The 57671-nt window shown below is 70.5% G+C and carries 46 protein-coding genes and 1 pseudogene (1 of these 47 running past the window's edge); 27 read left to right on the top strand and 20 right to left on the bottom strand.

The window, feature by feature from the left end:
* Positions 1-803, bottom strand: the 5' portion of a protein-coding gene (locus tag NFU81_RS07085) for a serine/threonine-protein kinase (protein ID WP_251486152.1). The gene continues 580 nt to the left of window position 1, outside the view; only the first 803 of its 1383 coding nucleotides appear in the window; the start codon lies at positions 801-803; the stop codon falls past the left edge of the window.
* Positions 804-1078: 275 nt separating this feature from the next.
* Positions 1079-1495 carry an Lrp/AsnC family transcriptional regulator gene (locus NFU81_RS07080; RefSeq protein WP_251486375.1) on the bottom strand — a complete coding sequence of 139 codons (417 nt, stop codon included), beginning with the start codon at positions 1493-1495 and terminating at the stop codon, positions 1079-1081.
* 104 nt (positions 1496-1599) lie between these two features.
* Here NFU81_RS07080 and NFU81_RS07075 point away from each other — a divergent pair, with 104 nt between their 5' ends.
* The 4 genes from NFU81_RS07075 (at position 1600) to NFU81_RS07060 (ending at position 6663) form a co-directional block, all read left to right on the top strand.
* The gene (locus NFU81_RS07075; RefSeq protein ID WP_251486150.1) at positions 1600-2343 is read left to right on the top strand and encodes an AzlC family ABC transporter permease; all 744 of its coding nucleotides are present in this window, start codon (positions 1600-1602) and stop codon (positions 2341-2343) included.
* Positions 2336-2665 (top strand): branched-chain amino acid transporter permease, encoded by a 330-nt coding sequence (locus NFU81_RS07070; protein WP_251486149.1) that lies wholly within the window; start codon positions 2336-2338, stop codon positions 2663-2665. Before NFU81_RS07075 ends, NFU81_RS07070 begins: the two co-directional genes overlap by 8 nt.
* Positions 2666-3246: 581 nt before the next feature.
* Complete coding sequence (locus NFU81_RS07065; protein ID WP_251486147.1) at positions 3247-4638, top strand: DNRLRE domain-containing protein; 1392 nt, start codon at positions 3247-3249, stop codon at positions 4636-4638.
* 264 nt (positions 4639-4902) lie between these two features.
* Positions 4903-6663, top strand: coding sequence for an LCP family protein (locus NFU81_RS07060; RefSeq protein ID WP_251486145.1), 1761 nt, complete (start codon positions 4903-4905; stop codon positions 6661-6663).
* 34 nt (positions 6664-6697) lie between these two features.
* Here NFU81_RS07060 and NFU81_RS07055 read toward each other — a convergent pair whose 3' ends face one another.
* Complete coding sequence (locus NFU81_RS07055; RefSeq protein ID WP_251486143.1) at positions 6698-6847, bottom strand: hypothetical protein; 150 nt, start codon at positions 6845-6847, stop codon at positions 6698-6700.
* A gap of 298 nt (positions 6848-7145) precedes the next feature.
* Between NFU81_RS07055 and NFU81_RS07050 the strand changes: the two genes are divergently transcribed.
* A complete protein-coding gene (locus tag NFU81_RS07050) occupies positions 7146-7862 on the top strand; it encodes a type 1 glutamine amidotransferase (protein WP_251486141.1) in 717 nt (238 codons plus the stop codon).
* Between the two features lie 337 nt (positions 7863-8199).
* On the opposite strand, the gene NFU81_RS07045 is transcribed toward NFU81_RS07050, so the two are convergent.
* Entirely contained in the window at positions 8200-12315 is a 4116-nt protein-coding gene (locus NFU81_RS07045; RefSeq protein WP_251486138.1) for a S53 family peptidase, read from the bottom strand.
* 244 nt (positions 12316-12559) lie between these two features.
* Here NFU81_RS07045 and NFU81_RS07040 point away from each other — a divergent pair, with 244 nt between their 5' ends.
* Positions 12560-13546, top strand: a complete 987-nt coding sequence (locus NFU81_RS07040) for a helix-turn-helix domain-containing protein (RefSeq protein ID WP_251486135.1) — start codon at positions 12560-12562, stop codon at positions 13544-13546.
* A gap of 205 nt (positions 13547-13751) precedes the next feature.
* On the opposite strand, the gene NFU81_RS07035 is transcribed toward NFU81_RS07040, so the two are convergent.
* Positions 13752-14699: a helix-turn-helix transcriptional regulator gene (locus tag NFU81_RS07035; protein ID WP_251486132.1), complete on the bottom strand. Its 948-nt coding sequence runs from the start codon at positions 14697-14699 to the stop codon at positions 13752-13754.
* A 92-nt stretch (positions 14700-14791) separates the two neighbouring features.
* Between NFU81_RS07035 and NFU81_RS07030 the strand changes: the two genes are divergently transcribed.
* Positions 14792-18934, top strand: a complete 4143-nt coding sequence (locus NFU81_RS07030) for a S8 family serine peptidase (protein WP_274038122.1) — start codon at positions 14792-14794, stop codon at positions 18932-18934.
* A gap of 377 nt (positions 18935-19311) precedes the next feature.
* Here the strand turns inward: NFU81_RS07030 and NFU81_RS07025 are convergent, their stop codons facing one another.
* Positions 19312-20247 (bottom strand): LysR family transcriptional regulator, encoded by a 936-nt coding sequence (locus tag NFU81_RS07025; RefSeq protein ID WP_251486129.1) that lies wholly within the window; start codon positions 20245-20247, stop codon positions 19312-19314.
* Positions 20248-20387: 140 nt separating this feature from the next.
* Between NFU81_RS07025 and NFU81_RS07020 the strand changes: the two genes are divergently transcribed.
* From NFU81_RS07020 to NFU81_RS07005, 4 genes are all read left to right on the top strand, one after another.
* The gene (locus tag NFU81_RS07020) at positions 20388-21650 is read left to right on the top strand and encodes an MFS transporter (RefSeq protein ID WP_251486125.1); all 1263 of its coding nucleotides are present in this window, start codon (positions 20388-20390) and stop codon (positions 21648-21650) included.
* A 55-nt stretch (positions 21651-21705) separates the two neighbouring features.
* A complete protein-coding gene (locus tag NFU81_RS07015; protein ID WP_251486121.1) occupies positions 21706-22266 on the top strand; it encodes a GNAT family N-acetyltransferase in 561 nt (186 codons plus the stop codon).
* Between the two features lie 224 nt (positions 22267-22490).
* Positions 22491-23225: an alpha/beta fold hydrolase gene (locus NFU81_RS07010; protein WP_251486119.1), complete on the top strand. Its 735-nt coding sequence runs from the start codon at positions 22491-22493 to the stop codon at positions 23223-23225.
* Positions 23226-23534: 309 nt separating this feature from the next.
* Positions 23535-23801 carry a WhiB family transcriptional regulator gene (locus NFU81_RS07005; protein WP_251486116.1) on the top strand — a complete coding sequence of 89 codons (267 nt, stop codon included), beginning with the start codon at positions 23535-23537 and terminating at the stop codon, positions 23799-23801.
* 93 nt (positions 23802-23894) lie between these two features.
* Here NFU81_RS07005 and NFU81_RS07000 read toward each other — a convergent pair whose 3' ends face one another.
* Positions 23895-25625: an L-aspartate oxidase gene (locus tag NFU81_RS07000; RefSeq protein WP_251486113.1), complete on the bottom strand. Its 1731-nt coding sequence runs from the start codon at positions 25623-25625 to the stop codon at positions 23895-23897.
* Between the two features lie 406 nt (positions 25626-26031).
* On the opposite strand from NFU81_RS07000, the gene NFU81_RS06995 reads away from it, so the two are divergent.
* The 6 genes from NFU81_RS06995 (at position 26032) to NFU81_RS06970 (ending at position 33685) form a co-directional block, all read left to right on the top strand.
* Positions 26032-26643, top strand: coding sequence for a DUF5134 domain-containing protein (locus NFU81_RS06995; RefSeq protein ID WP_251486110.1), 612 nt, complete (start codon positions 26032-26034; stop codon positions 26641-26643).
* A gap of 204 nt (positions 26644-26847) precedes the next feature.
* Positions 26848-27315: a cupin domain-containing protein gene (locus NFU81_RS06990; RefSeq protein ID WP_251486106.1), complete on the top strand. Its 468-nt coding sequence runs from the start codon at positions 26848-26850 to the stop codon at positions 27313-27315.
* Between the two features lie 180 nt (positions 27316-27495).
* Entirely contained in the window at positions 27496-28272 is a 777-nt protein-coding gene (locus NFU81_RS06985; protein ID WP_251486103.1) for a DUF427 domain-containing protein, read from the top strand.
* 363 nt (positions 28273-28635) lie between these two features.
* On the top strand, positions 28636-31407 hold the full coding sequence (locus NFU81_RS06980) for a helix-turn-helix transcriptional regulator (RefSeq protein WP_251486101.1): 2772 nt from the start codon (positions 28636-28638) through the stop codon (positions 31405-31407).
* A gap of 162 nt (positions 31408-31569) precedes the next feature.
* A complete protein-coding gene (locus tag NFU81_RS06975) occupies positions 31570-32343 on the top strand; it encodes a sigma-70 family RNA polymerase sigma factor (RefSeq protein WP_251486098.1) in 774 nt (257 codons plus the stop codon).
* Positions 32336-33685, top strand: coding sequence for an NAD(P)/FAD-dependent oxidoreductase (locus tag NFU81_RS06970; protein WP_251486095.1), 1350 nt, complete (start codon positions 32336-32338; stop codon positions 33683-33685). Before NFU81_RS06975 ends, NFU81_RS06970 begins: the two co-directional genes overlap by 8 nt.
* A gap of 65 nt (positions 33686-33750) precedes the next feature.
* Here the strand turns inward: NFU81_RS06970 and NFU81_RS06965 are convergent, their stop codons facing one another.
* Both NFU81_RS06965 and NFU81_RS06960 read right to left on the bottom strand, forming a co-directional pair.
* Entirely contained in the window at positions 33751-34281 is a 531-nt protein-coding gene (locus NFU81_RS06965) for a hypothetical protein (protein ID WP_251486093.1), read from the bottom strand.
* Between the two features lie 83 nt (positions 34282-34364).
* Entirely contained in the window at positions 34365-34559 is a 195-nt protein-coding gene (locus tag NFU81_RS06960; protein ID WP_251486091.1) for a hypothetical protein, read from the bottom strand.
* A 244-nt stretch (positions 34560-34803) separates the two neighbouring features.
* Here NFU81_RS06960 and NFU81_RS06955 point away from each other — a divergent pair, with 244 nt between their 5' ends.
* The 4 genes from NFU81_RS06955 to NFU81_RS06940 all read left to right on the top strand — a co-directional run bounded on the left by NFU81_RS06955 (position 34804) and on the right by NFU81_RS06940 (position 38622).
* On the top strand, positions 34804-35121 hold the full coding sequence (locus NFU81_RS06955) for a WhiB family transcriptional regulator (RefSeq protein WP_251486089.1): 318 nt from the start codon (positions 34804-34806) through the stop codon (positions 35119-35121).
* Between the two features lie 50 nt (positions 35122-35171).
* Entirely contained in the window at positions 35172-36641 is a 1470-nt protein-coding gene (gene qcrB / locus NFU81_RS06950; protein ID WP_422665160.1) for a cytochrome bc1 complex cytochrome b subunit, read from the top strand.
* Between the two features lie 151 nt (positions 36642-36792).
* On the top strand, positions 36793-37749 hold the full coding sequence (locus NFU81_RS06945) for an alpha/beta hydrolase (RefSeq protein ID WP_251486085.1): 957 nt from the start codon (positions 36793-36795) through the stop codon (positions 37747-37749).
* A gap of 27 nt (positions 37750-37776) precedes the next feature.
* Positions 37777-38622 carry an alpha/beta fold hydrolase gene (locus tag NFU81_RS06940; protein ID WP_251486083.1) on the top strand — a complete coding sequence of 282 codons (846 nt, stop codon included), beginning with the start codon at positions 37777-37779 and terminating at the stop codon, positions 38620-38622.
* 150 nt (positions 38623-38772) lie between these two features.
* On the opposite strand, the gene NFU81_RS06935 is transcribed toward NFU81_RS06940, so the two are convergent.
* Together NFU81_RS06935 and NFU81_RS06930 are read right to left on the bottom strand one after the other, a co-directional pair.
* A complete protein-coding gene (locus tag NFU81_RS06935) occupies positions 38773-39258 on the bottom strand; it encodes a cupin domain-containing protein (protein WP_251486369.1) in 486 nt (161 codons plus the stop codon).
* A gap of 169 nt (positions 39259-39427) precedes the next feature.
* On the bottom strand, positions 39428-39901 hold the full coding sequence (locus NFU81_RS06930; protein WP_251486081.1) for a carboxymuconolactone decarboxylase family protein: 474 nt from the start codon (positions 39899-39901) through the stop codon (positions 39428-39430).
* 378 nt (positions 39902-40279) lie between these two features.
* Between NFU81_RS06930 and NFU81_RS06925 the strand changes: the two genes are divergently transcribed.
* Positions 40280-40621 carry a hypothetical protein gene (locus NFU81_RS06925; protein WP_251486078.1) on the top strand — a complete coding sequence of 114 codons (342 nt, stop codon included), beginning with the start codon at positions 40280-40282 and terminating at the stop codon, positions 40619-40621.
* Positions 40622-40878: 257 nt separating this feature from the next.
* On the opposite strand, the gene NFU81_RS06920 is transcribed toward NFU81_RS06925, so the two are convergent.
* The 3 genes from NFU81_RS06920 to NFU81_RS06910 form a co-directional block, all read right to left on the bottom strand.
* A complete protein-coding gene (locus NFU81_RS06920; protein ID WP_251486075.1) occupies positions 40879-41625 on the bottom strand; it encodes an SDR family oxidoreductase in 747 nt (248 codons plus the stop codon).
* Between the two features lie 195 nt (positions 41626-41820).
* Positions 41821-42717 carry an RNA polymerase sigma-70 factor gene (locus NFU81_RS06915; protein WP_251486072.1) on the bottom strand — a complete coding sequence of 299 codons (897 nt, stop codon included), beginning with the start codon at positions 42715-42717 and terminating at the stop codon, positions 41821-41823.
* Between the two features lie 192 nt (positions 42718-42909).
* Positions 42910-43761 carry an SDR family oxidoreductase gene (locus tag NFU81_RS06910; RefSeq protein WP_251486070.1) on the bottom strand — a complete coding sequence of 284 codons (852 nt, stop codon included), beginning with the start codon at positions 43759-43761 and terminating at the stop codon, positions 42910-42912.
* Between the two features lie 342 nt (positions 43762-44103).
* Between NFU81_RS06910 and NFU81_RS06905 the strand changes: the two genes are divergently transcribed.
* Entirely contained in the window at positions 44104-45174 is a 1071-nt protein-coding gene (locus NFU81_RS06905) for a ferritin-like domain-containing protein (protein WP_251486069.1), read from the top strand.
* A gap of 24 nt (positions 45175-45198) precedes the next feature.
* Here NFU81_RS06905 and NFU81_RS06900 read toward each other — a convergent pair whose 3' ends face one another.
* On the bottom strand, positions 45199-47976 hold the full coding sequence (locus tag NFU81_RS06900) for a helix-turn-helix transcriptional regulator (RefSeq protein ID WP_251486366.1): 2778 nt from the start codon (positions 47974-47976) through the stop codon (positions 45199-45201).
* Between the two features lie 183 nt (positions 47977-48159).
* Positions 48160-48768: a malonic semialdehyde reductase gene (locus NFU81_RS06895; protein WP_251486067.1), complete on the bottom strand. Its 609-nt coding sequence runs from the start codon at positions 48766-48768 to the stop codon at positions 48160-48162.
* Between the two features lie 105 nt (positions 48769-48873).
* On the opposite strand from NFU81_RS06895, the gene NFU81_RS06890 reads away from it, so the two are divergent.
* The 3 genes from NFU81_RS06890 (at position 48874) to NFU81_RS06880 (ending at position 53240) form a co-directional block, all read left to right on the top strand.
* A complete protein-coding gene (locus NFU81_RS06890) occupies positions 48874-49278 on the top strand; it encodes a winged helix-turn-helix transcriptional regulator (protein ID WP_251486065.1) in 405 nt (134 codons plus the stop codon).
* A 509-nt stretch (positions 49279-49787) separates the two neighbouring features.
* Positions 49788-52601 carry a helix-turn-helix transcriptional regulator gene (locus NFU81_RS06885; RefSeq protein ID WP_251486062.1) on the top strand — a complete coding sequence of 938 codons (2814 nt, stop codon included), beginning with the start codon at positions 49788-49790 and terminating at the stop codon, positions 52599-52601.
* A gap of 183 nt (positions 52602-52784) precedes the next feature.
* Complete coding sequence (locus NFU81_RS06880) at positions 52785-53240, top strand: VOC family protein (protein ID WP_251486363.1); 456 nt, start codon at positions 52785-52787, stop codon at positions 53238-53240.
* Between the two features lie 288 nt (positions 53241-53528).
* Here NFU81_RS06880 and NFU81_RS40780 read toward each other — a convergent pair whose 3' ends face one another.
* The 3 genes from NFU81_RS40780 to NFU81_RS06870 all read right to left on the bottom strand — a co-directional run bounded on the left by NFU81_RS40780 (position 53529) and on the right by NFU81_RS06870 (position 55222).
* Positions 53529-53654: a hypothetical protein gene (locus tag NFU81_RS40780; RefSeq protein WP_274038124.1), complete on the bottom strand. Its 126-nt coding sequence runs from the start codon at positions 53652-53654 to the stop codon at positions 53529-53531.
* Between the two features lie 484 nt (positions 53655-54138).
* Positions 54139-54711: a ParH-like protein gene (locus tag NFU81_RS06875; protein WP_251486061.1), complete on the bottom strand. Its 573-nt coding sequence runs from the start codon at positions 54709-54711 to the stop codon at positions 54139-54141.
* 220 nt (positions 54712-54931) lie between these two features.
* Positions 54932-55222: a hypothetical protein gene (locus NFU81_RS06870; protein WP_251486059.1), complete on the bottom strand. Its 291-nt coding sequence runs from the start codon at positions 55220-55222 to the stop codon at positions 54932-54934.
* Between the two features lie 310 nt (positions 55223-55532).
* Between NFU81_RS06870 and NFU81_RS06865 the strand changes: the two are divergent.
* A pseudogene (locus NFU81_RS06865) lies at positions 55533-56466 on the top strand (IS5 family transposase).
* Between the two features lie 20 nt (positions 56467-56486).
* On the opposite strand, the gene NFU81_RS06860 reads toward NFU81_RS06865, so the two are convergent.
* The gene (locus NFU81_RS06860) at positions 56487-57119 is read right to left on the bottom strand and encodes a WD40 repeat domain-containing protein (protein WP_251486058.1); all 633 of its coding nucleotides are present in this window, start codon (positions 57117-57119) and stop codon (positions 56487-56489) included.
* Positions 57120-57671: the final 552 nt, after the last annotated feature.

Below are 57671 nucleotides of genomic sequence, written 5' to 3'. Positions count from 1 at the left end.
CCCAGCACGTCCGCGGCGCTCACCGGGCGCAGATCGGCGTCCCGCTCGGTGAGGGCATCGGTCAGCTCGGCGAGCCGCGCCGGGATGCCGGGTGTGCCGGCCAGCCGGGGCAAGCCGGTGTCGACGACCTGGAGGATGATCGGGGCGATCTCCTCTTCCCCGGCGAAGGGGTGCCGCCCGCTGAGCATGGTGTAGAGGCAGGTGCCGAGCCCGTAGAGGTCGGCGGCCGGCCGGGGCGAGGCGCCGCGAAGCGTCTCGGGCGGCAGGTAGCGCGGGGTGCCGACGACTTCGCCCAGTTCGGTGACCGGGGAGTTGTCGACGGTGCGGGCCAGACCGAAGTCCTGCAGGACCACCCGCCCGACCCGGGTGATCATGACGTTGGACGGTTTGACGTCACGGTGGACCACGCCCGCCTCGTGGACGACCGCAAGACCCGCGCAGACACTGGCCGCGACCGCCTCCGCCACGTCGGGCGGCAGCGCTCCGTGGGTGTCGACGAGGGCGTCGAGTCCGACGCCGTCGAGCAGTTCCATCACCACGAAGGGGGTGCCGGTGGCGTCGGTGCCCGCGTCGAGTACCGCGACCACATAAGGGGAGCTGATCCTCGCCAGGGTCGCCGCCTCGCGCCGGAAGCGCTCGGCGGCGACGACGCCAGCGGGCTCGGGGCCGTCGGCCAGCAGCTTGACGGCGACCCGGCGGTCGAGCGCCAGGTCCTCTGCCTCGTGGACGCTGCTGCTGCCGCCGGAGCCCAGCAGCCGCAGCAGCCGGTAGCGGTCGGTCAGCGCCCGTCCCTCCGTCGCCATCCGCCCTCCCGCTCCCCGTCCGCGTCGTGCCCGCCCAACTGCCACCCGCGCCCTACGATCTTATCCGCCAGCGACTCCCAGCGGCCCTGGACAGCCTGAGCGAGGGCGATTTGACGGAGCATCAGTGAACGGATCTGCGTCATCCGGGCTCCGCGACAGGCTCTTCGATCGGTACGCACCCCCCGACGGAACCGGAGGTCTCGATGGCGACGGGGATAGGGGCGTTACGTAGGGCACGGTCCAAGCACGGCCGCAACGCCTGCCAGGCGCACGTACTACCCCATGTCCTTGATCGTCTTCATGGTGGGCTGGGAGATCACCCGGGCGATGCCCGGGATGCCGATGAGCTTGCGGAACTCGAAGGCTTCATACGCCGCGTAGTCAGCGACCAGGACGCGCAGGTGGTAGTCGGGGGTGCCGAACAGGCGGCGGAACTCGACGACTTCCTCGTATCCGGCGATCGCTGCCTCAAGGCCTTCCAGGGTTTTCAGATCGCTGACGGAGACCTCGATGGAGACCGTCACCTCCAGACCGCGGCCGATGGCCTCAGGGTTGACGCGCGCCCGGTAGCCCGCGATGACGCCGGACTCCTCCAGCCTCTTGACCCGCCGCAGGCACGGCGGCGGTGTCAGGCCGACGCGCTGGGCCAATTCGACGTTCGTCAGCCGACCGTCCCGCTGGAGATGAAACAAAATGTCGCGGTCTATGCGATCCAGCGCCTGTTCATTGTTCACAGTGCGACTTTACAGCCATAATGAGACACCATATAAGGTGCAGATACTCATAGAATTACGTCATGTCAGCACCTCCTGTCGAAAGCGCCGGGTACCCGCCGGCCGCCCAGGCGCCGCCCCCCTCCGCCCCCCTGCAGGCGCTGAGGGACTCCGGGGCCGTCGGTCTGGGCGCCTTCCCGATGGGCATCGCCTTCGGCGTCCTGGTCGTCCACTCCGGGCTTCGCTGGTGGTGGGCCAGCGTCTTCTCCAGCCTCATCTACGCCGGTTCGCTGGAGTTCCTCTTCCTCGGGCTCGTCCTGGCCACCGTTCCGCTGGCGCAAGTCGCGCTGACGGCGTTCCTGGTGAACTTCCGGCACGTCTTCTACGCCCTGTCCTTCCCCCTGCACCAGATCAAGGGCAGGGCCGCCCGTGCGTACAGCACCTTCGCCCTCTCCGATGAGGTGTACGCGGTCACCGCAAACGAGGCTGCGCAGTCGTACTCCAGCCGCCGCATCCTGCTGCTCCAGGGGTTCATCCACCTGTACTGGGCGGGCGGCGCTACCGCCGGCGCCCTGCTCGGCTCGATCGTGCCCGCACGGGTCACCGGCCTGGACTTCGCGGTGACCGCGCTGTTCACCGTGCTGGCCATCGATGCCTTCCGCGCCCATCGTGACCTGCCCGTACTCGTGCTCGCTGTGATCTGCGCACTCATCGGGCGGGTTGCCCTGCCCGGCGAGATGCTGCCGGTGGCGTTCCTGATGTTCACTGCCGGGCTGCTGATCCGCTACGCCCTCGCCCGCAGACGCAGGAGGTCCACCGATGCCTGAACCCGGCTACCTGATCACCGCCGTCGGCACCGCCGTCGCCGTCACCTGGGCGCTGCGCGCGCTCCCGTTCGCCATGCTGGTGCCGCTGCGCTCGAATCCACTGACCGGGTACCTCAAAACGTCGATGCCGGTGGGGGTGATGGTCGTTCTCGCCCTTTACACGCTGCGCGACTTCACGCCACGCGTTCCCGACCGGGCCTGGCCGACCGCGGCGGCACTCGCCGTCACCGTGGGACTGCACGTGTGGCGGCGCAACGTCACGCTGTCCGTGGCGGCCGGCACCGCCGTGTACGCGGTGTTGGCCAGCACCGCCTTCGCCTGAGACTCCTGCCCTTCGGAGGGCGGCTGTCCCGCTCACTGAACCGCGCTGCTGTGCACTGTCGACCGGAGACCGGCGCGTCCCGCATCGAGCACCGCAGCCTGCCGGCCCCTGCGATATCACCACGGTGGACACCGACTCCTTCCGGAAGATCATCGAGGACTGCCGGGCGAACGCGGATACCGCCCGCGCCTCCCTGCCGAGAGAATGCGGCGAATTCCGCCTCCGCACGACCCCGAACTGCCGCCCGCAACCGACTCCGGCAGGCGCTTCGGATTCCCGTGTCGGCCGGCCCCGTGACAGCCATCGCCGGGATCGTCCTCCGTATCCGGATTGCGCGCCGGCCCAGTGGACCGTGGGTGCAGCACAGTGCACTCATTGGTGAGGACACGTCAATACGGGTCTCGACGCACTGGCAAGGCTGCCCCCGGTGGGCACGTCCCCACCACCTGCCCCGGTGGAGGGATTCCTGCCCTCCACGATGCTCCTCTTCCACTTCGTGCAAGGAGTCCTGGATGAGTCGTGCACATCTCACAGATTGGCCGGGAAGATCCAGATCCCGCGTACCGCGCCGCTCAGGGAACGTGACCCGGATCGCCGCCCTGGCGGCGTTGCTGCTGCTGGGCGAGGCCGCGTTGATGGTGCAGGGCACCGGCGACGCGATAGCGGTCTCCCGGGGGGCGAAGGCGCCCGCCGCGGCGCCTGCGGCCGCCAAAAAGACCCTCGGCCCGGCGCAGGCCGAGGACGAGGCGTCCGCGATGCTGATGGCTCGGCTGCAGGGCCGCAAGATCGAGATCCTGTCGCGGCGGGCCGCGGACTCGTCGACTTGGGCGCTCCCGTCCGGCGCCCTCCAGACAGAGGCTTACGCGGACGCGATACGGGTCAAGCGCAACGGCGTCTGGCAGGAGATCGACACCTCCCTTTCCGACACGGGCGCCGACCTGAAGCCGGTGTCCGCCGCGGCGGACACCGCCATCTCCGACGGCGGTGACACGCAACTGGCGTCGGTGGTCCGGGGCACCGCACGGTTCGGCATGGGCTGGGAGCGCACGCTGCCGGCCCCGAAGGTGGCGGGCGCGACCGCCTCGTACGATCTGGGCAGCGGCCAGATGTTGAAGGTCACCGCACTCAAGCAGGGGTTCTCCGACAGCGTCGTGCTGGCGAGCGCACCCGGCGCGCCGGTCTCGTACCGGATCCCGATGCAGCTGAACGGGCTGAAGCTGTCCCAGGCGGCCTCGGGACACCTGCTGCTGAAGGACACCGCGGGCAAGCTGGTCGCCGAAGCGCCCGCGCCGATGATGTGGGACTCCTCGAAGAGCCCGGCCTCCGGCGAGTCGGAGCACCTCGCGAGGGTCGGCACGACGATCGAGACGGCAAAGAACGGGGCGCAGACCCTCGTACTGACACCGGACCCGCATTTCCTGGCCGACCCGGCCCTGACCTACCCGGTGACGGTGGACCCCACTTCCACCCTCGCGGTGACGACCGACACATGGGTGCAGACGCCCGACTACCCCGACTCCCAGGTCTCCTCCGAGGAGCTGAAGTCGGGAACGTACGACGCGGGTTCCGACGTGGCCCGCGCGTACCTGAAGTTCGACGTGTCGCCGTTCACCGGCAAGCACATCCAGTCGGCGACGATGTCGCTCTACAACTACTACTCGGCGACCTGCGGCACCTCGGGTGCCGCCACCAACGCGCTGCGGATCACCTCGTCGTGGTCCTCGACCGCCCTGACCTGGGGGACGCGGCCGTCGACGACGACCACCAACCAGGCCGGCAACAGCGGCCACTGGGGCTACGACTCCTCCTGCCCGGCGAACTGGTCGAACTGGACGCTGACCGGGATGTCGCGCAGAATTCCTCCGCGCCCGCACCTGTCACCCGCATCGGCTGCCGGCTGCCGACCTGGAACTCGTCGAAGCGGACCAGCCGCTGTTCCGGTGGCAGGTCGGCACTGCGAAAAACCGTCGTGATCATCTGCCCCCCGCAGGTGTCCAGCACAGCTCACCGATGATCACAGGCAGCGAGTCCGGCGGCAAGGCTTTTTGACACGCGAACCACCCTCGTGCCGGGGCGGCCGTTCGCCGGGGATCTCAGACCGCGATTGCCGTCGTTGCGTATCCGGAGGCGGCGAGATGATTGTCTGATCAGCGGAGTGCAACCTGTCGCCCGCCTCAGACGTCCTTGGAGTCGAGCATCCCAGCCTGCCTGGGTCCGACGTCACAGGGATCACAACAATGAGCGAGCCCTCCCGCGGTTCCCGGGGGCCTGGCACCGGACGCCGTCGTGCCGGCGCGCACAGCGCACGCCCGTCGGCGCCGAACGCCGACACCGCGTCTCCCGCGACCGGCGAGGACGAGCGGCCTGCGGGCGGCAGGGCGGCGGCCCGCAAGGCGGCCCGCAAGGGCGGCGGACGGCGCGGCAGGCGCGTGCTGAAGATCGTCGGCATCACCATGGCCTTCGTCATCCTCGGCGCAGGCGGCGCGGCGGGCTACGCCTACTGGAAGCTCAACGGCAACATCAAGTCCGACGACCTGTCCGCCAACGGCAAGGACGGCGCGGGCCACGAGAAACCCGACGCCTTCGGCCGCACCCCCATCAACATCCTGGTCCTGGGCTCGGACGGCCGCAACAGCGCCGCGGACTGCAAGCTCGGCGGCCACTGCGAGAACGGCCAGGGCGGTGAGCGCGCGGACGTGGAGATACTGCTGCACATATCCGCCGACCGCACCAACGCCACCGTCATGAGCATCCCGCGCGACCTGCGCACGGACTGGAACGGCTGCCACGACGAGGGCCATGCGCAGATGGGTCCGCAGCACAACGCGATGATCAACTCGGCGCTCAACGGCGGCCCCGGGTGCAGCGTGGACGCCGTGCACCAACTGACCGGCATACCCATCGACCACTTCATGAAGGTCAAATTCCAGGGCGTGGTGGACATGTCCAACGCCGTCGGCGGTGTCGATGTCTGCGTGGACGGCAACATCTACGACCCGTACAGCCACCTCAAGCTCAAGAAGGGGCAGCACGAACTGGTCGGCGATGCGGCCCTGGCCTTCCTGCGCACCCGGCACGGCTTCGGCGACGGTACGGACAGCCGCGGCCGGACCGACGGCCAACACGTCTTCATGACGGCTCTGCTGAACAAGCTCAAGAGCAACGGCACTCTGAGCAGCCCCAGCAAGATGTGGAAGATCGCGAACGCCGCAACCAACGCACTGACCGTCGACAACTCTCTCCATTCCGTTCCCAAGCTGATCGGCCTCGGCCAGGACCTCAACAAGGTCCCCACCAAGCGGGTCACCTTCGCCACGATCCAGACCCAGGACCTCGAGTCCGGGACGCAATTGGTGCAGCCGGGCGCGGCCGCCCTGTTCAAGACGATCGCCGACGACCAGTCGCTGACCACTGATGACGGCACCGCCGTGCCGTCCGCCTCGGCCTCCGCCACGCCTACCGTGCCGCCGTCCGCGATCCCGGTGAAGGTCCAGAACGGCGCCGCCAAGGACGGCGTGCTCGTCCCCGGCCGCGCCGGCGACGTCCAGAAGGAGCTGAAGAACCGCGGCTTCACCCAGGCCACCGCGGTCACCGGCACCCAGACCCCCACCACCTCGGTGGCCTACCCGGCCGGCCGGCAGGCCCAGGCCCGGTCCGTGGCCAAGGCCCTCGGCATACCGGCGAAGGACGTCAAGCAGGACGCCTCGGCGACCGGCATCGTCCTGACCGTCGGCTCCGACTGGACCACCGGCACGACCTTCCCCGGCGGCAAGACCGACGCGACCGACGCCGACCGCAAGGCCGCACTGGACGGCGCGAACCGGCAGCTCGGCGACAACACGGCCAAGTGCGCCAAGGTCAGCAGGTTCACCAACGTGATCGGCCTGGACCGCAACTACAACTTCACCACCGACGCCACCCGCACCAGACACGGCATATCCCCCGCCCAGGCCTACGACAAGGCCACAAGGGAGGGCATAAAGGACTCCGCGCCGTAAAGAGGAGCCGGCACGCAGCGCAAAGCCGTCTGTGTCACCGCTCCCGCACCGGCCGCGGCGGATCGCCGTCCCGCGCGCCGCAGTCATGGCCCCGGTAGTGGTGGGCGATTGCGCGTGTGAGGTCGCCCGGCAGTTCGCTCTTCGGCTGAACGGCGCCTGCGCGCCAGTGCAGTGTGCGGCTCATGCCGGGCCTCCCTCGCGTGTGCTGGGCGTCTGGCAGGCCGTCCGCGGGGGAGGGAATCCACGCGCGGGCGAGGGGCTTTCGGCGGTGGCGGCGTGGAGGGTGGGCCCGAGCGCGTGATGGCTTTCGCATGATGTCCCCCGGGGGTGTGGTCCGCGGTAGGTGCCGGGCGGTCTCGGGAGCCCGGCGAGATAGGCGGTGCCGCTGTCCCGTGGCCTTCTGCCTCGGGCCGGGGGTGCTTGGTGTGTCCGTTCGGCGGCCGTGTCCGGGCGGAGGTGACGGAAAGGAACCGGTCGGAGTCATGGCTGTTGGGGCAACGGTGCTGGTGGTGCAGAGCAGTGCGCACAGTGGGCCTGGGCGGTGGTCCGGCTGGCTCGCCGAGGGCGGTGTCGGCATGGAGGTGGTGCGGGCGGACGCGGGGGAGGAGCTTCCGGGGCGGCTGGAGCACGACGCGCTGGTCGTGCTGGGCGGGGGGTACCTGCCCGATGACGACGAGCGGGCGCCGTGGCTGGCGGGTACTCGGGCGCTGGTGGAGCAGGCACTGCAGCGGGGGGTGCCGATGTTCGGTATCTGCCTCGGCGGCCAGATGCTCGCCCAGGTCGCGGGCGGTGCGGTGGAGGGAGCGCATGGGGAGCCGGAGTTCGGCAGCACGGTGCTGACGTTGCGCCATGAGGCGGCGGATGATGCGCTGTTCCGGGAGCTGCCGGAGCGGCCGACGGCTGTGGAGAACCACGTGGACGCGATCGTGCGCCTGCCGCAGGGAGCACACTGGCTGGCGAGTAGTGAGCGGTGCGCCTATCAGGCGTTCCGGGTCGGGGCGGCAGCATGGGGCGTGCAGTTCCACCCCGAGGTCGCGCCGGAGAGCCTCACCCGGTGGTCCGCGGCTCGGCTGGAACGCTACGGAGCGGACCGGGAGGAGCTGCACCGTGTGGCCCTTCGGGAAGACCTGACCGCCGCCGCTGTATGGCGGAAGGTGGCCCTGCGGTTCGCCGCGAGGGTGAGGAACGGCCGGGGGTAGGGGGAATCGCAGGGGCACGGCGCTCCGGCCAGGTGCTGGCTCTGGCCGATGGCCAGGGCAGCGGCTCGCGCTTCTCACGGAGCTCTCACGGACTGTGCGTCATGAGGCGGTGGCAGGTGTCACGCGGGTTGGACGAGGCAGGCCCTGACCTGGGTAATTGGACGGGTGAACGGCAGACGCAGTTGATTTCGACCGCTGGGGGTCAAGGGGTCGCAGGTTCAAATCCTGTCGTCCCGACGGTGTTCTTGCAGTTCAGAGGCCGTTCCCTCGGCCCGCCGGTATGCCCGGAGGGGCCTGGCATCTGCTGATGCCAGGCCCCTCCGGGTGTGGTTGCCGGTTACTTCATCGCGGCAAGGGCCGTGTCCACTCCGGTGGTCGGAGAGCCGAGGCCGGTGACGGTGTCGTAGCCGGGTCCCGCGGTGCACTCCGCACCGCAGGCGCCGTTGGCGCCGGAGGTGATGTCACGCAGGTGGTCGCTGCCGAGGGCGTAGACGTCCGCGTGTGCGGTGTCGCCGTCAGGACCCGCCGAGGCCAGGTGCGGCTTGCCCGCCGCCGCCCGCAGCTGGTCGGCGGAGGCGATGACGGCGCCCCAGATCGGCGCCGCCAGGCTGGTGCCGCCGACCTCGACCCACACGGAGCGCTGTGTGCCGGTGACGGTCGTCATCGTCACGTACACCGGCACGCCGGTCGCGGGGTCGGCGACCATGCTGACGTCCGGTGTGGCCCGGAGCGGCGAGGTCTGGACGCCGTCCTGGTATGCCGGTCGCGGCTCGAAGTAGCTCAGGCCGCCGCCCGTCGAGCGCCACGCCGTCTCGTCGGTGGTGTTGCCGGCCGCGTCGAGCTGGAGGCTGGTGCCGCCGATGGCCAGGACGTAGGGGTTGGTCGCCGAGTACCCCGAGGGGTAGCCGGCGTCGCCGGTGGACTGCACGCAGACCGAGTCGGCGAGCTTGCAGTGGCCGTCGTAGAAGCCCTCCTCGGAGAACTCGCCCGAGCCCCAGCTGTTGCTGACCGCCGCGGGGTGCAGCGCCGCGGCTGCGTCGTCGGCGCGCTCCAGGGCCGCCATCGACGCGTCGGCCGACTCGACGAGGACGATCTTCGCGTGCGGGGCGACCGAGTGCACCCACTCGATGTCCAGCGCCGCCTCCTCGTTCCAGCCGGTGTTGCCGGCCGGCCGGCTGCCGTCGGCGTAGACCTGCTGGAAGTCGAAGCAGTCCGCGCCGGCGTCCACCGTGTCGCAGGTGGGCGGCAGGTCGAAGTGGGTGGCGAAGTGGTTCAGGTCCGCCTCGGCCGTCGGGTAGTCGAAGGCGTCGACGATGGCCACGGTCTGGCCGGTGCCGTCACCCTTGAGGCCCAGGCGTGCCTGGATCTGCTGCGGGCTGTAGCCGCGCGTCGTCTCGGCGTCGTTGTCCGCTGCGTCGCTGTGCACCTTCGCCGCCGGGAGCGTGGCCTTCACCTGGACCGGGAACGCGGTGGTGGCGACCGGCATGCCGGTGCCCGGCAGGGGGCTCGCGGGGCCGTCGGCGGTCGGCGTGGCTGCCGCGGACGGGGAGGTCCCGGCAGCGGTGCCCGGCGTGTCGGTGAGCTGGTAGGTGGTCAGGCCGTGCGGGAAGGCGTCGCTGGCGAAACCCCCGCCGCCGACCGCCTGGACTGCCAGGTCGAAGCCGCGCCAGTCGAAGGCGAGCCCGATCACGTCGTCAGCTGTGCCGTTGCCGAGCTCGGCCGTCGTGACCGCATTGGCGCCCAGAGCGAAGTCGTTCTCACCGATGACGACGTTGTCGGTGTTCGGCACGGGGCTGGGGTAGGTCAGCAGGCCCTCCTCCGCGGTCACGAACCCTTCGGTGCCCTTGCTGCTGTGGGTGAACACGCCGTTGTGGGCGTTGAGGTAGTCGGTGAACGGGTAGGGCGCGCTGCCGTCCGTGGGATAGACGGTGGCGTTGAACTGCCGGGTCTCGACAAGCCCGCTCTGCCGGGAGGCGGTGAAGGACTCGAATCCGATGGAGCCGGGGCTCTCGTAGTGGGAGGCGACGGCGCCCGTGCGGGTGTCCAGGAACTCGATGAGGTGCGTGTTGGCCGAGGACTGCCCGCGGAAGGCGAACGCCGCGGCGTGACCGTCCGCACCGGGCACTGCCGGGTCGGCGTAGACACTGTCGCCGGGGGCCACCCAGCCGGCGCCCGGGTCGCTGGTCGGCGTGGCCCAGAGCGGGGTACCCGTCGCCGGGTCCAGGCTGACCGCGGTGGGGGCCGGGTCGGAGACCGCAGGCGTGCCGGTCTCCGGGTAGCTGCCGCCGTACTCCAGCAGCAGGTGGCCGGCGGAGTCGGTGGTGACGGTGGAGAAGACCAGGGACTTCCCGGCGGTACCGGTCGGGGTGTAGGTCCAGTTGGGGGTGCCGTCGGCGGAGTAGGCGGTCAGGGTGGTGTTCGGGACCACGATCTGGGAGTCGCCGTGGCCGTCGGGGGTGACGGTGACCGAGCCGGTGTAGCCCTTCCCTGTGGGCACGTTGCTGCGGACCGCTCCCGTGCGCAGGTCGAGGACGGAGAATCCGGTGCCGGTGGCGGCCACCACCGAGGCGGTGGGGTGTCCGTTCCGGTCTGCGAAGGCGCCGGTCGTCAGCTGGTGCACGGAACCGCCGACGGTCGCCTGCCACAGCAGGGCCGGCTTCGCGTTCTTCAGCGTCCGGCCGTCGAGGGCGAAGACGCCGCGGCTCTGGCCGCCGACCACCAGGTCCTTGACGTGGTCGCCGTTCACGTCCGCGGCGACCGCGGCGTAGGGGTCGGCGAACAGCGGCAGCGGCTGGGGCAGGCCCTTCTCCGGGTCGAAGAAGTAGGCGGTGCTGTCGTAGCCGACGGTCAGCAGGCGCCCCTGGTAGGGGGTGAGCTGGTCGCCGGAGACGGAGCCCTCCTGCTTCCAGTCGACAGATCCGCTCTGCGCGTCGAAGCCGAGGACCTGGGTGTGCTCCGGGCCGTTCTGCAGCGTGGCGGAGTCGTTGGCGGGGTCGGAGACCGAGGCGACGACCTCGCCGCTGCCGTGGGTGTCGTACTGCAGGGCCAGAACCGGCGCGTTGGGGCCGCCGACCGTGGAGGCGGTGGTCTGCGACCAGACGGTCCTGCCGCGGTCGTCCCAACCGGAGACGGTGCTCTGCCCGTCGGTCAGGTCCGCGTTGATGCCGAGTTCGGCGACCGCGTAGCGCACCTCATGGCCGTGCGGGTCCGGGACGACCTGGAAGTCCTCCGGGATGGTGCCCTCGCGGGAGGCGATCACCGAACGGGTCCCGCTGCGCGGGTCGATGGAGGTGAGGTCCCAGCGCACGCTGTCGAAGGGGTCGTTCTGCTCGACGACCAGGACGCGGCCGGTCTGCGGGTCCTGCGCCACCATCCGGGGATAGCCCGGAGTCCTGGTGTCGGTCGCGACCCGGCCGTTCGAGGGATCGATGACCAGGACGTGCCCGGCGGGCGGACGCGGACTGCCCAGACCCATCGGCGTGTCGGACCAGGACGCGGCGATCCGCCCGCTGTCCAGCGACTCCAGGTCGCCCCAGTTCGCCCACGGCGCCCGCGTGGAGTAGGTCCAGGCGGCTGTCCCGGTCAGCTTTCCGCCCGCGGCGGGAGCGAAGCTGTACGCGGTGAGGTTGCTGCGGCTGTCCCCCTGCTCGGGGGTCGGGTCGTACGTCCAGCTGGGGCCGGTGGAGTTGGCGACGATCAGCTTGCCGTCCTGGGCCAGCATGTTGCCGACCGAGCCGGGGACCAGCTTGCTCCAGGTGGTCTTCCCGGTGCCCCCGTCCAGCACGGTGACGAAGGTGCCGTAGTCCAGGTCGGAGCCGGGCGAGGTGAACGGACGGAACGGGTAGTCCGCCACCGCGTAGGCGACGGCGATGTCGTCGGTGCCGTCGTGGTTGAAGTCGCCGGTCACGTACGGGTGCCGGCCCGTCGACGACATCTGGTACGGGTCGTAACCCTCGTAGAGGTTCGGCACGTACGGGTTCGGCTGGTACCAGTTGGTCGGCGAGACCTTCCAGTCCGTGTACAACGAGGTCGCCGTACGGTCCCAGACCTGCTTGCCCTTGGCGTCGTACCGGGTGATGGTGCCGCCACTGAAGACGGCGACCCAGTCGCCGGTGCCCGGCAGGGCCGTGGTCACCGCGTAGCCGCGTGCCGTCTCCGCCTGGCCGGTCTGCTGCAACGTCGTGGCGGTGGACGCGGAAGCGGACGGGGATGCGGGTGCGGGTGCGGCGGCGCTGCCGCGGCCGGCGGCGGATGGTGCGGCCGAGGGGGGCAGCGCGGCCGAGCCGCTGTGCTCCTGGGAGGCCACCTGCGCCGACGTCCCGTCGATGCGGTTCTCGAACCGCTTGCTCAGCTTCGCGAGGGAGCCCGCGTCGAGGCGCAGCTCCTTGTGGTTCTGCGAAGTGTCCGCATGGGCTGCGGGCATCGCCAGCAGGGCCGCGCCGACTGCCAGCACAGTTGCCACTGTGCTGGAGCGTATGCCCCTACTTCGTCTCATCGGCTGTCCGTCGCTTCCGTCATCGGGTGCGACGACTCTGCCTGGTCCAGAGGTTGTCGCCGCACGGGGGAGTGGCAGCACTCTGGCATCGGTGAGGGCCGTCCGGCAGAAGCAACGGTGGCCGATTCCGGCAGCTGCCGGTATCGGCCAAGACGGTTAGGCTGCGCCCGTGCCAGCATTCCCACGATGAGAGGAGGGCGCCATGCTGGAGTCCGTCGGGCTGGACGAGGCGAGCGAGCGGGTCTATCGGATGCTGGTCGTCCAGCCCCCACTGACCCTTCAGGAAGTCGCCGACCATGTGTCCGACGTGTCCGCGGCCGGGGTACGCCGGATCCTGGAGACCTTGACGGAGGCCGGACTGGCCGAGCTCGCGCCCGGCCGCCCGCTGCGCTGGAGCGCGGTGGACCCACGCCTGGGCCTGGCCGCGATGATCCGGACGCGGCGTGCCGAACTGGACCGCACCACCGCGGCGTTGGAGACCTACGCCGCCGACTTCCACGAGCGGATGCTGCGGACCGATCCGCACCGCCTGGTCGAGGTCATCGAGGGGCCCATCGCGATCACGGCACACCTGACCGAGCTGATGGCCGGGGCACAGCAGGAGGTCCTCGCCTTCGACACCCCGCCCTACGTCACGGTCGACCACACCGCGTCCAGCGCCGAGCAGGACCTGCTGGGGCGCGGCATCAGCGTCCGCGCGGTCTACTCGACCGAGGTGCTCGCGATCCCGGACCGCGCGGATCGGCTGCGCTCCCTGGTGTCCCTGGGCGAGCAGGCCAGGGTGGCGCCCCGGGTGCCGCTGAAGATGGTGCTCGTCGACGACCGTGAGGCCGTGATCCCGCTGACCGCGAGCGCCGAGGGCATCCGCACCTCGGCGGCACTCGTCCGGCGATCCCGGCTGTGCGACGCGCTGCGGGAGCTGTTCGAGGCGCACTGGGCACAGGCGGTCCCGGTGTTCTCCGGGACAGGCGGGACGACGACGGCCAACGAGGGCCACCCGGACCTGCTGCCCGCGGACCGATCCCTCCTGCACCTGCTCAACGCCGGGCTGAAGGACGAGGCGATCCTGCGCCAGCTCGGCATCAGCGAGCGCACACTGCGCCGGCGTATCAACGAGCTGACTGCTCGCCTGGGTGCGACGAGCCGCTTCCAGGCCGGCGCGCAGGCCGTCCGTCGCGGCTGGCTGTGACGGCCGAGGACGGTGCGGACCGCTCCCGGTGCCGGTGCCGGTGACGACGCCTTCGACGCGAGCCAGGTCACCGCCGGAGCCCAAGGACCGTGATCCCAGGCTGCGTCACCCGGCCGCACGCAACGGCCTCGACAGGCGATCCTCGACCCGCCCCCTTCCGCTCGCCGGCCGCGCGAGTCGCCGGACCGGAAGGCGGCGCGCGGAGTCACAGCCAGCCGCTGCGGGCCGCGATGACTCCGGCCTGGAAGCGGTTGGCCGCGCCGAGCAACGCCAGCAGGCGGCTCATCCGGCGCCTCATGGTGCGGATCGACAAGCCGAGCTGACGGGCTATCGCCTCGTCCTTGAGGCCGCTGACCAGGAGGGTCAGCAACTGCCTGTCCTCCTCGTCGAGCGGGTCCTCGGCGGGGGAGTCCAGCGGAGTGGCCTGCCGCCAGCACATCTTCCAGTAGTCGACGAGCGCGTCGAGCAGGGTGGAGGGGTGGATGACCGCGGCCCGTACGTCGCTGAGGTCGAGCGACAGCGGCATCAGGGCGAGCCGGCGGTCGGCGATGGCGAGTTTGACCCGCAACCCCGGCAGCACCCGTGCCTGTTCGCCGTGGCCGATCAGCTCGCGGATGTCACCGAGGACGCCCGGCCACTGCAGCGCCTCAGGGGCGTAGACCGAGCGGTATTCCACGCCGCGAGCCAGTGCGGCGATCTCCACCGGGTTGGAGGTGGTCAGCGCGTACGGCGGCCGGTCGAGGGCGATGACCTCCTTGCAGGCCTGCTGCTGCAGGCGTACGAACCAGCGGCCCAGCGCTTCGCTGCCGGTGACGATCTCGACGTCGTCGGTGGCGCCTTCCTGCGCCCCGGCGAACAGCAGGGACAGTTCGGTCGCCGCGCTCCTGACCCGGTCCAGCTCGGCCGTCCTGGCTCTGATCAGTGCCTCCATCGCCGCCCGCGGCTCGATCGCTGCGTAGCGGCGGCGGGGCCCGGCGAGCCGGCCGACCAGCCCGTGGTCGCGCAACCGGTCCAGCGCGCGGGCGATCCGATCCGGGGAGTGGCCGAGGTCGGCGGCGAGTTCTGCGGGGCGCGCGGTGTGCCGGGCGAGGATCGCGCGATAGACGCCCTCGTCGAACGGGTCGATGCCCGCGGCGGTCAGTTCGGTGATCACCGGCCGAATTCTGGCCCACGTGTGCCACTGGCATCAACGGGCCACGGAGAAACATTGCCGTGGTCAGACCGCTGCACGTACTACTGCTGCCCATGGCATTCACTCGTCGAACATCGCTCAGCGCCGGTCTGGCAGCCGTCGTTGCCGGAGGGCTCCTCGCCGGGATTCCGACCGCCGCGGGCTCGGTTCCCCCGGCGCCCGGACAGCGGGTGATCGTGGAGCTCTCCGGGGCCGCCGCGGTCGGCGCCGTCCCCGGGGGCCGGGTGCGGGCGGCCGATGCCCCCGCGGTCGCCGCGCAACGCAGAACGCTGGCCTCGCGGCAGCAGGACCTCCTCGGCAGGGCACGGCAGGCCGGTCTGCACCCCGCGTCGGTCCGCGCCTTCAACCTCCTCGTCGACGCGGTGGCGATGACGGTGCCCGCCGGCGAGGTCGCCCGGCTGTCCACGCTGCCGGGCGTCACGGCCGTCGTGCCCGACGCCCCGATGAAGGCGCAGACCGACGTCAGCGTTCCGCTCGTCGGAGCGCCCGACGTGTGGAAGCGCGAGGACCCGGCGGGGACGGCCACCCGTGGAGCGGGGGTGACGGTCGCCGTCATCGACTCCGGCGTCGACTACACCCATCCCGACCTCGGCGGTGGATTCGGCCCCGGACACAAGGTCGTGGCGGGCTACGACTTCGCCAACGGCGACGCCGACCCGATGGACGACAACGGCCACGGCACCCATGTCGCGGGGATCATCGCGGGCAGGGCCGCGGAGAAGGGCGGCATCACCGGCGTCGCCCCCGACGCAAGCATCGTCGCGTACAAGGTCATGGCAGCCGACGGCACCGGTTGGGAGTCCGACATCATCGCGGGCATCGAGGCGGCGGCCGACCCGGCGAACCCGCACCGCGCCGACGTGATCAACATGAGCCTGGGCGGCACAGGCGACGGTACCGATCCGGTGGGCCTGGCCGCGACGGCCGCCACCCGCGCCGGCGTTGTCGTGGTGGCGGCCGCCGGGAACGCCGGTCCCGGCCCGAGCACCGTCATCAGTCCGGCGTCCGCCGACGGGGTCATCGCGGTCGGCGCCTCGACGAGCAACCTCGTGCTGCCGACGGCGTATCTGGCCGGGCCGCACCCCGAGCTCCTGCAGACCACCCGGCTGTCCCTGTCGGCCAACCCGCCCCTCGCACCGGTCACCGCCCCCCTGGTGGACGGGGGCGACGGCACGGACTGGTCGCGGATCGGCGACCTGCACGGCAAGATCGTGCTGGTCCGGGCGGACCCGACCGTGGACCTGGCCCGGCAGGCGGAGCAGCGCGGCGCCTTCGCCCTGCTCGTCGGCCCTCCGGCCGGCAGCGGGGGCGGCCCCCAGTTCACCGCCGCCGAGCCGGGAGTCGCGACGGTTTCCGCCGACGCCCCCGGCATCGAGGACTCCGGCGACTCCCAGCGCATGGACAAGATCGTCCTCATGGGCGTCGACGACGGCCAGTGCGCCGAGCTGAGCGCCCGGCTGGCGAGCGGGCGGACGTCCGTCACGGTCAGGGGCACCGACGCCACGGACCAGATCGCGTCGTTCTCCTCCCGCGGCCCCTCGCAGCGGCTGGAACTGAAGCCCGACCTGGTGGCGCCCGGCGTGGAGATCCGCTCCACCGTACCGAAGGGCCTGTACGCGCCCGGCGAGTACCGCATGTCCGGTACGTCGATGGCCGCTCCGCACGTGGCCGGCGCGGCGGTGCTGCTGCGGCAACTGCACCCGGGGGAGTCACCCGAGGACGTGAAGTCCGCGCTGGTCGGTACCGCGAAACCGCTGGACGGCGTCGCACCGACCACCGCGGGCTCCGGGCGGCTCGACGTGTCCGCGGCGGCCGGCGCGGTGGTCACCGCCGAACCGGCGACGCTCTCCTTCGGGCTCGCGGACCTCTCCCGGCAGACCATCGGCGGCACGAGGACCGTCACGCTCCACAACACCGGAACACGGCGGCTCGCCGCCACGTTGACGGCCGGCGGCGCGGCCACGATCAACCCCGGGCGCCTCGACATCGCGCCCGGCGGGACGGCCACCGCCACCGTGACGCTGAAGGCGGCCCGCCCGGCTGCCGCCGCCGAGGTCAGCGGACACGTCACCGTCACCCCTGACCTCGGCCCGGCCATCACCGTCCCCTACCTGCTGGTCGCCCGGCCGATGCTGGTGCAGGCCACGCCCGACCCGAGCGACGGCCACTCCACGGTGTTCGTCGGCAGCCCCGTCCCGCTCGGCGCACCGCCGGCCATCGTCGTCACCCCGCCGCACGGCAAGGCCGTCACCGTCCCGGCGGTGGCCGACAGCGGTACCTCGTACGAGGCGGCGGTGACCGTCGGCGCCCCAGGGGCGTACCGGGTGTCGGTCAGCGGCATCGCCACCACCGGGCAGCATCTCGTCGGCTCAGCCTTCTTCGAGGTCACCCCTCAGGACAGCCGGAGCGACCGGTGGGAGCCGGTCGGCCCCAACTCGGAGGCGGGGGAGCTCACCATCGCCCCCAGCGCGCCCCGGGAGGCCGTCGTCACCCAGAGCGGCAAGGCCGGACCGTGGCTCACCACCGACAGCGGCACCACCTGGACCCAGCTCAACCGCCTCCCGGTGTCCGGTGGCAGCGGAGCCGTCGTCATCGACGCCAAGCGGGCGGACCGCTGGTGGTACGCCGTCAGCGGTGGATCGGTGACACAGGGCACGGTCCTGCGGACGCAGGACCGGGGCCGTACCTGGACGGCACTCGCCGTACCGAACACCCGCATCTCCGCGCTGGTCGCCGACGACAAGACCCGCGCCCTGATCGCGGTGACCGACGGCGGACTCCTCGTCAGCACCGACGCGGGAGACACCTGGACGGGGTATCCCACCGGGGTCCCCGGTGACGTCAGGTGGGCGGCGGTCGGCGGGAACGACCTGTACCTTGCGAACCAGGACGGCGTCTGGGTGCGACCGGGCATCGTCTCCGGCACCCCGGGAGCGGTCCGGCAGGTCTACCGTTCCTCCGGCGGCATCAGGGCACTGACTGCGGACGGTTCCGCCGTCGTCGCCTACGACCAGCAGACCGGCGTGGTCGGCTCGTACGACCACGGAGGCACCTGGTCCACCCTGCTTGCACAGCCCTGGATCGGCGACGGCCTCCGGATCTCCGGCGGCGACGTGTTCCTGGCGGCGGCCGGCGAGAGCTGGCTCGGCCGCAACGAGGGCCGTGTCTGGTCGCCGATCCCCAACCCGGCGGCCAGTGCGATACCGCTGGACTACGACCGCTGGGCGGACGGATCGTTCACGATCGCCGAGCAGACGGCCGGCCTCTACCGGGGCACCGCCGCCGGCTACCGGCGCATCGGGGTCCAGGGCGGGACGGTCCACGACCTGGCCGTCACCGGGAACACCCTGCTCGCGGGTACGCCCTACGGGGTCCAGCGCGCCCAACTGCCGGTCGGAGCCGCTGAATGGGGTGCCTCGGGCAACGAGGGACGGTTCGGCGAGACGGTCAGGCTGGTCGCCGTGTCGCCCAAGAACCCCAAGGTGGTGTGGAAGGTTCGCGAAGGCTCGGGCGACGGGACGTTCTACATCTACCGGAGCGACGACGGCGGCACGACGTGGGAGCAGAAGGCGCTCTTCCAGGAGAACCCGACGTCGCTCACCATCGACCCCGCCGACCCTGACCGGGTGCTCGTCGGGTACACGACCCTCGACGACGCGGGCCTGTTCGCGACCGCGGACAACGGCAGCACATGGAAGGCCCTCCACCATGACGCCTTCTTCGACGCCGTGGCCGGCGACCCGCACGACCCGCTCCGCCTGTGGCTGGGCAACACCAGCGGCCTCTACCGGTCGGACGACGGCGGGGCCACGGTCACCAAGGTCGCCGACGGTGCCGTCTCCGCGCTGGCGATCGACGGCAGCCGGCTGCTCGTCGGCGGTGACGGCGTCCGGGTGAGCAGCGACGGCGGGCGGTCCTTCAGGACCGCGGACACCGGAGGGCTCCCGACGAGCGTCTCGGACATCATCCGGGTCGGCGGAGCGCTGTACGCGGCCACGACGTCGTCGTTGGTGAACAACCTGCCCAGGGGCGGCCGCGGTGTCCTGCGCAGCACCGACAACGGCCAGACCTGGGCCAACATCTCCAACGGGCTGCAGAACCTGAACGCCACGACGCTGGCGGCGAGTCCGGACGGCGGCTACCTCTACGTCGGTACCGTCGCCGGCGGCCTGCACCGCCTGAAGCTGCGACACTGACCCACCGATCCGAAGCGGCAGGTGGGGCGGGCTCTCAGCGAGCCGCCCCACCTGCCGCCTGCCGCCCGACTCCGGCGACGGTGGTCCGTACGAACCCCGCACCCGGCCGGGGCGGTCGACCCGGCCTGCGGTGCCAGGACTCGCCGTCCTGCTCGCCTACGTCGAGGCGTGCGGCGGTCGAAAGGTCCTCTCTCCTGCGCGAGCCCGCGCTTCCACCGCGGGCTCAGGCCCGCGGCCGCGGGTCCTGATCGGGCACCGCGGTGGACAGCACAAGAAGGCCGCGACGCCACGTGAGGCGACGGTCCGGCCCGTGCCGGCCACCCGTCGGAACGCGGTGCGTTCCGCGGTGGCCGCCACCAGGAAGACCGGTGAGCCGGTCAGCGCGGGATCACCCAGCCCGGTGCCCAGGTCCCGGCGGCGCTGTGGCCGGCCGTCGTCGCGGCGAGGTGGGTGCGGAGGGTGGCCAGCGCCGGGTGTGGGTTGTCGCGGTGCCAGAGGAGCGAGTGCGGGTAGACGGGCGTCGGGTCGGTCACCGGAATGCGGCGCAGGCCGTGGTCGGCGGGCCAGATGAGGCGGCTGTGCTCGCCCATGAAGGTGGCCAGGGCCGGGGTGTCGGAGATGGTGTCGAGGAGCGCGTCGGAGCCGAAGTTGGGACCGGTCACCTCGATGGTGAGGCCGAACTCGGCGACGAGGTCGTCGTAGTAGGCGCCCCACTCGGTGCCGGGGGCGATGCCGGGCATCCAGATCCGGTGCCCGGTGAGCTGAGCGAGGGTCACCGACCGGGCGCTCGCCAGGGCGTGGGCGGGGCCGGTGAGGAGTTGAAGCGGCTCGTCGAGCACCCGGACGGACTCGATGTCCTCGGGAAGGGGCTGGCCGGGCGCGGCGACGGCGCGGAAGGACGCGTCGATCGCGCCGGAGCGGATGGCGGTGACGGCCGTCTCGATGTCGAAGAGCATCATCACGTCGAGGCCGATCTCGGGGTGTGCGCGGTGGAAGCCGCGCATCAGGCCCGACTGCGCGCTGCGCGAGGCGATCACGTCGACGCGCAGCGGACGGTGGCCGGGGCGTACGGACGCGCTCGCGCGCTCGGCGACACGCAGCAGCTCGCGTGCGTGGGGCAGGAACGCCTGCCCGTCGATGGTGAGCTCAGCGCCGCGCGGGGCTCGGGTGAACAGCCGCACGCCGAGGGTGCGCTCCAGCGCGGCGATGCGCTTGGAGACGGCCTGCTGGGTGATCGACAGGTCGACGGCGGCTTTCTGGAACTGGCCCGCTTCCGCGACGGCGACGAAGGTACGTACTGCTTCGAGATCCACGCCGACCCACCTTAGTGAACAACCGATGATTGTGGATCGCCGGCAGGTCAGTTGTTTGACCTGCTGTTGTTCTGCCCGCTTACCTCTCCCTGGCCAACGTCGGTTTGTTCGAATGGGACGTGAAGGGGAGCGCGCTGAGCATGGTGGGCAGGAGGCGGTTGGGCCGGCAGTTCAGCTGGCTGTGGGCGGCGTATGCGGTGAGCGCGTACGGGTCAGGGCTGGGGTTCGGGGCATTGCCGCTGATCGCTGTACTGGCGTTGCACGCCGGGCCTGCTGAGGTGTCGGCGCTGTCCGCGGTGGGGCCTGCGGTGGGTGCGCTGATCGCGGTGCCGCTCGCTCCGTGGGTGGAGTTCCGGCGCAAGCGCCCGGTCATGATCACGATGGACGTGGCCCGGTTCGCGGCCATGGCGACGATCCCGGTCGCCTACGCCGTCGATCGGCTCGGTTTCGTCCAGCTGCTTGTGGTCTCGGCCGTGGTCGCCGCGGCGAAGATCGCGTTCAACGCGGCCAGCGGCGCCTACCTCAAGGCCCTCGTCCGGCCGGACGACCTGCTCGTCGCCAACGCGCGGTTCGAGTCCACGAACTGGAGCTCCATCGCTGTGGGGCCACCGCTGGGCGGGGCGGCGATCGGCCTGTTCGGGCCGGTCACCACCGTGGTGGCCGACGCGCTCAGCTACCTGCTCTCCGCGCTGGGGATCACCGCGATCCGCGGCCGGGAAGAGGCGCCGCGAACGCCGCGAGCGACCGACAGGAGCCCGGTCCGGGCGGGCGCGCTGCTCGACGGCTGGCGGCACATCATGGGTCACCCCGGTCTGCGGCCGCTCTACCTCAACCAGATGCTCGTCGCCGGTCTGATCATGGCCACCGAGCCGCTGCTTGCCGTGCTCCTGCTTCGCCGGCTCGGGTTCCCGCCCTGGCAGTACGGCCTCGCCTTCGCCGCCCCCTGCCTCGGCGGTCTCATCGGGTCGCGGCTGGCCCGCCATGTCGTGGCCCGCTTCGGCCGGCATCAGGTCTTCCGGACCGTCGGCACCCTGCGCGCCGTCTGGCTGATCGGCCTGGCCTTCGTCCGTCCCGGCGTCGTCGGCCTCGTCACCGTGATGGCCGTCGAGCTGGCGATCATCGTCAACATGAGCCTGTACAGCCCGGTGCTCGCCACCTACCGGCTCGAACACACCCCCAAGCATCTCGTCGCCCGCACCCTGTCGGCCTGGTCGATCGGCCAGCAGGCGTCCATCGCCGTCCTCACGGCGCTTACCGGGCTGCTCGCCGACGTCACAAGCCCGCGCACCGCTCTCGCGGTCGCAGGGCTGCTCATCCTGACCACCCCGCTCCTGCTTCCCCGACAGGCCCAGACGTCGCCGAGCGAGCTCGAACTGTCCCCCGGAGGGCGCGGGCACGGGTGAGTCCGCCGCACTCGTAGATGGTCGGGGGCGAGCGTGACGCGGCAGGATGCTCCGCATGGAATTGCCCACGCCCGAGCTGCACACCGCCCGCCTGCGATTGCGGCCGTTCACCGACGCCGACGCGGCGCCGCTCTACGCGCTCCACAGCAGCGCCCACGTGCTGCGGTACTGGGACTCCCCGCCATGGACCGAACCACTCCGCGCCCAGCGCTTCATCACGGCTTGCCGGACGATCGAGGAGGAAGGCACGGGAGCGCGGGTGGCCGTCGACCGCCTCTCCGACGGCGCGTTCATCGGCTGGTGCGGCCTGACCGGCTGGAACCCGGACTACCGCAGCGCCTCCCTGGGCTACGTCTTCGACGCCGCCGCGTGGGGCCACGGCTACGCCACGGAGACCGCCCACGCCGTGCTGCGGTGGGCGTTCGACATCCTGGACCTGAACCGCGTCCAGGCCGAGACCGACACCCGCAACGCGGCGTCTGCCCGGGTCCTGGAGAAGCTCGGCTTCGTCCGCGAAGGTACCCTCCGGGAGGACTGCGTCGTCAACGGCGACGTCTCCGACTCCTGGGTCTTCGGCCTCCTCCGCCGCGAGTGGCACCCGACGGCCGGTCGCTAGGACCGCATCCGGCAATGTCCGCTTTGTGGCACCGCTGGAAAACTCGTGGAGAACGTCTGTCCGGCGCGGCCTGGGACGGGTCGGCCCTGGCCCAGTGGCGGTGCTCCGGCCGACCTCCCGCAGGAGGGACACCGATCTTCGACGGAGCGGGCCAAGAACAGTGTGACAGGATGTGATCCCGCCTTCGCACACGAGGCGTCGGCCGCTGACGAAGGAAGCAATTCATGCCTGCGATCCTGATCCACGGCGTTCCTGACACCCGTCGTGTGTGGGACGGTGTGCGGCAGCACTTGACCAGGACCGACGTGGAGGCGTGGGATCTGCCCGGCTTCGGCGCCGTGCGCCCGGCCGGTTTCGGTTGCACCAAGGAAGAGTACGTGGACTGGCTCATCCAGCGCTTGGAGCGGATCGGAGCGCCGGTGGACCTCGTCGGTCACGACTGGGGGTGCATCCTCACCCTCCGCGTCGCCTACCTGCGTCCCGATCTGGTCCGCACCTGGGCAGGAGGCAACGGGCCGATCCACTCCTCTTACGTCTGGCACCCGCTGGCCAAGGTATGGCAGGACCAGGTCGAAGGCGACCGCTACATGGCCGAACTGCAAGCGGAGTCCTTCACCGACGACTTGGTGGCCGGCTTCGCCGTGCCCCGCGACCTGGCCGGGGAGATGTCGAGCCGCGTGGACGAGCCCATGAAGGACGCGATCCTCCGGCTGTACCGGTCGGCGCTCACCGTGGGGGTGGAGTGGGAGCCGGGACTGTCCGCCGTGTCGGCGGCGTGCCTGGTCTTCTGGGGGGCGCTCGACCCCGCCTGCCAGATTGAGTTCGGGCGCAAGCTCGGCGTCTCCTTGCACGCCTCCGCGGTGATCGAGATGGACTGCAATCACTGGACGGTACTCCAGCGGCCCGCGGAGGTCGCCAAGGCCCTGGAGGACCACTGGCTTGCGCACCCGAGCGAGTGACGGTCGTGGATGCGGCGAGCCGGCCGTTCGGATGGAGCACGACTCCGCTTCGTCCGAGCTGATCCGGCGGCCTCGCGCACATCGCTTTCCACCGAGGCACCCGTGGATGCGTGATGCACTGGTGTCCGTTCTCCGGTGCCGGTGACTGCGAGCACCCGGGTCTGTTCCGGAGCGGCCATCGTTTCGAAAGCCGGTGTCACACCCACGTCGGCCGTCCGGTCTCTGAAGTGAAGCGCGGGCACGTTCACCGCCTTTTCACGTCTCCCGACGCGACGAAGCGGTATTCCCGCGATACCCAGGAGGTGTTCCATGGATTGGCGCGCACAGGGCCTCTGCCTACGCGAAGACCCTGATCTCTTCTTCCCTGTAGGCGGCATCAACAGTGGTCTGGCAGTGCTGCAGACGGACGAGGCGAAAGCCGTCTGCCGCCGTTGTCCCGTGACGAGGCAGTGCTTGGCGTGGGCCATCGACGTGGGGCCGGTCGAGGGGATCTGGGGCTGCACGACGGAGGGGGAGCGCCGCGCGATGCGGCAGCGCTCGGCGCGCGAGCCGGCGGCGACGGTCAACGCCGCCTGAGAACCCGACGGTCCGTCGGCGCTGCCGGGCAACCGTGCTCACCTTCCGTGGAAGGGTCCCGGTGTGCCCGGCGCTTCTCAGGGCCGGCGACAGCTATTCCATGAGTTTCCCCTCGGTGGTGACATCTGTCATGAGGGAGGCGATCTCTCCCGCAGCGGGCGGAATGGTCTCCCGGGTGATTCCGGTCGTCAGGGACCAGACGAGATTGACGCGCAGAGCGGGATCCATGTCGGGGAAGTCACTGCGGTTGTGACAACCGCGGGTCTCCCGTCGTTCCAGCGCGGCTTCCAGGGTCGCGCGGGCCGCCAGGGCCGCCGACTTGAGGTCGAAGGCGTGGGCCAGGTCCTGGAAGCCGGCGATGTCGGGGTGGACTCCGACGTTCTCCATCCGCTTCTCGATGGTGTCCAGTTCCGTGAGCCCGGCGCGCAGACCTTGTTCGTCACGGACGACGCCGGCGTGCTCGGTCATGGTGTTCCGGATGGCTCGCTGAAGGGCGCGGACGTTCTCGGGTCCGTCGGCGGAGAGCAGTTCGTCGACTTCGGCCCGGGCCTGGGCCACGGCGGCCGTGGACCGGGGCTGCGCGGTCAGGGACTCCGAGTAGGCTGCGGCCGCCTGGCCGGTGATGCGGCCGTAGACGAGGAGCTCGATGAGGCTGTTGCCACCGAGGCGGTTGGCCCCGTGCAGGCCGCTGGAGGCCTCGCCGATGGCGTACAGGCCGTGGACATCGGTGCTGTGGTCCTCGGGGCGGACCCAGACGCCGCCCATCGAGTAGTGGGCCGTGGGGGCGACCTCGATGGGGTCGCGGGTGATGTCGAGCATCTGCAGGTCGAGGAGCGTCTGGTAGACCCGGGGGAGCCGGTTCATGATCGTCTGGCGGGGGAGGTGGGAGACGTCGAGCCACACCCCACCGTTGGGGGTGGCGCGGCCTTCCTTGATCTCGGTGTAGGAGGCCAGAGCCACCCGGTCGCGCGTGGACAGTTCCATGCGCTGGGGGTCGTAGCGGCTCATGTACCGCTCGCCGAGGATGTTGCGCAGGACGCCGCCCTCGCCGCGGGCCGCCTCACTGACCAGGGTGCCGGCGGCGTTCTCCGGTTCGAGGATGCCGGAGGGGTGGAACTGCACCAGTTCGGGGTCACGCAGCCGGGCTCCCGCTTCTGCGGCCAGGCGGAACGAGTCGCCGGTGTTCTCGTCGCGCCGCGAGGAGGTGCGCCGCCAGATGCGCGTATGCCCGCCGGCCGCGAGGATGACGGCGTCCGCGTGAACCAGGTGACGGGCGCCGTTGGTGAGGTCGAAGCCGTAGGCCCCGAAGACGGCACCGTCATGGACCAGGAGGCGGGTGATGTAGACGCTGTCGAGTACGGGTATGCGCAGCTGGCTCGCCCGCCGGATGAGCGTGCGCTGGATCTCCAGGCCGGTGTAGTCGCCGGCGAAGGCGGTGCGGCGGAACGTGTGGGCGCCGAAGAAGCGCTGCGAGATCCGGCCGTCCTCCTCGCGGGCGAAGGCCATGCCGTACCGCTCCAGGTCATCGATGCCGCGGGCCGCGCCCTGAGTGACGATCTCGACCGTGCGGGGGTCGGCAAGCAGGTAACTCTCCTTGAGGGTGTCCGCGGCGTGTTGCTGCCAGCTGTCCTCGGGGTCCATGGTGGCCAGGGCGGCGTTGATCCCGCCGGCGGCAAGGGAGGTGTGGGTGTCCTCCTTGGGACGTTTGCCGACGGCAAGCACATCGACGCCGGCCTCCGCCAGCTCGATCGCCGCCCTCAGGCCGGCCCCGCCGGTGCCGATCACCAGCACCGTGGTGGAAAGACGTCGTTCGGTGATAGGCACGAGTGCTCCCGTCTCTTTGGGTGGTCAATGGCAAGGACCAGGTCAGGCCGCGGTTTGTGACACGGGACCTGTCGGGATCCCCGGTCACGCCGCCGAGCCCGCCGGCTGACTGCGGGCGGCAGGACGGGGCACCCGCCGAGCCCGTGGCTCCACTCTTCGGGGCCGTGCCATGTCACGAACCGCTCGCTCACCCGGTCAGGAACGTGAACAGACACGTATGAGGAAAGGCGCACCCAGTGTCAGATGAGACGCCGGTACAGGACCACTTCGCCCCCGGCCACGGCCGGCAGGAGGGACGGCGGGGAAGGACGGGTGGGGCCGCGTGCGGCGCGACTCGCGAGTCGGGCGGTAGCGTGGCCAAGCGTCCCGCCACCTGACGTGCCCCATGGACACTCCCGTCGGCGTTGTGCGCTGCATACTGACGACGCTCTTCTTGCTGGTGGCGTTGCACGCGTTACTGCACGGCATCCGGCAGGCGGGGATGGGGCGCCGGAACCGGGTGGACCACCTCCTGCACGCCGTGATGGCCGTGGCCATGTCGGCGATGCCGTGGAACCTCCACCGCTGGCTGTCAGGTCCGACCATGGCGGTGCTCTTCACGGCAGCCGCCCTGTGGTTCCCGCTGACCGCGCTCCACCGCCGCACCGGGCACGCGGTGGCGGCCATCGCCGGCTGGCTGCCACTTGCGGTCGGCATGGCGGCGATGGCCTGGATGCCGCGGATGCCCGACGGCCGGATGGTCCTTCCCCCCGACGCCCTGGCCGGGAGCGTCCCGGTGACGCATCATGCTGCGGCTGTCGCCCACGCCGCGGCTGCCCCGGCAACGGCTGACGCGATCACCGTACTGCTGACGCTCTATCTCCTCGTCTACGCAATGAGGTGGTTGAATCCGCTGCCCCCTCCGTGGTCCGCCGCGGACACCGCGCACCGCGCTGCGGCGACGGACGGCCCGTACGGTCACCTGCGCGATGGGGCGATGGCGCTGGGGACGGCCGTGATGCTGCTCATGCCTCACTGACGGCGTCACAGGGCGCAGGTACCGGCCTTGCCGCGCATCAGGTGCGGGGATCGGTGATGGGCGAGGGCGAGCGTCTGCCCTGTCACAGATCCACCGGAGACCCGGTCAGGAGGGTCGAGCGGTCTTCATGACCGGACGCAAGAACACCGTGGCGGCGGGAGATGCCGCACAGGACCACGGTGGAATAAGGAAAGGTGTGACTCCATGTCGGAGAATTCACAGCACGCCCACGGCGCCCACGGCGCCCACGGTGGCGGAACCGTCGGCGAGGACGGCCCGAGCTGGACACGAGCGGCGAAGATGCTCCAGGACGCCTCTCCGATCACCATTCCCGACGGTGCCTCGGCGATGACCATCCACGTTCAGTGGGAGCCCGGTGACCCCGGCACCCCGCCGCACCGACACTCCGGCCCGGCGTTCGGCTACGTCATCAAGGGCGCGGTGCGCTTCGAACTCGAGGGCGAGCCCGAGCGGGTCGTCGAAGCCGGCGGCACGTTCTGGGAGCCCGGCGGCGACCCCATCCACTACCAGGACGGCAACGCCCTGTCCGACGAGAGGACCGAGTTCGTCGTCACGATGATGTGCGCCCCTGGCAAACCCATGCTCGAACTCGTCGACGAGGAGGAGCTGGACAGGCGTGCCCACCTGCGCGCCCCGCGGCCCCATGCCTGATCTTCGCGGCATGCCGCCGTCCGCCTCCCGCTCGGGCGGCGGACGGCGGCATGCCGGCACTCCCGGGGTCCCGGACTGGGGACGTTTGGCCAGTACGGGAGTTCTGACATGAGAGCCCCCGGCTTCCAGGACAGCCACCAGGCCGGGCGAGCACACCACAGCGAACACGAGGTGATCACTATGGCAACCGAAAGTGTCCTGCACCCGAGCCTCATCGTCCCGATCGGCCATGTCGAGCCCGTTCCCCGCCGTATCCGGGGAATGATCGGTGGTCGGGTCGCCTTCGACACGCGCCGCGCGCTGTACGTGTGGGAATGGCAGGCGTACCCCCAGTTCAGCATCCCGATCGAGGACCTGGTGGACGGCGTGCTCCACGACGACAAGCACACGGAGCAACTCGGTGCCGGCCCCGCGCACCGTCACACCCTGCAGGTAGGTCCGGAGATCCGTGCGGGGGCCGGGTGGGTCTGGGGGGAGGGCGCTCCGGGACCTCTGCGCGACACCGTGCGCTTCGAGTGGGAGGCGCTGGACGCGTGGTTCGAGGAGGAAGAGCCGGTCTTCGTTCATCCCCGGAGCCCGTACTCCCGCGTGGACGCCCTGCGTTCCAGCAGCAGCGTCCGTGTCGAGTCGGACGGTGCCGTGCTGGCAGAGGCCGTCGGGTGCGTGAAGCTGTTCGAGACCGGCCTGCCGACCCGCTACTACCTCAACCCCATGGACGTCGACTGGTCCCGGTTGCGGCGTTCGGACACGGTGACCCGATGCCCGTACAAAGGAACGACCAGCAGTTACTGGTCGTTCGACAGCGCCACCGCTTCCCACGAGGACATTGCCTGGACGTACGACCTCCCGACCATCCACGCCAACCGCATCGCCGGGCTCACCGCGTTCTACAACGAGCATGTCGATCTGTACGTCGACGGTTTCCTGCTGCCGAAGTCCACCGACTCCACCCGGTGACCTCCGCCTGGTGCCCCGCCCGTACGGGTTCGCCGGTCGTGGTGATCGTTGGCGGTGGCCGGCGCGCACCAGGCGCCCGGGTGTCGCGCAGGCCGGTCGCAGCGTCTTCCGGCCACCCGCAGCTGCGGCCGGTACGTGGGTACGAGAAGCCTCGCCGTCGCTCGTCCCGCTCGCGCTTCGCGTCCCTTCGGGGGAAATGCCGAGGTGAGGAGGGTGCGTGCGGCGGTGCGACGGCGTCGGACCGGGAGGGACGGGAGCGGATCGAGTGCTGCCGGACGGAAAGGTGAACCGAGGAATCCGCGGTTTTGAGACACGCGTGGCGGGCGCTGAACAGCCGGGTATCGTGGCGGCCGGGAGGCTGCCATGGCGAGAGGTGGAGCAGGAACTGAGCTCATCGGGCGGCGGGAGGAGTGCAGGGTCCTCGATGGCCTCCTCACGCAGGCCAGGGCCGGGCGAAGCGGCGTCCTCGTGGTGCGCGGTGAGGCGGGAATCGGGAAGACCGAGCTGCTGAACCACCTGCTCGACCAAGCGGTCGGATGCCGCGTCGTCAGGGCGGCCGGGGTGCAATCCGAGATGGAGCTCTCCTACGCCGGGCTGCACCAACTGTGCGCTCCGCTGCTGCCCCGCCTCGACGCTCTTCCCGAGCCGCAGCGGAACGCACTGCGCACGGCGTTCGGTATGCAGGCCGGCGACGCCCCTGACCGGTTTCTGGTGAGCCTGGCCGTCCTGACCCTCCTTGCCGAAGCAGGCGGCGAGGAGCCGTTGCTCTGCCTGGTCGACGACGCGCAGTGGCTGGACCGTGTATCCGCCCAGACTCTGGAGTTCGTGGCTCGTCGGCTGCTGGCTGAATCGGTTCTGCTCGTTCTGGCCGTCCGTGAGTCCGGCTCGCGCGAGATCCTCGCCGACCTGCCGGAGCTACCGGTCCGTGGACTGGACGAGCGCGATTCCCACCGGCTCCTCGACGCAGTCGTCACCGGACCGCTCGACCGGCGTGTGCGGGACCGTATCGTCGCCGAGACGCGCGGCAATCCGCTGGCCCTGCTGGAGCTGCCGCGAGGCCTGACCGCCGTCGAAATGGCCGGAGGATTCGGTGGACCCGAGGCGCGGCCTCTGTCCAGCCAGATCGAGACGGGCTTCCTCCGGCGGATCCGGTCACTTCCGGCCGAGACGCAGCAGTTGCTTCTCATCGCCGCGATCGAGCCTATCGGTGACGTGGCGTTGCTGCGCCGCGCTGCCGAGCGCCTGGGCATCTGCGTGGACACCGCCCTGACCCAAGCCGAGGCGTCGGGCCTGCTCATCCTCGGCACATGGGTGCGCTTTCGGCACCCGCTGGTTCGCTCCGCGGCGTACCGCGCCGTCGGCTTCGAGGAACAGCGGCGCGTGCACAAGGCTCTGGCCGACTCGATCGACGTCGGACTGGATCCCGAACGTCGCGTGTGGCACCTGGCGAGCGCAACAGCGGAACCGGACGAGGCGGTCGCTGCCGAACTGGAGGGATCCGCCGAGCGGGCGCAACGGCGTGGCGGGATCGCTGCGGCGGCGGCCTTCCTGTACCGGGCCACCGAACTCACTCCGGATCCGGCACGGCGCGGAGCCAGGGCATTGGCCACGGCGCAGGCCACATACCAGGCGGGCGCTTTCGACGCGGCACTGGAATTGGTCGATGCGGCGGAACTGAGCCGTCTCGACGAGGCCGCAGAAGGGCAGGCGACGCTCCTCCGAGGACAGATCATGTCCGCGGCCAAGAGCGCCAGCGCCGGACTGCCGCTGCTGCTCGAAGCGGCCAGGCGGCTCCAGCCGTACGACTCCGAACTCGCCGTCCAGACATACCGCGACGCCATCTACGCGGCCCTGACCGCGGGCCGGCTGGCCACCGGCGGAGTCTGCGACGTTGCCGAGGCGGTGCTGAGCGCGCCCGGCCACGTCGACACCGGGAGCCGTGAGGGGCTTCTGCTGACCGGTATCGCCCGGGCGGTCACCGACGGATACGCCGTGGGCGCGCCGGTCATCCTTGAGGCCGTGGCCACGTTCCGGACGGAAAGTGTCTCACGGGAGGAGGCCCTGGGCTGGCTTCCGCTCGTGTGCCGGATGGCGCACAGCACCTGGGACTTCGACGCCTGGTCCGAGCTCTCGGCGCGGTTGGTCGACCTCGCCCGCAGCAACGGAGCGCTCGCCGTGCTGCCCTCCGCGCTCCTGCTGCGCCTGTCGAACCGGGTGTTCGCCGGTGACCTTCGCGGCGCCGCCTCCCTTGCCGTGGAAGCGGACGCGATCGGTGAAGCCACGGGCAGCAGCTTCTTCGCCCATTACGGAGCACTTCTCGTGGAGTCCTTCAAGGGACGGGAGGCCCTGGCCCGGGAGGCGATCGAAACGGTCACGCACGACCGTCTCCTGCAGGCGGAGGGCAAAGTGACGACCGCTACGCAGTGGGCGTCGGCAGTCCTCTGCAACGGCCTCGGCCGATACGAAGAGGCCTACGTCTCCGCCGAGCGCGGATGCGAGAACCCGCAGGAACTCGGATTGTCCCTCCAGTCCCGGGTGGAATTTGTCGAAGCGGCCGTACGACTGGGACGGGCAGCCCACGCAGCCGAGGCCGTGCGGACGATCGAGGAGATGGCCCAGGTCAGCGGAACCGCCTGGGCGCGTGGCATCTCCGCCGCCACCCGTGCCCTCCTGAGCGTAGGGCGGACCGCCGACGGCCTGCACCGGGAAGGGATCGAGCAGCTCGACACCGCAGGGACCCGGATGGACAGCGCCAGGGCGCGGCTCCGCTACGGCGAGTGGCTCCGCTCGAAGCAGCGGCGGAAGGAGGCTCGTATCCAGCTGAGCGAGGCATACGAGATGCTCAGCGATGCGGGGGCCGAGGCATTCGCGGAGCGTGCGCGGCGGGAACTGCAGGCCGCGGGCGTGAAGGTGCACGAACGCGCCCCGGCGACGCCGGCCGTCCTCACGGCGAAAGAGGCCGAGATCGCACGACTTGCCCAGGAGGGTTTCACGAACCCGGAGATCGGTGCCCGGCTGTTCCTCAGCCCCCACACAGTCGAATGGCACCTGCGCAAGGTGTTCGCGAAGCTGGGAATCTCCTCGCGCAAGGACATCGACCCGGTGCAGCTCGAAGACACGGCGACCACGTCCTGAGCCACCGGCTCCGGGGGTACGCGGCCATGGTTCCACCACGGCATCACCATGGAGCACCACGCAGGTCCCACGCACGGTCAATGGCGCGGTTGCCGAGCTGCCGGGCGAGGTTGGTCCCAGCGGCGATTGAGGCCGCTGACCCACCCAGCGAAGGAGCCGACCGTGGACACGTACCTGAGAGAAGCCACACGCATACCGGTGTCGGACGGTGGCGCGGCGACCTCGGCCATCGACGACCTGGAGGACGCGGCGTCCGAGTTCCTCCGGGCGCGGCCGTCATTGATCAACATCGCCTACCGCATCCTCGGCAACGCGAGCGAGGCCGAAGACGTCCTCCAGGACGTATGGCTCCGGCTGCAGCGCACCGACCGCACGGCCGTACGCAGCTCCTCGGCATTCCTCCGGACGATCACCGTCCGGGCGGCGATCAACGTACTCCAGTCCGCTCGCAGACGGCGGGAGTACTGCGCCACCCCGTGGCTTCCGGAACCACCGGACAACGCCGCCACCCCGGACGTGGTGGCCGAACGCCAGGACAACCTGGAGCGGGCGGTCACCCTGCTCCTGGAGACGCTGACGCCCCGGCAGCGGGCCGCCTACGTCCTCCGGGAGGGGTTCGGGTACCCCTACGACCGGATCGCCGGGCTCCTGCACCTCAGCGTCGTCAACACGAGGCAGCAGGTCACACGGGCACAACAGCGTCTGGCTGAACAGCGCCGGCGGCAAACCGTGGATTCCCTCACGCACCGCCGTTTCGTGCAGGCGTTCCTCGCCGCCGCGCAGGAAGGTGACCTGGCACGTCTGGAGCAGGTCCTCCTCAGTGACGCCGACCGGCCCACGGGCGAACCGCACAAGGGTCCGCGAACACTGTCACAACCAGTGTTCTTCGCCGGTCTTCACTGGAGAGACCGAGAGAACAGAGGACACTGTGCGTGAGATCCTGATAGTCGGCGGCGGTTACGCGGGCTTCTACACCGCGTGGGGCCTGGAGAAGAAGCTGCGCAGAGGCGAGGGCCGTGTCACCGTCGTCGACCCGCGCCCGTACATGACCTACCAGCCCTTCCTGCCCGAGGTGCTGGCCGGCTCTGTCGAGGCTCGGCACGCCGCGGTTTCGCTGCGGCGGCACCTGCACCGCACCCGGCTCGTCGCGGGCGCGGTGATGGAGATCCGCAACAACGACCGCTGTGTCACCGTCCGGCCGGAGAGCGGTCCGGACCTCGTGCTGCGCTACGACATCCTCGTGGTCACCGCCGGTGCCGTCACCCGCACCTTCCCCATCCCGGGACTGAGCGAGGAGGCGTTCGGCCTCAAGCACGTCGAGGAGGCCGTCGCCATCCGCGACCGGCTGCTGACGTCGTTCGACCGCGCCTCGGGGCTGCCGCGAGGGCCCGAGCGCGAGAAGCTCCTCACCGTCACCTTCGTCGGCGGTGGTTTCTCCGGCGTCGAGGGCTTCGGCGAGCTCCTGGCCCTCGCAACCGCGTCGCTCAAGCACTACCCGGAGATCGACGCGGAGGAGCTGCGCTTCCACCTGGTCGAGGCACGCGGCCGGATCCTGCCCGAAGTAACCGACCGGCCCGGCGAGTGGGTTGTCCGCTCCCTGGAGAAGCGCGGCGGGACCGTGCACCTGAACACCCAACTGGTCTCCGCCGAGAAGAGCCACGTCGTGCTGTCGAACGGTGAGGAATTCGACTCGGGCCTCATCGTGTGGGCCGCGGGCAACGCCTCGAACCCCGTCGTGCACAACCGCACCGACCTTCCGGTCGACGAACGCGGCCTGCTCATTGTCCGGCCTGACCTGCGGGTGGGCACCCCCGCCCAGGCGGTGCCGGACGTATGGGCCGCCGGCGACGACGCGGCGGTGCCCGACCTCGCGGCGGACACGCCCGGCGCGCTCACCGTGCCCAACGCGCAGCACGCGGTACGGCAGGGCAAGCGCATGGCGCGGAACATCCTGGCCTCGCTCCGGGGGAGGCCCGCGAAGAACTACGTCCACCGCAGCCTGGGCGTGGTGGCCACGCTGGGCCTGGGCCGCGGCATATTCCAGTACCACCACCTGGTCATCAAGGGCTTCCCAGCCTGGCTCATGCACCGGGGCTACCATGTGCTCGCCGTCCCTACCTGGGAACGCAAGGCCCGGGTGCTCGCCGTGTGGTGCACCGCCGCCCTCTACGGACGCGACATCGTCTCGCTGGCCTCGGTACAGCGGCCGCGAGAAGCCTTTGTCACCCATGGAGAACCCCGCCACGAAGAGCGGGCTGCGGACGCTCCCACCCCGTAATGGGCTTCGTGCGGCAGCCCGGATCACACGGTGCGGTCCGCTCGGTGCGATCCCCCGGCGGGGGGCTACATGGCGCGGTAGAGCCCGCGCCCGCTGCGCCGGATACGGGAAGTGCCGACGAGTCGGTCCAGAGTGCTCCGGACGGCGTTGATACTGCCGTTGTCGGTGTCCCGGCCGAGCGCGGAGGCCACGTCCCGCGCACGTACGTCGGCGCCGCCCGTCCCGGCGAAGAACTCCAGGATCTGCTCGGTGAGCCTTCCGTACGCCCTCTGCTCGTCGTCCCCGGACGGGGCGCCGTCCGCCGCGACCAGGGACGGCTCCTCGACGGGAGCGGCCGGCACGGACGGGGCGGCGGGCGCCTCCGGGAACGGCAACTCGGCAGGAGCGCCGGGCGCCGGCGGCTCCTGGGTGGGGAGCACGGCCCGGAGCGTACCCAGGACGCGTTGGACGGAGCCCAGATGGGCGACGACCGCGGACAACTCCCGCTCCAGGGCCTGCTTCTGGATTTCCAGGCGGGCCAGTTCCTCCTGGAGACCTTCGGCCGTGGCCTCGATGTCATACGCCGTGTTCGGTGGCCGACGGGCTGCAGAGACCATGTGTTCCTCTCGACCGCACCATTGTTACCACCGTTCCCTCGGAATGCAACGGCTGCCGGGTGCGGTGGGGGCAAACCCCTCCCCTAGCGGTCCGGCCGGCGCAGTTCCTCGGTGACAGCGGCGATGCGCGCGTCGATGCTGTCGAGTGCCTCCCGCAGCATCCGCAGTCGGGCTTCGAGCAGGGCGGCTTCGGCCGCCAGCACGACGCCGACGGCGGGCTCGAGCGGCTGGTCGGGGTGAAAGGGCATCTCGAACGGCTGGTCGGGGTGAAAGAGCATGCGGTTCTTCCTCGGCCGGTCCTGTCGGGCGGCCCAGGCAGGCCGCCATCACCGGACTGACCAGATGGCCCGGGCGGTCGTGACAGCCCCTTCCCCCTGCCTCGGCAGTACGTCGACCTTGCGACGGCACCCCGCTCCAGCACCGGTGTCACACCTGATCCGGGCGCCCGGTCTCCCGTGCACCGCATACCCGACGGCCGGCACGGCCATCCCAGCGAAGAGACAGCCACACCAGGAGAAAACCGTGAACTGGCGTACGAAGGCGGACTGCCGCCACCAGGACCCCGACCTGTTCTTCCCCCTCGGCAACACCACCAGCGGTCTCCCCCTGCTCCAGACGGAGGAGGCCAAGGCCGTGTGCCGTGCGTGCCCGGTGATCGCGGAGTGCCTGGACTGGGCGCTTCGGGCCGGTGCGGTGGAGGGGATCTGGGGTGGCACCACGCAGGGGGAGCGCCACCTGATGCAGCTCCACGCGAGGCACGACGCCGGACGTGCGCGAGAAGCACTGTGTGACGCGTCACTATTTGTCACACCATTTGTCGCTACCTGGTCATCCTCGTGAGCCCCGTTCGGCCGCGACGTACCGAGAACGAACCAGGGATGAGTGAGGGAATGGGCGACAAGAGCCAGCCGACTGCATCACGGCAGGGACCCGCAGGACAGCGGCTCGCCCAGTGGGCGGAGACGCGCATGGGAACGGGCGGGCGGTCGAAAGCCGCGCTGCGCAGGATCTTCCCGGACCACTGGTCGTTCATGCTGTGGGAGATCGCCCTCTACAGCTTCCTCGTCCTCGTCGTCACCGGCGTCTACCTGTCCCTGTTCTTCCACCCCTCGATGGAACCGACGGTCTACCACGGCAGTTACGCGCCGCTGAAAGGGCAGACCGTGTCCGAGGCGTTCGACTCGACGATGCACATCTCGTTCGAGACCCGCGGCGGCCTGCTGATGCGCCAGGCGCACCACTGGGCGGCGCTGGTCTTCCTCGCCGCCGTCCTCGCGCACCTGATGCGGGTCTTCTTCACCGGGGCCTTCCGCAAACCGCGCGAGCTGAACTGGATACTGGGCTTCTTCCTGCTGGTCGTGGGCATGGCCGAGGGCCTGACAGGTTACGACCTGCCGGGCGACCTGCTGTCCGGCACCGGCCTCGTGGTCGTCAACGGGACCCTGCTGGCCGTCCCCGTGGTCGGCACGTACCTGTCCTCGTTCCTCTTCGGCGGCGACTTCCCCGGCCACGACCTGGAGGCCCGCTTCGCCACCCTCCATGTCCTGCTCCTCCCTGCCGTGATCACCGCACTCCTCGTCGCGCACCTGGCCCTGCTCCTGCGGCACCGGCACACCCAGTGGGCCGGCCCCGGACGGACCGAAGGCAATGTGGTGGGCCTGCCGTTGCGGGTGCACGCCGTGAAGTCGGCCGGCTACTTCTTCCTGGTGGCCGCGGTGATCTTCACCATGGCCGCGGTCGCGCAGATCAACCCTGTGTGGGAATACGGCCCCTACCGCCCCGACCAGGTGTCGACAGGGTCGCAGCCGGACTGGTACATGGGCGCGCTCGACGGTCTGCTGCGCGTCATGCCGGGCTGGGAGGTCACCTTGTGGGGGCACACGCTCGTCCTGGACGTGCTCGTGCCGCTGCTGGCCGGCACCGGCCTCTTCCTCGTACTCGGCGCCTACCCCTTCATCGAGGCCCGGGTCACCGGCGACCGCCGTGAGCACCACCTGCTGGACCGGCCGCGCAACCGCCCGGTGCGCACCGCGCTGGGTACCGCGTGGCTGAGCGTGTACCTGCTGGCGCTTGTCGGCGGGGCCAACGACCTGATCGCCACCCAGTTCGGTGTGTCCGTCAACTCGGTGACGTGGGCCGTCCGCATCGGACTCTTCGCCGTGCCGCCCGTGGTCTACACCGTGACGAAGCGGCTCGCCCTCGGCCTCCAGCAACGCGACCGCGACATGGTGCTGCACGGCCGCGAGACCGGCGTCATCGTGCGCCTCCCGAACGGCGGTTACACCGAGATCCACGAGCCGCTCGACCCGCAGCGCCTTCACCTCCTCACCGCCCACGAGCCACCCAGGCCGCTGCCCTGACGCTCACGCCGGGCAGTCCGTGCCCGGCGAGAGGCCCTGCCCCGCAGGCCCAACGGCCGAGGTGTCCAGACCTTTTGTCAGCCTTTCACCAGATATCCGGTCCTCAAAGGTGAGAGGCATCCAACCCTTCCAGTCTCAGGAGGAGACCCTTATGGACAAACCCGTTCTCGAGCCCGCCGCACACGAGTTCGCGGTGGCAGCCGCCACCCCGCCCTTTACCTACGACCTGGGCCCGGAGGGCGCCCGCAAGCTCCTCGACGACATCCAGTCCGGGTCCGTCGAGAAGCCCGAGGTGCAGGACAAGTGGCTCACCGTGCCGGTGCCCGCGACGTCCGGAGAGGTGCGGGTGCGCGTCGTCAAGCCCCTCGGCGTCGAGGGTCCGCTGCCGGCCGTGCTCTACGTGCACGGTGGTGGCTGGGTGCTCGGCAACGCGGGCACCCACGACCGCCTGGTGCGCGAACTGGCCGTTGGAGCAGGGGCGGCCGTGGTCTTCGTCGAGTACGACCGATCGCCGGAGGCTCGTTACCCGGTCGCCATCGAGCAGGCCTACGCCGCCGCCCAGTGGATCACCGCGAACGGCGCCAAGGGCGGCCTCGACGTCTCCCGCCTCGCCGTGGCCGGTGACTCCGTGGGCGGCAACATGGCCGCGGCCCTGACCCTCATGGCCAAGCAGCGCGGCGACGTGCACTTCGTCCACCAGTCGCTGTACTACCCCGTCACCGATGCCGCCCAGGACACCGCGAGCTACCGGCAGTTCGCCGACGGCCCGCACCTCACCGCCAAGGCCATGGCCTGGTACTGGGACTGCTACACCACCGACCCCGCCGAGCGCGCGCAGATCACCGCGTCGCCACTGCGTGCCTCGCTGGAGGAGCTGCAGGGCCTGCCGCCCGCGCTCGTCATCGTCGACGAGAACGACGTCCTGCGCGACGAGGGTGCATCCTACGCCCGCAAGCTCACGCAGGCCGGCGTGCCCACCACCAGCGTCCGCTACAACGGCACGTTGCACGACTTCATGATGCTCAACGCCGTCCGGTCGACGGCAGCTTCGACCTGGGCCATCCGCCAGGCGGCCGGCACCCTGCGCACCGTCCTGCACGCCGGCTGAGCCACACCCCCGACGAAAGGCACTCCCATGAAGAGCCCCCTGCTCCTGCGGCACGTCCGAACGCCGCTCACGCTCATGGCGACGGCGGGCGTCGCCGTCGCCCTCCTCGCCCTGTCCGTCCCGCCCGCGAGCGCGGGCAAGGCACACGGGTCACCCGCCAGGAAGCCGACCGTGGTCCTGGTGCACGGCGCGTTCGCCGACTCCGGCAGCTGGGACGGCGTCGTCAAGCGGCTGAAGCGGGACGGCTACCCGGTCGTGGCGGCGGCGAACCCGCTGCGCGGGCTGCCTGGCGACGCCGCCTACGTCAAGGAGATCGTCGCCGGCATCGAGGGGCCCGTCGTGCTCGTCGGACACTCCTACGGTGGCTCGGTCATCAGTGACGCCGCCACCGGCTCCGCCAACGTCAAGGCGCTCGTCTACGTCGCCGCATTCCTGCCCGAGAAGGGCGAGAGCGCGTTCGACCTGTCGGCGAAGTTCCCCGGCAGCACGCTCGGGGGCACCTTGAACGCCGTTCCGATCACCCTGCCCGACGGTTCGAAGGACCTCGACCTGACCATCGACCCGGCCGAATTCCATGACCAGTTCGCCGCCGACGTACCCCGGGGCGTCACCGACCTGATGGCGGTCTCCCAGCGGCCGGTGACCAACGCCGCCCTGCGTGACGGCGCCGGTGAACCCGCCTGGAAGACCATCCCGTCATGGACCGTGGTGGCGACGCAGGACCGCAACATCCCGGCGCAGGTCCAGCGTTTCATGGCCGAGCGCGCCCACTCCCACACGGTGGAGGTCCGCGCCTCGCACGCGGTGAGCGTGTCCCACCCGGGTGAAGTCGCCAAGGTCATCGAGCAGGCGGCGGCCGGCAGCGCCGGCTGACCGGAAACGTCGACGGGGCGGGGCGCCTCTCCAGGCGTCCCGCCCCTCTTCCTCTGTGTCCGCCTCGGCGAAGCAGCCGGCTTCGTCCGCCGACGCGCAGCAGCGCCGAGGGCAGACCAGGACGGCGGGATGACCCTCGGCGCCGGAGCGTCACTCGACGAAGTACGAGTCGTGTTTCTCGAAGAAGCGGGTGCGCTCCTCCTCGGAGGCGCCCGCCAGCTGCGAGACCTGCTCGAAGTACTCCTCGCGCGGCGCCCCCGGCGTGAAGAGCAGCAGCATGTCGGCGGGAGCGTCGGAGTCGTTGCGGAACGCGTGCAGGCCGCCCTGCGGTACGTGCAGGAAGTCGCCCTCGTGCGCGTCGGTCCACCGGTCGCCGTCGTAGATGCGTACGGTGCCGCCGAGGATGTAGAACGACTCCGAAATGGTGCGGTGGAAGTGCGTCTTGGGCCCACCGGCCCGCGGGGCCATCTGGACCCGGTAGAGGCCGAACTCGCCGCGGGTGACGTCACTGGTGGCCAGATAGTGGGTGCCATCGCCGGGCACGCCGAGGTTCGGTGGTGTGCTCGCCGGGCGGAACCCGGCACTGATCTCGCCGTTCTCGCCGTAGTAGACCTGCTCGGGGTACGAGATGGTGATCACCGTCTTTCGGTCGGGTACGCACACGTGGCGGGGCGTACAGAAATCCTGCGCACCACCTGCGGGCGGGGCAGCCCGCAGGTGGTGCGCAGGAACGGACAACAGGGGGCGGCGGTGCCTTGGCGCCGCTCCCCGTCAGCGGGAAAAACTCCTGAGGTGCGCGTCCGGCTCAGCCGAACTGGCCGGCCTGGTAGCTCCCGGCGGGTGTCTGGCTGCACACGTTGACCCGGTTGTAGGCGTTGATCACGGCGAGCAGCGAGACCAGTGCGGCGAGCTGCTCCGTGTCGTAGTGCCTGGCGGCCTCGGCCCACGCCTGATCCGTGACCCCGCCGGCCGCGTCGGCGATCCGGGTGGCCTGCTCGGCCACCTCCAGCGCGGCACGCTCGGCGTCGGTGAAAAGCGTGGCCTCACGCCAGGCCGCCACCAGGTTGAGTCGCAACTGCGTCTCGCCCGCGTGCGCGGCGTCCTTGGTGTGCATGTCGGTGCAGAAGCCGCAGCCGTTGATCTGGCTGGCGCGGATCTTCACCAGTTCCTGCGTCTTGTGCGGCAAGCTCGAGTCCGCCACCGCCTTGTTCGCGGAGTTGAGGTACTTGAGGACCTTGCTCCCGACCGTGCTGCTGAAGTAGTCGAGACGGGCTTCCATAGTGTGAACTCCTTGTCCTGGTGCGTTACACACTATTGACCAGGACGGCCCACGTTCTGTGACACGCCGAGAGTGCGTGCGGCCGCTCGGCAGCGTGTCCGGCCCGAGGTGGAGCAGGCCCGGGCCCTCTCGTCCCGGTCGCCGGGCAGCCCGCCGAAGGACGGAGAGGTGTCACAAGAAGCCACGTTCCCCGGTCTTTTCGGTGGGGACAGCACACCGCAAAGCCCGAGAACCAGTGTCATTGCGGCTGCCCTGGAGGAGCCGCCCGGAGCAGCGGCGGGCACTCATCGACGTCCGCAGCACCGGCTTCGTCTCCGGCGCGCTGAACGGGTAGTGCCAGTGCCTTCCATTTCCCGTCTTCCCGATGGAGCACACATCATGGACATCCGCCAGGAGGCCTCCCGGGGCCTGGCCGACATCGAGAGCTTCCTGTTCCGGCAGGCTCATCTGCGAGCGGCACGGCGCCGCGTGGGCGCTTTCACCGCTGAGGAGTCGGGGCTGACCGCCGAGCAGAAGGAGGACATCGAGCGCTGGTACGTGGAGGAACAGATCTACGTCGCCCGCATGGTGACGAGGCACATCGCCGACAAGGTCAACGCGGTGAAAGAGCAGCAGCACCGCCGATTCGGGCGCTGGCTGCGGGGCATCCTGGTCACGATGACCCTGATCACCGCTGCCATGGCCGTCTTCGTCACGGCGATCCTCACAGCGCACGGCTGAGCCCGGCGGCGGAGCGACGAGAAGGCGCGCCCAGCCCCGCGTTCCGCCACCCCGGCCTGCTTCCCGGCTCATGCGACAGGGGGCTACGGGCACCACCGGCTCGGGAGAAGCGTCCCGCACATGGAAGGGCAGGGCATCGATGGCGATGGCCTGCCCTCGTCGGCTTGGAGCCGTCCCGTTCAGCAGCCCCCCGAAAAAGGAGAACTTCCCTCGTACCTCGGCGACCACGGCGTGGCGCCCGGGAAAACCGTTTCTTCTTACTGCTGCCGGGCGAGCCAGTCGGCGAACGTGACCTCACCGATCCGCGCGTACGGGCCCGGCAGGAGCGTGCTGTGCTGCAGTTCGGCGCCGAAGTACCGAGCGTGCACGTCCGCGACGACCGTACGCGGGTCGTTCTTGACGGCGAGCCCCTTGCGGATCAGCTCATCGAGCCGGAAGACCTCGGGGCCTGCGATCTCGATCAGGCCGTTGGCCGGCGTGCCGACAGCCGTACGGCCGACGACGGCGGCCACGTCGTCGGAGGCGAGCGGCTGGATGTTGACAGGGGCCAGGCGAACGGTGTCGCCGTCGGTCGCCTCCGCGGCGATGCTCTTCACGAACTCGAAGAACTGCGTGGCGTGGACGATCGAGTACGGGATCCCGGATTCCTTGATCAGCGCCTCCTGAGCCTGCTTGGCGCGGAAGTACCCGCTCTCCTGGAGGCGTTCGGTGCCGACCACGGAGAGGGCGACGTGGTGCGTCACGCCCGCGCCGGCCTCCGCTTTGAGGAGGTTGCCCGTGGCGGTGCGGAAGAAGTCCATGACGGCCTGGTCCTCGAAGGAGGGCGAGTTGGACACGTCGATCACGACGTCCGCGCCTTGCAGGGCTTCGGCCAAGCCCTCGCCGGTCAGGGTGTTGACCCCGGTCTTGGGCGCGGCGGGGACCGCCTCGTGCCCGTGCTCACCCAGCCTGGCGACCACCTTCGAGCCGATGAGCCCGGTCCCACCGATCACTACGACCTTCATGACGGAGTCCTTTCGAGGTTTCTCATTCGATCTGCACCAGGACAGACCGGACAGTGGCGTGATGTGTGACAGCAGAGGAGCAGGAACCACTCCCTGGAGTCGGAAGTGGTCACTGGGGAAAAGGTGCTGTCACACTGTGCCCGCCCGGGTGCGCGAAGAGAGTGTCAGGGGCGTCCGTGGCGTGCGGGGCCTGCCTCAGGCCTCGAGCGAGGCGAGGTAGGGGGCCAGTTTCACCGGATTCATCACCCACATGATGCGTTCGATGCCGCGCTCGGACACGTCGGCACAGAGCAGGGCCTTCGCCTCGCCGCCCGCCGAGACCAGGACGGCGGGCCTGCCGTTGGCCTCGACCCAGCGGACGTCCGACCCAGGCCAGAAGCGCGGGGCGAAGGCGGCGAGGTACTGGGAGACGTGCGGCAGCCCGCGGACCGGGATCTTGGACGCCCCGCGGACCCCGCCGCCGTCGGAGTAGCTCACGACGTCTGATGTGAGGACATCTTCCAGCCCCGACAGATCACCGGTCTGCGCCGCGGCGAGGAACACCTCCAACATGCGCCGGTGCGCGGTGCGGCTGACCGGCTTCCGGCGTTCCGCGGCCAGACGTCTGCGGGCACGTGTCACCAGCTGCCGCGCGTTGGCCTCGCTGGTCTCCAGGACCTCGGCGATGCGGCGGTACGGATAGTCGAAGGCCTCCCTCAGCACGTAGGCGGCGCGCTCCACGGGATTCAGCTTCTCCAGGAGGAACAGGACCGCCAGGTCGAGTGCCTCGGCCCGCTCCGCGCCCAGGTACGGATCCGCCGTCGTGTCAACGGGCTCGGGAAGCCAGGGGCCCGTATACGACTCGCGCCGTACCCTGGCGGACTGGGCCACGTTGATCGCCAGCCGGACGGTGACCGTCGCGAGAAAGGCGGCCGGTTCGTTGATCCCGGCGCGATCGGCGCCCTGCCAGCGCAGCCACGCCTCCTGGACGACATCCTCGGCCTCCACCGTACTGCCGAGTACGCGGTAGGCGATGCCGAAGAGCCTGGGCCGCGCCGCGACGAAGTCCCTCGCGGCCTGGTCGAGGGACCTCGGGTCGTCGCCAGCGCGCATGCATGTCCTCCACTTCAGGGGCACATTCTACAAGCAGGACCGGCCGCTCCTCCTGCCCGAGGCCGTGAGTCGGACCGCCACCACGGTGGTGTCGGTGCGATCGGACGCAGGGGCGAACCCGGTCCCGGCCCCTTCCGCGACCACCGTCGCACGACCCGTGTCGACCGGGCTCACCATGCGCCCCCGGGTACGTCACGCGCTCCGGCGCCCGGCGTCCCCGGTGCCCGCCGGCCAGATGCCCTCCGGGTCCGGCGACTGCCGGTGCCGCTTGACCCACCGGCTGCCGCGGACCGGCAGCGGGTCGTCGCGGTCTCCCAGCCACTGGGCGAAGGTGGTGTGCCCCAGACGGGCGTTCGCCACGGGGAGCAGCGTCCACTCGCCGGGCACAGCGCCGAGGAAGGGTGCCTGGGCGTCGACGACCACCTCGCGCATGTCCCCCCGCGCGGCCAGCATTTTCCCGACGAGGTCGTCCAGGCGGTGCTCCTCCGGTCCGGCGATCTCCACCGGGCCGAACACCGGCATGCCGACGGCGCCCCGGGCGACGGCAGCGGCGACGTCGTCCGTCGACACCGGACGCACCCGCACGGGTGCGACATGTACACCGTCCGGGTGGGCCACCGAACGCGACACCGTCTCGACCGTCTCGAAGAACGGTGTGGCACGCACGATGGAGTGGGGGACCGGCGACCTGCGCACCTGCTCCTCCTGCAGCAGTTTCGCCCGGAAGTACCCTGCGGACAGACGCTCGGTCCCCACGACGGACAGCACCACGTAGTGCTCGACCCTTGCCGAGTCAGCGGCGTCGAGCAGGTTGCGCGTCGCGGTGCCGAAGAACGCCCCGCTCGCGCGTCCCCGACGGGACGGCGCGTCGGTGACGTCCACCACCAGCTCGGCACCCCGCAGCGCCTCGGGGAGGCCCTTTCCCGTGGTGACGTCGACGCCCTCGGCGCGCGACACGGGCACGACCTCCAGACCGTGGTCCCGAAGCCGGACGACCGTCCTGGAACCGATTCGGCCGGTGGCTCCCGCGACAACGACTCGCATGTGGGTCTCTTCTCCTCCAGGGCCGACGAGCCCGCTGAGTTCTTCGTCCATGTGCCGGCGACGCCCGTCGCTCGGCACATCTACGACCGCATGCGTGCACATGTTGTGACACTGAGGACGGATGCCCGAAGACGGAACAGCTGTGCGTGGGAAGAGCTCGCGCTGCCACTGTCACAGATCCACCGCCAGCCCGGTCAACCCTGAGCGATGCGCGGGGGGGGCGCGGACGCGCGGACGGCATCAGCCGCACCGCGACGCCTCCCGGCACCCCACTACCGGCAACCGCTCCGGAAACCGACGCAGCTCACGGCCACGTCGGACAAACGAAATGAGAGAACACTCGTGAACCACCAGGAACAGCCGGCAGCAGCCGAGGCACCCTCGGCGACGCGGATAGCGACGCTCGAAAGCCTTCGCGAGCACCTCCAGTGGGCGCTGGAACTGGAACACGCCACGCTGCCGCCCTATCTCTGCGCGCTCTACTCGCTCGATCCCCGGCTGAACCCGGACGCTGTCGAGGCAGTCGGCGGCGTTTTCGTGGAAGAGATGATCCATCTGGCCCTGGCGGCGAATCTCCTCAACGCGGTCGGCGGCCGGCCGCGCCTGGACACGCCGGAGTTGCTGCAGCCGCATCCCCGGACCCTGCCTCATGGCGACCGCTCCCTGCGCCTGTCCCTCGTACCTTTCGGGCCCGAGGCTGTGGAGATGTTCCTGCGGCTCGAGCAGCCGGCCCTGCCCGGTGCGCCGGCTGAGGACGACGGCTACCAGACGATCGGCCAGTTCTACGACGCGATCGAAGACGGGCTGCGCCACCTCTGCGCCGAACTCGGCGATGCGGCGGTCTTCTGCGGAGACCCGGCCCGACAGGTCACCGGCGGCCCCTTCCGCCACACGGGCGGGAAGCTGACCGCGGTCAACGACCTGGGCTCGGCGCTGGCGGCACTGGAGGAGATCGTCGAGCAGGGCGAGGGCACAGCGCGGGGCGAAGTGTGGGACGGCGACCGGGACATCTTCCACCCCGAACGCGATGAGGTCTCGCACTACTACCGGTACCAGGAGCTCAAACTGGGCCGGCGCTACCTGCGCGGTGACACACCGCTGTCCGGCCCCACGGGGGAAACGGTCACGGTCGACCTGGCCGGCGTCCGCCCGATGCGCCCCAACCCGCTGGTGGCGGATCACCCGGCGGGCAGCGCGATCCGATCCGCCCAGGAGGAGTTCAACGTCACCTACTGCGGCCTGCTCCAGCTGCTGGAGGAGGCGTTCAACGGCAGCCCGGACAGACTTGCGGCCGCGACCGGCACGATGTACGCGCTGAAGGCCCAGGCCCAGGCCCTGATGGACATGCCGGACGGCGACGGCACGACCGCCGGGCCGACGTTCGAGTACGTCGAACCGGAGCTGCGCCGATGATTCCGTTCGAGAATGAGACGCCGCTCACAGCGCGGTGCGCAAGAGCCGGCGGGAGGCGATGCCGAGCTTGGCGTACACCTTCCGAAGATGCCATTCCACGGTGTGCGGGCTGAGGAACAGCTGGGCGCCGATCTCGGAGTTGGTGAACCCCTCGCGGGCCAGATGCGCGATCTGGGTCTCCTGAGGGGTGAGCGTCGCCGTGGGGGCACCGTCGTGCCGGGCCACCGTCTCGCCGGTGGCCCGCAGCTCGCGGACGGCGCGTTCGGCGAACGCACCCGCACCGAACCGCGTGAACAGCGCGTGTGCCTTGCGCAACTGCTCCCGGGCGTCGGCGCGGCGGCTCTCCCGCCGCAACCATTCCCCGTACAGCAGGTGCGACCGGGCGGTCTCCATCGCCACCCGGCTGCTGCCGAGCCGTTCGATCGACTCCCGGTACAGCTCCTCTGCTGCTTTCCCCCGGCTCAGCAGTGCACGGGAGCGAGTCTGGACTCCCAACGCCCAGTGTGTGGCGGCCGCGTCCGTGGTCTCGGTCAGCCGGACCAGTGCGGCCTCGGCCGCGTCGAGGCGACCGCTGCGCACGCCGGCTTCCACCAGTTCGACCAGTCCCCAGTGGGCTGCGACCAGGTCCTGCGGATGCGCGCTCGCCAGACGGGCTGCGCCGAACGCCTCCTCGTACCTGCCCAGACCGTTGTGGAGCACCGCTCCGGCCCGCTGCGCGATGGCCACGCCGATTCCCTCACCGCGGTGCAGCGCGTCCTCCATGCTGGCCTCGATCAGCGGGGCGGCTTCGCGTCCGCGTCCCTGCCAGGCGGCGAGTGTCATCGTGCCGTACGGCGCGAAGTTGCTGCCGACCGCCTCCTGCAGCCGGTCGATCTCCGCAGTGAGCAGTGCTGCGGCCTCAAGTTCCCCGGCGCACGTGTGGACGACGACCTGCGAGTTGAGCGCGAGGGGCAACTCGGTCAGCGCGCCGACGGCGCGGGCGGTTCGCACGTGGCGTGCCACCAACTCGGTCCACGCCTCGAAGTCCCACATCTCGGCCGCCAGAGCGGAGGCCAGCCACGACCAGCGCAGGACCTCATCAGGGTCGGACTCCCGCCGGAACGCCCGTAGGGCGTCGTGCGAGGCGGCGACCGCGACGCGGTAACCGCCGGTGAACCGTGCGGCGAAGGCGTTCAGGAGCAGATCGGCGTTGCCCGGCGGTTTCGTGGTGGGCGCCGACGTCTTCTGCGCCGCCGACGCCACCTCGCGGACGCTCACGCCGGTGGCGAGGCGCCCGGCGAACATGGCGGCCGACAGGGTGTCGAGGAAGGTCTCGCGAGCCAGGCCGACATCGAGCGGCACCGCATGCTGCGCGGTGGCCAGCAGCAGGGGGAGCGCCTCGTCCAGGCGGCTGGAGGCGAGGGCTATCCGGGCCTGGACGAGGTCCACGCGGACGCGACCCAGGTCGTCGAGGACTCCACTCCGTGCCAGGGCCAGCAGTTCGCGCGCCGCGGCGGGTGCACCGGCGCGGAGTTTCGCCTGAGCCGCAGCGAGCGCACGCGTCGCCTTGCGCCCCGGGTGAGGCGTCAGTGCCGCGGCGTGGGCGAGGAAGGCGGCCGCCGCGGCGGTGCCCCCTCGCGCCAGCGCCCGCTGCGCCGACGCCTCCAGTTCGGCGGCGATCGACTCGTCCGGCCGAACCGTCGCCTGCGCCAGGTGCCAAGCGCGACGGTCGGGGTCGAGGAGGGGATCGGTCTCCTCTGCCAGGGCGCGGTGAACCTGCCGCAGGTCCGCCAGCCCGGCCGACCGGTAGATCGCCGAGCGTAGGAGCGGGTGCCTGAAACGCACCATGGCCCCGACCTCGAGCAACCCCGCCCTGACCGCCGGGCCGGCCGCGTCCTGGCTGATGTCCAGACGCGCGGCGGCACGCCTGAGCAGCGTCACGTCGCCGATCGGTTCGGCCGCGGCGGTCAGCAACAGCCGCTGCGTCGCCGTCGGCAGCGAGCGGACCCGTGCGAGGTAGCTGCGCTCGATGCGGCCGGCCACCGGTCCGGGATCGGACAGGCCGAGCCCACCGGCCGGTTCCGCCTCGATCCGGCCGTGGGGGAGCTCCAGCAGAGCGAGCGGGTTGCCGCGTGCTTCGGCGAGGACGCGGACGCGGATCCGCTCGTCCATCGGCCCGTTCGCCGCCGCGTCCAGAAGCGCGCGGGCGTCGGTGTCGTCGAGGCCGTCGAGTGCCAGTTCGGGCAGACCGGCCAACTCGTCGCGTCCCCGCCGCTCGCGAGAGGCGAAGACGAGCGCCAGCGGTTCGGCGAGCATGCGGCGCGCCACGAACGCCAGCGTCTGCGCCGAGACGCGGTCCAGCCACTGCGCGTCGTCGACGAGGCAGAACAACGGCCGCTCGGCGGCCACGTCGGTGAGCAGTCCGAGGACGGCCAGACCGACCAGGAAACGGTCCGGAGGCGGTCCCATGCTCACCCCGAACGCCGTGGACAGCGCTTCCCGCTGTGGAGGCGGAAGGGAATCGGCGCGTCCGACGAACGGGGCGCACAGCCGATGCAGCCCCGCGAACGGAAGCTCCATCTCCGACTCGGCGCCCGCCCCGCGGGCGATGCGGTAGCCCGCGGCGCGTGCCGCCAGGTGATCCAGCAGAGCGGACTTCCCGATCCCGGCATCACCGCGCAGGACCAGGACGGCACTGCTTCCGGACTCCACGCCCGAGATCAGCCCGTCGAGCACCTCACACTCGCGGCGCCGGCCGCGCAGCCGCTCCGGACCGTCCTCACTCACCCCGATGATCCCCGCACGCGTCGAGCTTAACAACATCGTGAGCGGCCGAGGCCGACGTATCGGTGCAGGCGGGCGGATCTCTTCTGCGCTGCGCGGCCTCCGGCGCGAGCGGGCACTGTGGCTTCCCGGGGCAACCGCCGAGGATGCCTTTGCGCCGCCCACAGGAGAGCTGCCCGACGCGCGCGCGAATTGCCGGGGCGGTAGGCGCGGCTGTGGGAGTCAGGCCCAGTCGAGGGCGTGCTCGTGGGGCACGCGGGGCATGCGGTCGAACTCCGGCGCCCCGGCCGCGTGGCCGATGTTGACCACGAGGATGGAGCGCCAGCCGTTGTCCGGGAAGAACTCCTTGTCGATCCCGGCCGGGTCGAAGCCGCCCATCGGTCCGGCGGCCAGGCCGAAGGCGCGGACGGCCAGGATGAAGTAGCCGGCCTGGAGCGGCCCGTTGAAGGACGTGATGCCGTCACGCTGGGCGGGATCGGCTTCGAAGTGGCCCTGCATCTCGGGACGGATGGGAAGGATGTGCGGGATGTGGTCGTGGAAGCGGTCGTCCACGGCGAGGACAGCGACGACAGGTGCCGAGGCCGATTTGGGCCGGTTTCCCTCGTTGAGGTTCGGCAGCAGGCGCTCCTTGCCTTCGGGCGTACGGATGTACAGGACGCGCAGCGGCTGCAGGTTCGCCGCGGTCGGTGCCCATCGGGCGAGCTCCCAGATACCCGTCAGCTTCTCGTCGTCGACGGGCGTGCCGGCGAAGGAGTAAGCGGTGCGCGCGGCGGTGAACAGCGCGGCGCGGGCATCGTCGTTGACTCCGGGAAGGGTTCCGGTAACGGACATAGAGGATTCTCCGGGCTCGTTATGGCGAAGTGGCTACTGAAATCCATGTCGCTTCTAAAAACAGAGCGTGCGGCCTGCAGAGTAGCACCCGGTTACGCTGAAGGCATGGAGGAAGCAAAGGGCGCTCGGTCGGCCCGCTCGGGCGGCGCGAGTGCGGAGTCGCACCATCCGGCCGCCTGCGACGGTGCGCTGGCCAAGGCGTTCACCTTCCTCGGCAAGCGGTGGAACGGCGTCATCCTGGCCACCCTCCAGCACGGACCCCTGGGCTACGCAGAGTTGCGGCGCGCGGTGGAAGGCATCAGCGACTCCGTCCTCTCGGAGCGGCTCTCCGAACTGTCCGCCGCCGGTCTCACCCTCCGCGAGGTGAAGACCGGCCCGCCCATCACGGTTCGCTACCGTCTGACCCCGGACGGGACGGCTCTCATGCCCATCCTGGGCGAACTCGCGGGATGGGCGTCCCGCCACCTACCCGACACGCCCACCGTCTCGCGGCGCGGCAGTCACGGCTAGACGGCGGGGATGGGCGGAACCGGTTCACGGCGCCCCCCGGCCCTCGGAGACCACACCGGATCGGCCTGCACGTCAGTGACGGCAAGGCGGAACGCGTCGCCGGTGTTCTCATGGCGACGTGCGGACGCACGACGCCAGATGCGGGTGTGCCATGTGAACCTCATCGCCCCTGTGTCTGGTCACTGCCAGGACCGCGACACCGGCGTCGGCGATTTCGACGGCCGCCCGGAGTCCGGGGCTACCGGCCCCCACCACGATGACGGATGTGGCGAGTTGGTGTCCGAGTGAAGAAATTGGACCTCCCGTGACTGCGGCGGACACGCCATAGGCAGTGGGCCACCGGATAGAAGGCTCGGATGTGACAGCCGCGGGGTCATTCTCGGCGTGGATTCCATCACAACATCTGGGCACAACGTGTGGAGACCATCCCAGGTATCGTGACAAGGATCGTTCCGAGAATCGCTGTGGGAGCTTTTCCGCCCCCGGAGTCCCCGAAGGAGCCACGTCGCATGATCGCCAGCCCGCTTCCGGACCTGGTTGGACGGCATCGCGAATGCACGGCGCTCGACGACCTGCTGGCCGGCCTGCGCGAAGGCGGGTCCCGAGTCCTGGTCGTCCGTGGCGAGGCCGGCATCGGGAAGTCGGTGCTTCTGAATTACGTGGCCTCGCGGTTGTCAGCGGGGAAGGTGACGTGGGCTCACGGCATCGAGGCCGACATGGAGTTGCCCTACGCGAGCCTGCACCAACTGTGTGCGCCGTTCCTGGGCGAGCTCGAAGCGTTGCCGGAACCTCAACGCGACGCCCTACGCGTGGCGTTCGGGATGGCAGCCGGGGACCCGCCCGACCGCTTCCTGGTCGGTCTCGCCGTGCTGACCCTGCTCACGCGGGCCTCGGAGACCCGGCCGGTGCTCGTTCTGGTCGACGACGCCCAGTGGCTGGACCAGGCGTCCCTGCAGACCCTGGAGTTCGTGGCCCGGAGACTGCTGGCCGAGGCGGTGGCGATGACGTTCGCGGTGCGTGACCCCGAGGGGCAGGCGGCACTCACCGGTCTGCCGGAGCTGCGGATCGACGGTCTCGACACCACCGCGGCGGGGGAGCTCCTCGAGGCCGCGGTCGGCGGGAGGCTGGAGAAGCGGATCCGTGACCGGTTCGTGGCCGAGATGCACGGCAACCCACTGGCGCTGCTCGAATTCTCCCGCGGGCGCAGCGCCGCCGAACTGGCCTATGGCCTGGACTCCGCGAGTTACCCGGTCATCCAGGGCCCGCTCGCCAGTCGCATCGAGCGGGACTTCGCCGGCCGGCTCGCGTCGCTGCCGGCGGCGACGCGGAAACTGCTGCTGATCGCCGCGGCGGAACCGGTCGGTGACGCGCGCCTTCTGGTCCGCGCAGCCGCCTCGCTCGAGATCACTCCCTACGCCGCACCGGCCAAGGCCGCCGGCCTGATCGAATTCGGTGAGTCGGTTCGGTTCCGGCATCCGCTCGTCCGTTCGGCGGTCTACCACGGAGCAGAGCCCGAGGAGCGCCGAGCGGTGCATCGGGCGCTGGCCGAGGCGACGGACCCGGTTCTGGACCCCGACCGGCGCGCCTGGCACGCCGCCGAGGCCGCCGACGGGCCGGACGAGGACGTGGCCGCGGGACTGGAGCAGGCCGCCGACCGCGCACGCCAGCGCGGCGGCATCGCGGCCGAGGCGGTGCTGCTGGAACGCGCGGCCGAGGTGACGCCGGACCGGTGGCCGCGTGGGCGCCGGGCTCTCGCGGCGGCCGAGGCCCACTTCTCGGCCGCCGCGCCTGACCGGGCCACCGAGCTTGCGACGGTTGCCGAGCTGTGTCCCCTGAGCGCACTGGACCGCGCCCGCCTGGCACGCCTGCGCGCCAGGATTCTCTTCGCCCGCAGCCGCAGTGACGAGGCGGCACCCCTGCTCCTCGACGCCGCCGCACAGTTCACCGCGGCCGGGTCGCCACTGGCGCGGGAGACGTACCTCGAAGCGATCAGCACGACCATCTTCGCGGGCCGGGTCCACGGTCCCACGGGTGCCCGTGCCGCCGCGATCGCGGCCCGCGGGTCGGGTGCGCCGCCCTCGGGCTCCAGGGCCGCCGACCTGCTCCTGGACGGTGTGGCCGCGCTACTGACGGACGGTTACGAGACCGGTATCCCGGCGCTGCGCGGCGCGCTGGAACTGCTCGCCCACGAGGAGCTCCGCACCCGGGAGGCCACCATGCGCTGGCTTCTGCTGGTCCCGGTCGCGCTGGAAGCGTTCATTCACTACGCCTGGGACCTGCACGCGTGGGACACGCTGTCGAACCGGGCGGTGCGCCTGGCCCGCGACGTCGGCGCGCTCGGGGCACTGCCACCGGCCCTTATCTACGCAGGTGGTGTGCACATCCACTACGGCAACTTCGACCAGGCAGCCAGGATGATCGACGAAGCCGACGCGATCGCCGCCGCGACCGGCCACGCTCCGCACAAGTACGCGGCGCTCGTCCTGGCCGCATGGCGAGGCGAGGCGGACCTCGCGGCCGGAATCATCGACGAGGCCAAGCACAGCGCCGACCAGCGGGGCGAGGTGTCCCTGCTGGGAGCCATGGGCTACATCCAGGGGGTGCTGTTCAACGGCTTGGCACGGTACGAGGAGGCGATGGAGGCCGCACGCACGGGCATCGAGCACGACGGCTTCAACTTCACCGGACTGTCGCTGGTCGAACACGTCGAGGCCGCTACCCGCTGCGGTGAACTCGATCAGGCCCGCGCCTCGCTGGCCCGGCTCATCGAGCTCACCCGGGCCGCCGATTCGGGTTGGGCACGCGGCGCCGGCGCCCGCAGCCAGGCTCTGCTCACCGACGGGGACGAGGCCGATCGCCTGTATCGCACCGCGATCGAGGAGTTCGGCCGCGGCGGTGTGACGGTGGAGGTGGCACGCACCCACCTGCTGTACGGCGAGTGGCTGCGGCGCAGCCAGCGCCGATCGCTGGCCAGGACGCACCTCCGGACCGCTCATGCGATGTTCGACGGGATGCGTGCGAGCGCGTTCGCCGAACGGGCCCGCCGCGAACTGCTCGCCACCGGTGAGCACGTAAGGGCGCGGGAGGACATGCTGGCGAGCGCCCTCACGCCCCAGGAGTCACAAGTCGCGACTCTCGCCGCCGACGGCTTGACGAACGCGAAGATCGGCGCGGAACTCTTCATCAGCCCCCATACCGTGGAGTGGCACCTGCGGAAGGTCTATGTGAAGCTCGGGATCACCTCGCGCCGCGCGCTGCAGGGAGCCCTTGCGAGTACCCCGGCCGTGGACACCAGGGGCGAGGACACGGCGCGAGCAGGCTGACGGGGGAGTCCCCGATGTCCGCGCTCAGACGGAACACGAACGACGGCCGGTGTCACAGCTCAGGTGCCTGTTCGGTCAATGAGGCATGTGCGGGTGTGATCGCCGCGCCTGTGTGAGCGAAATGGCTCAGGAACGGCTGACCTGACCCCACCACAGCCCGGGCCATCGAAGGGACAACGGATGATGAAACCTGACGTAGATTTGCCCGCACCGAAGCACGGCCTCCTCCTTGCGCATTACCTGACGGTGCGCAACGTCGCTGTTTCCAGGGGTTTCTACGCCGACGTATTCGGTGGCGAGGTCGTGATGGAAGAGAATCCGGCGATGGTCAAAGTCGCCAACAGCTGGATCATCATGAATCCGGGGGGCGGGCCCACGCCTGACAAGCCGGGGGTTACGCTGGAAGCTCCCCCGAGCGGGGATCGTGCTTCCAGTTTTCTCAACGTGCGGGTGGCCGACATCGCCGCCTTTTACTCGCATGCCGTCGCGAGAGGGGCCGAATTCCTCACCGCACCCATCGACCGCGGGTCCGAGCTGCGCTGCTACCTTCGGGACCCCGACGGCTATCTCATCGAGGTGGGCCAGTCCACCGGTCTGCTCAGAGGGATCACAGCGGAGACGTCTGCCGATTCCGGTTGAGCGCCGAGACGGTCGGATCGACGGACCTCGGACGTCTGATCTGGGCTGGTTCGTTGTTTGAGCGGGGGGTGCTCGGAGTGGAGCGGCTTGACCGAGTGCCCGGCGGGGCCGATGCCCGTTGGAGAAGATCTCGAACTCGCTGAGCGCGTGGAGAAGGTGGCTCTGGTTCCAGAGCAGTGTCCGGCGTCGGTCAGCGGCGCGTCGAAAGGCGGCCGTGAACCCACGTCCACCGCGCGAAGGTCCTCGGCCGCTGGGAGCCCAGGACCGGCGCTGTCGGCCGAGAAGGCCTCACCGGGGGTGCTCCTCCTGGGCCAGCAGCCGGCGGCGGACCTCGGAGATCTCGGGGCGGCGTGCGAACGCGTCGGCGACCTGGAGGAGCCAGGTCGTCTCCGCGTCGAGCGTGCCGGAGGACACCGGAGGAGGTCCCGCGGGGTGCCAGCCTGCCTCGGACGCCCCCAGTGGCTTGCGGCCGGCACGCCGGTTCTCCAGGCGAAGAAGAGCGCATGCTCTCCCGGTACCACGACCTCCTCACCGGTGACGGTGACGTTCGCGCTGGCGAAGAGCGCGGCGGAGACCACCTGGAGGGCGCATCCGGCGATCTTGTGACGCCGCATCGCACGGCGGTCGACCGACGGCTGGCGCAGGGTCAGGGCGATGAGCGCGAGGAAGCTGAAGGCGCCGAGTTTGAGCTGGTGCACCAGCAGTACGGGGAACTGGCGGTCCGGCACCAGCTCGCCCAGGGCGGTGATGCTGGTCGGTGCGTTGAGCAGCAGTGCGCCGCCGATGCACAGCCCGAAGCCGCCGATGCACAGCTGCGCGCTGACGCCCCTGGCCGCCGACAGCCGCCAGGCGGCGAAGCCGATGAAGAGGGCGGCGGCGAGATACGCGGTGGCGTCGATCACCGGTCGCCGCTCCCGGAGCCGGAGCCGGAGCCGGGGCCGGAACCGGTGTCGGGTCCGGGCGGTTCCGGACGGCCGAAGAGGACCTCCAGGCGGGCGGCCTCGGTCCGGGCCTGCGGCCTGGGCTGCGGGGTGACGCGGGAGAGGATGAGGGAGGCGACGAGTTCGGCCTCGTGTTCCTGCGGCTCGGTGTAGACGGTGCGGCCCAGCACGCGCTCGACCAGCGCCGTGGGGAGGCCGGGTATCAGGATGCCGGCCGCGGCCGCCAGGGCGGAGCCGTCGTCGTGGTGGCCGCACAGGAGGTGGGCGGCTTCGTGCAGCAGGATGTGCTGCTGGTGCAAGGGAGTGGTGTCGACCGCGTAGAGGATGAGGTCGGCCTCCGCGGTGGTGACCAGGACGCCGCACGGGAGGTGCGGGCGGGCCGAGACGGGGATCAGTTCGATCGGCCTGCCCCGGCGGGCGGCCAGGGCGCGGATGAAGTCCGCGGTGTCGAACGGCACGGGCAGTTCGAGAGCGTCGACCGTGCGCCGACAGCTCCTCCATAACCGTCTGTGGCCCCGGTCGATGGTCAAGTGGCGCTCCTCTTCCATGGCGGCGCTGATCCTTCGCCGGCGGGCCGGACCGTGCTCCGGCCTGCCGGCGGACTACACCCGCAGGTAGGCTGCCGAGACGGCCGAATGCCTGTCAACTACCGTCTTCGGCAGTGGACTTGCCTTGCTCTCTGCGCGCCATCACATCGATGATGTCGCTGATCGTACTGACCCTGGTCCCATGGGAGGGCCTTGAGTCGGGTTACGCGGTCGGCTGGTTCCCCTTGATCACCGCGATGTAGTGGGCGTTCTTCTCCTGCACCAGCCAGCGCACCTGGTCTTTGACGCTGTGCAGGGGGTCGAAGGTGCCCATAGTGCCGGTAAGACCGAGTGGTTCCAGCAGCGGGCGGAAGGCGGCCGTCTCGTTGGTGTTGGCCCCTACCTCCCGCTGGGCCAGGGTGACGGTGGGGGCGTGGGTGACGGCGGACAGCAGGTGTTGGTGGCGCTGGCCTTGGTGCGAGCAGCCGGACAGGCGTGGGTGCCGATTAATCATCCGGCCCGGTCACGCGGCATGCCCCCTGGACGACCTAAGAATCCACGCGCAGGGCGTCAATGACATCACCCCGCCCGACCACTGCCTCGCCACCCGCACCGGACCCGACGACAAACTGCGCTTCTTCCTCTACCGCGGCCCCACTCGCTCAGACGCCGGACTCTGCGGATCGGTGATCCTCCCCAACCTCGATCTGCTGTTTGCCGGACGCCCCCGTCACTGCCCACGACCCCAGCGGAACACGCGTGAGTGGCCTAGAGTCTGTCCGGTCGATCACGTGACTGTCTGATGGTCTGGTCGTTGGCTGGGGATGGGGCGGGGTGATCTGACAGATGCGGAGTGGGAACGGCTTCGGCCCTTCCTGCCGGTGGGCAATGGTCGGTGCGGGCGGTGGCGGGATCACCGGCAGGTGATCGACGGGATTTTGCACCGGGTGCGGACGGGGGTGCACTGGCGTGACCTGCCGGAACGGTTCGGGCCGTGGAAGACGGTCTATGGGCGGCACCGGCTGTGGTCGGCCGAGGGCACGTGGGAGCGTCTTCTCCAGCAGGTTCAGGCAGAGGCGGACGCTGCGGGGGAGATCGACTGGGATATCGGGGTCGATTCCACGGTGGTGCGCGCTCACCAGCACGCGGCGGGGGCCCGCACCAGTGCGCCGCCGGCGCCGGCTACGTCAAAGGGGGAAACGGGCGGCGAACACCAGGGCGAACCACCTTGGCAGAGCCTTCAAGCCCGCCTGGTGGAGGCGGTGAGGCAGGTGAGGGACTGGGCCGCTCCCGGGGCGGCTTCACCACCAAGATCCACCTGAGTGCCGAGGGCCGGTGCAGGCCTCTGTCCCTGCTGGTCACGCCCGGTCAACGGGCTGACTGCACCCAACTCGAGCCGGTGCTCGACAAGATCCGTGTTCCGCGGACCGGGCCGGGCAGGCCGCGCAAGAGACCCAACAGCCTCGCCGCGGACAAGGCGTACAGCAACGGCACCTGCCGGAGGATCCTGCGGCGCCGGGGTATCCGGCACACCATCCCGGAGAAGATCGACAGCCAGGCTGCCCGCCGACGCAAAGGCTCACACGGCGGACGCCACCCGGCTTTGACAAACAGCGCTACAAGAAACGCAACACCATCGAGAGGGCCGTCAACAAGCTGAAACAGTCCCGGGCCGTAGCCACGCGATACGACAAGCGCGGCTACGTCTACCTCGGCACCGTCACCGCCGCAGCGCTCGTCATCTGGCTGCGAACATGATCGGCAACTTGCGAGTTACATCATGGCCAGGCACGGCCTAGCTCACAGACTGTGACATCGCCGTTGTTTGTCCCGGTGGCGAGAAAAACCGTCCCATCGGCACGCTGTGCGCAAGCAACGGCAACGCCGGTCACAGGTGGGTCGTTTTGCTCACCCGTGACGGCGTTCCAGCGGCGCACCACTTCATCTTCACCGGAGGCGATTACGAGCGGTTTGCCGTCAAGGTGGATCGTGCAGAGCATTCTTGCGGTAGCGCCCATCTCAATGGCTCGTCCAATCGGCTCGCCGGTGAGTGCGTTCCACCGGTACAACGTGCCGTTGGTGTCGCCCGCCGCTACCAGCAACCTGTCAGTTGGCGAGCGCAACAAAGCCACGTTGGTGATTTCAGCGAAGCCACGGCTCTGGAGCGGCGCTCCCAGCATCCGTCCGCTTTCCGCATCCCAGCGAATCACGTGCCCGTCGTCCCCGCCCGAGGCGATCAATGCAGTGCCGTCAGGCAGGCTGTTCGCAGCAACGCACGTGACGATGGCATTGTGGCCCTCCAACGCAGGAACTGGGCGAGCTCCGGTATCCAGTCCCCAGCGGTGCACCCGCTTGTCGTGTCCCGCCCCTACCAGCATTGCTCGCCCACCCGGCAAATAGGCGGCAGCCACCGACCACACGGTTCCTCGGTACGAGCTCCGCCACGCCAAGGGTTCGCCGTCCGATGCCTGCCAGCAATCGACTCCTCCCTCGCCCGCCGCCGCGATCAATGTCCCCGCTCCGGCCCCCCGCACCGCAGCAAGCGCATTCACACCCTGCAATGCCGTTCTCGAACACCAAAGCAGCGCACCCGTCTCGGCGTCCCATCGGGACAACCCGTCACGCCCATCCTCCGTCGAGACCAAGACGAAGCCCCCGCCCGATCCGGTCGGGTCGCACTCCAGCAAAACTGGCCCGGCTACCCCGTCATGAGCACCCGTAATGCGCACACACTCCCATTTCTCGCCTTTAATGGCAGAACGGCAGCCCCACTCCTACAGTCCGGCGACGTGCACGTTCGAGCCGACCCCTCCACCCCACGCGGAGGCTACAACACACCGATGCGTGATCGACCGGCCAGGCTCTAGCCTCGATCTTTCGTGACGGTCTGTCGACGGAGTTGGTGGACCGTTTCGCGTTCTGGGTCTGATGGTCGGCAGGCCGGTGGCCCGGCTGCGCGTCGG

This window comes from Actinacidiphila cocklensis, assembly GCF_907177275.1.
Lineage (GTDB): Bacteria > Actinomycetota > Actinomycetes > Streptomycetales > Streptomycetaceae > Actinacidiphila > Actinacidiphila cocklensis.
The sequence above is the reverse complement of the archived record's forward strand: the minus strand, read 5'-3'. Positions and strand labels throughout refer to the sequence as shown.

What these genes read in the sequence shown, in the direction of transcription:
- NFU81_RS07075 (WP_251486150.1), top strand. Translation starts at nt 1,600, where the DNA reads ATGTCAGCACCTCCTGTCGAAAGCGCCGGGTACCCGCCGGCCGCCCAG.
- NFU81_RS07070 (WP_251486149.1), top strand. Translation starts at nt 2,336, where the DNA reads ATGCCTGAACCCGGCTACCTGATCACCGCCGTCGGCACCGCCGTCGCC.
- NFU81_RS07060 (WP_251486145.1), top strand. Translation starts at nt 4,903, where the DNA reads ATGAGCGAGCCCTCCCGCGGTTCCCGGGGGCCTGGCACCGGACGCCGT.
- NFU81_RS07055 (WP_251486143.1), bottom strand. Translation starts at nt 6,847, where the DNA reads ATGAGCCGCACACTGCACTGGCGCGCAGGCGCCGTTCAGCCGAAGAGC.
- NFU81_RS07050 (WP_251486141.1), top strand. Translation starts at nt 7,146, where the DNA reads ATGGCTGTTGGGGCAACGGTGCTGGTGGTGCAGAGCAGTGCGCACAGT.
- NFU81_RS07040 (WP_251486135.1), top strand. Translation starts at nt 12,560, where the DNA reads ATGCTGGAGTCCGTCGGGCTGGACGAGGCGAGCGAGCGGGTCTATCGG.
- NFU81_RS07030 (WP_274038122.1), top strand. Translation starts at nt 14,792, where the DNA reads ATGGCATTCACTCGTCGAACATCGCTCAGCGCCGGTCTGGCAGCCGTC.
- NFU81_RS07020 (WP_251486125.1), top strand. Translation starts at nt 20,388, where the DNA reads ATGGTGGGCAGGAGGCGGTTGGGCCGGCAGTTCAGCTGGCTGTGGGCG.
- NFU81_RS07015 (WP_251486121.1), top strand. Translation starts at nt 21,706, where the DNA reads ATGGAATTGCCCACGCCCGAGCTGCACACCGCCCGCCTGCGATTGCGG.
- NFU81_RS07010 (WP_251486119.1), top strand. Translation starts at nt 22,491, where the DNA reads ATGCCTGCGATCCTGATCCACGGCGTTCCTGACACCCGTCGTGTGTGG.
- NFU81_RS07005 (WP_251486116.1), top strand. Translation starts at nt 23,535, where the DNA reads ATGGATTGGCGCGCACAGGGCCTCTGCCTACGCGAAGACCCTGATCTC.
- NFU81_RS06990 (WP_251486106.1), top strand. Translation starts at nt 26,848, where the DNA reads ATGTCGGAGAATTCACAGCACGCCCACGGCGCCCACGGCGCCCACGGT.
- NFU81_RS06985 (WP_251486103.1), top strand. Translation starts at nt 27,496, where the DNA reads ATGGCAACCGAAAGTGTCCTGCACCCGAGCCTCATCGTCCCGATCGGC.
- NFU81_RS06980 (WP_251486101.1), top strand. Translation starts at nt 28,636, where the DNA reads ATGGCGAGAGGTGGAGCAGGAACTGAGCTCATCGGGCGGCGGGAGGAG.
- NFU81_RS06965 (WP_251486093.1), bottom strand. Translation starts at nt 34,281, where the DNA reads ATGGTCTCTGCAGCCCGTCGGCCACCGAACACGGCGTATGACATCGAG.
- NFU81_RS06960 (WP_251486091.1), bottom strand. Translation starts at nt 34,559, where the DNA reads ATGCTCTTTCACCCCGACCAGCCGTTCGAGATGCCCTTTCACCCCGAC.
- qcrB (WP_422665160.1), top strand. Translation starts at nt 35,172, where the DNA reads ATGGGCGACAAGAGCCAGCCGACTGCATCACGGCAGGGACCCGCAGGA.
- NFU81_RS06945 (WP_251486085.1), top strand. Translation starts at nt 36,793, where the DNA reads ATGGACAAACCCGTTCTCGAGCCCGCCGCACACGAGTTCGCGGTGGCA.
- NFU81_RS06940 (WP_251486083.1), top strand. Translation starts at nt 37,777, where the DNA reads ATGAAGAGCCCCCTGCTCCTGCGGCACGTCCGAACGCCGCTCACGCTC.
- NFU81_RS06930 (WP_251486081.1), bottom strand. Translation starts at nt 39,901, where the DNA reads ATGGAAGCCCGTCTCGACTACTTCAGCAGCACGGTCGGGAGCAAGGTC.
- NFU81_RS06925 (WP_251486078.1), top strand. Translation starts at nt 40,280, where the DNA reads ATGGACATCCGCCAGGAGGCCTCCCGGGGCCTGGCCGACATCGAGAGC.
- NFU81_RS06920 (WP_251486075.1), bottom strand. Translation starts at nt 41,625, where the DNA reads ATGAAGGTCGTAGTGATCGGTGGGACCGGGCTCATCGGCTCGAAGGTG.
- NFU81_RS06915 (WP_251486072.1), bottom strand. Translation starts at nt 42,717, where the DNA reads ATGCGCGCTGGCGACGACCCGAGGTCCCTCGACCAGGCCGCGAGGGAC.
- NFU81_RS06910 (WP_251486070.1), bottom strand. Translation starts at nt 43,761, where the DNA reads ATGCGAGTCGTTGTCGCGGGAGCCACCGGCCGAATCGGTTCCAGGACG.
- NFU81_RS06900 (WP_251486366.1), bottom strand. Translation starts at nt 47,976, where the DNA reads ATGTTGTTAAGCTCGACGCGTGCGGGGATCATCGGGGTGAGTGAGGAC.
- NFU81_RS06895 (WP_251486067.1), bottom strand. Translation starts at nt 48,768, where the DNA reads ATGTCCGTTACCGGAACCCTTCCCGGAGTCAACGACGATGCCCGCGCC.
- NFU81_RS06890 (WP_251486065.1), top strand. Translation starts at nt 48,874, where the DNA reads ATGGAGGAAGCAAAGGGCGCTCGGTCGGCCCGCTCGGGCGGCGCGAGT.
- NFU81_RS06885 (WP_251486062.1), top strand. Translation starts at nt 49,788, where the DNA reads ATGATCGCCAGCCCGCTTCCGGACCTGGTTGGACGGCATCGCGAATGC.
- NFU81_RS06880 (WP_251486363.1), top strand. Translation starts at nt 52,785, where the DNA reads ATGAAACCTGACGTAGATTTGCCCGCACCGAAGCACGGCCTCCTCCTT.
- NFU81_RS06870 (WP_251486059.1), bottom strand. Translation starts at nt 55,222, where the DNA reads ATGATTAATCGGCACCCACGCCTGTCCGGCTGCTCGCACCAAGGCCAG.